This is a genomic window from Amycolatopsis sp. WAC 01416 (assembly GCF_003947485.1).
Taxonomy (GTDB): domain Bacteria; phylum Actinomycetota; class Actinomycetes; order Mycobacteriales; family Pseudonocardiaceae; genus Amycolatopsis.
In genome coordinates, this window is record NZ_QHHX01000019.1 from 1 (window position 1) to 41,419 (window position 41,419).

The 41,419-nt window shown below is 65.0% G+C and carries 36 protein-coding genes and 4 pseudogenes; 20 read left to right on the forward strand and 20 right to left on the reverse strand.

Features of this window, described 5'->3' with window-relative positions:
* Positions 1–243: 243 nt before the first annotated feature.
* Positions 244–741, forward strand: a complete 498-nt coding sequence (locus tag DL990_RS41640; protein WP_233620716.1) for a hypothetical protein — start codon at positions 244–246, stop codon at positions 739–741.
* Between the two features lie 503 nt (positions 742–1,244).
* Here DL990_RS41640 and DL990_RS40735 read toward each other — a convergent pair.
* Entirely contained in the window at positions 1,245–1,742 is a 498-nt protein-coding gene (locus DL990_RS40735; RefSeq protein WP_125801843.1) for a hypothetical protein, read from the reverse strand.
* A 323-nt stretch (positions 1,743–2,065) separates the two neighbouring features.
* On the opposite strand from DL990_RS40735, the gene DL990_RS40740 reads away from it, so the two are divergent.
* Together DL990_RS40740 and DL990_RS40745 are read left to right on the forward strand one after the other, a co-directional pair.
* Positions 2,066–3,370, forward strand: a complete 1,305-nt coding sequence (locus tag DL990_RS40740) for a pre-toxin TG domain-containing protein (protein ID WP_125801844.1) — start codon at positions 2,066–2,068, stop codon at positions 3,368–3,370.
* Positions 3,363–3,758, forward strand: a complete 396-nt coding sequence (locus DL990_RS40745) for a hypothetical protein (RefSeq protein WP_125788022.1) — start codon at positions 3,363–3,365, stop codon at positions 3,756–3,758. The genes DL990_RS40740 and DL990_RS40745 overlap by 8 nt, the downstream gene beginning before the upstream one ends.
* Before the next feature lie 520 nt (positions 3,759–4,278).
* Here DL990_RS40745 and DL990_RS41375 read toward each other — a convergent pair.
* Positions 4,279–4,443: a hypothetical protein gene (locus tag DL990_RS41375; RefSeq protein ID WP_158632702.1), complete on the reverse strand. Its 165-nt coding sequence runs from the start codon at positions 4,441–4,443 to the stop codon at positions 4,279–4,281.
* Between the two features lie 41 nt (positions 4,444–4,484).
* Here DL990_RS41375 and DL990_RS40750 point away from each other — a divergent pair.
* The 3 genes and pseudogenes from DL990_RS40750 to DL990_RS40760 all read left to right on the forward strand — a co-directional run.
* Positions 4,485–4,709, forward strand: a pseudogene (locus DL990_RS40750) (DUF4913 domain-containing protein); the annotation flags it as partial.
* A gap of 435 nt (positions 4,710–5,144) precedes the next feature.
* The gene (locus DL990_RS40755; protein WP_125788024.1) at positions 5,145–5,675 is read left to right on the forward strand and encodes an RICIN domain-containing protein; all 531 of its coding nucleotides are present in this window, start codon (positions 5,145–5,147) and stop codon (positions 5,673–5,675) included.
* 226 nt (positions 5,676–5,901) lie between these two features.
* A pseudogene (locus tag DL990_RS40760) lies at positions 5,902–6,291 on the forward strand (SAM-dependent methyltransferase); the annotation flags it as partial.
* A 74-nt stretch (positions 6,292–6,365) separates the two neighbouring features.
* Here DL990_RS40760 and DL990_RS40765 read toward each other — a convergent pair.
* Entirely contained in the window at positions 6,366–8,198 is a 1,833-nt protein-coding gene (locus DL990_RS40765) for a hypothetical protein (protein ID WP_125788026.1), read from the reverse strand.
* Positions 8,199–8,292: 94 nt separating this feature from the next.
* On the opposite strand from DL990_RS40765, the gene DL990_RS40770 reads away from it, so the two are divergent.
* The 3 genes from DL990_RS40770 to DL990_RS40780 are packed head-to-tail and all read left to right on the forward strand — an operon-like array spanning position 8,293 to position 13,062.
* On the forward strand, positions 8,293–11,538 hold the full coding sequence (locus tag DL990_RS40770) for a CHAT domain-containing protein (RefSeq protein WP_125801846.1): 3,246 nt from the start codon (positions 8,293–8,295) through the stop codon (positions 11,536–11,538).
* Between the two features lie 35 nt (positions 11,539–11,573).
* A complete protein-coding gene (locus DL990_RS40775; RefSeq protein ID WP_125788028.1) occupies positions 11,574–12,104 on the forward strand; it encodes a hypothetical protein in 531 nt (176 codons plus the stop codon).
* A gap of 4 nt (positions 12,105–12,108) precedes the next feature.
* Entirely contained in the window at positions 12,109–13,062 is a 954-nt protein-coding gene (locus tag DL990_RS40780; protein WP_125801847.1) for a hypothetical protein, read from the forward strand.
* Here DL990_RS40780 and DL990_RS42080 read toward each other — a convergent pair.
* A complete protein-coding gene (locus tag DL990_RS42080; RefSeq protein WP_370308418.1) occupies positions 12,946–13,545 on the reverse strand; it encodes a carbonic anhydrase in 600 nt (199 codons plus the stop codon). The two genes, DL990_RS40780 and DL990_RS42080, sit on opposite strands and share 117 nt — an antisense overlap.
* 1,138 nt (positions 13,546–14,683) lie before the next feature.
* On the opposite strand from DL990_RS42080, the gene DL990_RS40790 reads away from it, so the two are divergent.
* A complete protein-coding gene (locus tag DL990_RS40790) occupies positions 14,684–15,421 on the forward strand; it encodes a hypothetical protein (RefSeq protein ID WP_125801848.1) in 738 nt (245 codons plus the stop codon).
* Positions 15,422–15,515: 94 nt separating this feature from the next.
* On the opposite strand, the gene DL990_RS40795 is transcribed toward DL990_RS40790, so the two are convergent.
* From DL990_RS40795 to DL990_RS40805, 4 genes are all read right to left on the reverse strand, one after another.
* Positions 15,516–15,755, reverse strand: coding sequence for a hypothetical protein (locus tag DL990_RS40795; protein WP_125788031.1), 240 nt, complete (start codon positions 15,753–15,755; stop codon positions 15,516–15,518).
* Positions 15,756–16,066: 311 nt separating this feature from the next.
* Complete coding sequence (locus DL990_RS40800) at positions 16,067–16,597, reverse strand: hypothetical protein (RefSeq protein ID WP_125801849.1); 531 nt, start codon at positions 16,595–16,597, stop codon at positions 16,067–16,069.
* A gap of 79 nt (positions 16,598–16,676) precedes the next feature.
* Complete coding sequence (locus DL990_RS41380) at positions 16,677–16,850, reverse strand: hypothetical protein (RefSeq protein ID WP_158632703.1); 174 nt, start codon at positions 16,848–16,850, stop codon at positions 16,677–16,679.
* A 126-nt stretch (positions 16,851–16,976) separates the two neighbouring features.
* Positions 16,977–17,474, reverse strand: coding sequence for a hypothetical protein (locus tag DL990_RS40805; RefSeq protein WP_125801850.1), 498 nt, complete (start codon positions 17,472–17,474; stop codon positions 16,977–16,979).
* Between the two features lie 1,327 nt (positions 17,475–18,801).
* On the opposite strand from DL990_RS40805, the gene DL990_RS40810 reads away from it, so the two are divergent.
* Positions 18,802–19,278, forward strand: coding sequence for a hypothetical protein (locus tag DL990_RS40810; RefSeq protein ID WP_125801851.1), 477 nt, complete (start codon positions 18,802–18,804; stop codon positions 19,276–19,278).
* 207 nt (positions 19,279–19,485) lie between these two features.
* Here DL990_RS40810 and DL990_RS40815 read toward each other — a convergent pair whose 3' ends face one another.
* From DL990_RS40815 to DL990_RS41645, 4 genes are all read right to left on the reverse strand, one after another.
* Entirely contained in the window at positions 19,486–20,055 is a 570-nt protein-coding gene (locus tag DL990_RS40815) for a hypothetical protein (RefSeq protein WP_125788035.1), read from the reverse strand.
* The gene (locus tag DL990_RS40820; RefSeq protein WP_158632704.1) at positions 20,052–23,327 is read right to left on the reverse strand and encodes a CHAT domain-containing tetratricopeptide repeat protein; all 3,276 of its coding nucleotides are present in this window, start codon (positions 23,325–23,327) and stop codon (positions 20,052–20,054) included. The genes DL990_RS40815 and DL990_RS40820 overlap by 4 nt, the downstream gene beginning before the upstream one ends.
* Positions 23,269–24,447, reverse strand: coding sequence for a lipopolysaccharide assembly protein LapB (locus DL990_RS40825; RefSeq protein WP_158632705.1), 1,179 nt, complete (start codon positions 24,445–24,447; stop codon positions 23,269–23,271). Before DL990_RS40825 ends, DL990_RS40820 begins: the two co-directional genes overlap by 59 nt.
* Positions 24,448–24,557: 110 nt before the next feature.
* Positions 24,558–25,016, reverse strand: coding sequence for a hypothetical protein (locus DL990_RS41645; protein ID WP_199746806.1), 459 nt, complete (start codon positions 25,014–25,016; stop codon positions 24,558–24,560).
* Positions 25,017–25,232: 216 nt separating this feature from the next.
* On the opposite strand from DL990_RS41645, the gene DL990_RS40835 reads away from it, so the two are divergent.
* Positions 25,233–25,865: a hypothetical protein gene (locus tag DL990_RS40835; RefSeq protein WP_125801854.1), complete on the forward strand. Its 633-nt coding sequence runs from the start codon at positions 25,233–25,235 to the stop codon at positions 25,863–25,865.
* Here the strand turns inward: DL990_RS40835 and DL990_RS40840 are convergent.
* The 3 genes from DL990_RS40840 to DL990_RS40850 form a co-directional block, all read right to left on the reverse strand.
* On the reverse strand, positions 25,862–25,996 hold the full coding sequence (locus DL990_RS40840; protein ID WP_125801855.1) for a hypothetical protein: 135 nt from the start codon (positions 25,994–25,996) through the stop codon (positions 25,862–25,864). The two genes, DL990_RS40835 and DL990_RS40840, sit on opposite strands and share 4 nt — an antisense overlap.
* Before the next feature lie 371 nt (positions 25,997–26,367).
* The gene (locus tag DL990_RS40845; RefSeq protein WP_158632706.1) at positions 26,368–26,601 is read right to left on the reverse strand and encodes a hypothetical protein; all 234 of its coding nucleotides are present in this window, start codon (positions 26,599–26,601) and stop codon (positions 26,368–26,370) included.
* The gene (locus DL990_RS40850; protein WP_125801857.1) at positions 26,598–27,251 is read right to left on the reverse strand and encodes a hypothetical protein; all 654 of its coding nucleotides are present in this window, start codon (positions 27,249–27,251) and stop codon (positions 26,598–26,600) included. Before DL990_RS40850 ends, DL990_RS40845 begins: the two co-directional genes overlap by 4 nt.
* 35 nt (positions 27,252–27,286) lie before the next feature.
* Between DL990_RS40850 and DL990_RS40855 the strand changes: the two genes are divergently transcribed.
* Together DL990_RS40855 and DL990_RS40860 are read left to right on the forward strand one after the other, a co-directional pair.
* Positions 27,287–27,697, forward strand: coding sequence for an NUDIX domain-containing protein (locus tag DL990_RS40855; RefSeq protein WP_125801858.1), 411 nt, complete (start codon positions 27,287–27,289; stop codon positions 27,695–27,697).
* A 136-nt stretch (positions 27,698–27,833) separates the two neighbouring features.
* Complete coding sequence (locus DL990_RS40860; RefSeq protein ID WP_125788043.1) at positions 27,834–28,961, forward strand: helix-turn-helix transcriptional regulator; 1,128 nt, start codon at positions 27,834–27,836, stop codon at positions 28,959–28,961.
* Positions 28,962–29,057: 96 nt separating this feature from the next.
* On the opposite strand, the gene DL990_RS40865 is transcribed toward DL990_RS40860, so the two are convergent.
* Entirely contained in the window at positions 29,058–29,267 is a 210-nt protein-coding gene (locus DL990_RS40865) for a hypothetical protein (protein ID WP_199746807.1), read from the reverse strand.
* 1,579 nt (positions 29,268–30,846) lie between these two features.
* Between DL990_RS40865 and DL990_RS40870 the strand changes: the two genes are divergently transcribed.
* Complete coding sequence (locus DL990_RS40870) at positions 30,847–32,790, forward strand: HEAT repeat domain-containing protein (protein WP_125788044.1); 1,944 nt, start codon at positions 30,847–30,849, stop codon at positions 32,788–32,790.
* A gap of 198 nt (positions 32,791–32,988) precedes the next feature.
* Positions 32,989–33,570 carry a hypothetical protein gene (locus DL990_RS41650; protein WP_199746808.1) on the forward strand — a complete coding sequence of 194 codons (582 nt, stop codon included), beginning with the start codon at positions 32,989–32,991 and terminating at the stop codon, positions 33,568–33,570.
* A gap of 619 nt (positions 33,571–34,189) precedes the next feature.
* On the opposite strand, the gene DL990_RS40880 is transcribed toward DL990_RS41650, so the two are convergent.
* From DL990_RS40880 to DL990_RS42085, 3 genes are all read right to left on the reverse strand, one after another.
* Positions 34,190–34,384, reverse strand: a complete 195-nt coding sequence (locus DL990_RS40880) for a hypothetical protein (RefSeq protein ID WP_125788045.1) — start codon at positions 34,382–34,384, stop codon at positions 34,190–34,192.
* 221 nt (positions 34,385–34,605) lie between these two features.
* Positions 34,606–35,043, reverse strand: a complete 438-nt coding sequence (locus DL990_RS40885) for a hypothetical protein (protein ID WP_125788046.1) — start codon at positions 35,041–35,043, stop codon at positions 34,606–34,608.
* Between the two features lie 645 nt (positions 35,044–35,688).
* Complete coding sequence (locus DL990_RS42085; RefSeq protein WP_233620717.1) at positions 35,689–36,321, reverse strand: hypothetical protein; 633 nt, start codon at positions 36,319–36,321, stop codon at positions 35,689–35,691.
* Between the two features lie 668 nt (positions 36,322–36,989).
* Here DL990_RS42085 and DL990_RS40900 point away from each other — a divergent pair.
* On the forward strand, positions 36,990–37,745 hold the full coding sequence (locus DL990_RS40900) for a hypothetical protein (protein ID WP_233620718.1): 756 nt from the start codon (positions 36,990–36,992) through the stop codon (positions 37,743–37,745).
* A 47-nt stretch (positions 37,746–37,792) separates the two neighbouring features.
* On the opposite strand, the pseudogene DL990_RS42530 reads toward DL990_RS40900, so the two are convergent.
* A pseudogene (locus DL990_RS42530) lies at positions 37,793–39,071 on the reverse strand (IS1380 family transposase); the annotation flags it as partial.
* Positions 39,072–39,445: 374 nt separating this feature from the next.
* Between DL990_RS42530 and DL990_RS40910 the strand changes: the two are divergent.
* The 3 genes and pseudogenes from DL990_RS40910 to DL990_RS42100 all read left to right on the forward strand — a co-directional run bounded on the left by DL990_RS40910 (position 39,446) and on the right by DL990_RS42100 (position 41,224).
* Positions 39,446–40,492: an amidohydrolase family protein gene (locus DL990_RS40910; RefSeq protein ID WP_125788047.1), complete on the forward strand. Its 1,047-nt coding sequence runs from the start codon at positions 39,446–39,448 to the stop codon at positions 40,490–40,492.
* Positions 40,493–40,534: 42 nt separating this feature from the next.
* Positions 40,535–40,837: pseudogene (locus DL990_RS42535) on the forward strand (winged helix-turn-helix domain-containing protein); the annotation flags it as partial.
* Positions 40,838–40,852: 15 nt separating this feature from the next.
* Positions 40,853–41,224 carry an AfsR/SARP family transcriptional regulator gene (locus DL990_RS42100; protein ID WP_233599105.1) on the forward strand — a complete coding sequence of 124 codons (372 nt, stop codon included), beginning with the start codon at positions 40,853–40,855 and terminating at the stop codon, positions 41,222–41,224.
* Positions 41,225–41,419: the final 195 nt, after the last annotated feature.

A 41,419-nucleotide genomic window follows, 5' to 3' on the forward strand; every position in this document is an offset into this window, starting at 1 on the left:
CTGACCTGTCTCCGCAGGCAGCAACGGCGCGATCACCGCCCACGCCTTATCCGTCAGCTCACCACGACCCACCACACACCCATTGTCCGCACACGATCATGAACAAGATCCGCAGGACACGCCCTAGTCACTCCGGGCACGATCCCGCGCTGGCATCGGCGCTTGGTAGCCGCGAAGTGGACTTATCCACGCCGGGTCGGCCGGCCACCGGTCGACGACTCGATCTCCAGGCTGATCGAACGGATGGCCACGGAGAACCACGGCTGGGGCTACAAGAGGATTCAGGGTGAGCTGCTCAAGCTCGGACACCGGGTCGGCGCCTCGACGATCCGGTGGATCCTGAAGCCGGCACGCGTACCTCCAGTGTTCTTCGCATGGAAGGGGATCAGTAAGGGGCGGGTCAATCGCCAGCTCGGCGATCCTGCTCTGCTGGCCTCCCTCAGCCCGGTCGCGCGCGCCCAGGTGATCGACGGCTGGGTGCAGGACTGCGTGGTGCGGCCGGATCCCGACTTCTCGCTGCCCGACGCCGCGGGTGCCTTGGCTGACCAGGTGCGCACCGACCCACAGGCGATCCGGCCGTGGCGGGTCGACGCCGGACAGGCGCTGGAGATCGCCGAAGAGCTACTGGCCGCCGCCGGGCGCGCCAAGGGGAGGAGCGGCGGTTGGTGGCCGCGCGTGGTGATCTCGAGCTGTGGCTGGCGCGGATCATGGCCGAGGTCGACGAGCCGGAGAAAGCGCTGATCTCGGCCAGACGGGCCGTCGAGTACTTCGGTACTGCCGAGGCCGACTTCGCCACGGCGCTCGCCTACGCCGCCGTCGGCCGGGCGGGGGGCGGACCCCGGGTTCGAACGCGGTGGCCGAGATCGACACCTGGCTGCCCGTCCCCCGCAGACACGCCCTGGTCTCCGCCGCCCGGGTCGCGCTCGACCAGGGCGACAAGCCACCGCTGCCACCCGGGCCGCCGCAGCAGATGCCATCCCGGTGAACCTCACCGCCGTGGCGATCGCAATGCGGGCCGACCGGGTGCAACTCCCCGGCACCTGTTCGCGATCATGCTGCACTACGAAACCCAACTCGGTCCAGCCGCGCCCCGCTGAGCCGTAGCGGCCGTGTACCCGGACCGGCAGCGGGGACCGGATACAGCGGGCGCCCGCTTCTCTGACGGCGACGCCGTCGAGGCGGCTTGCCCACCGAGCCCGAGACTGCGATGCCGCTGCTGACGGACGTGCGGAATTGCGCTCTGGTCAGCGGTTGGCCGCCAGATCCGACCAGCTGCCCGCGTCCAGCAGTGCCAGTAAGTCCTTGGCCATCTTCCTGGCGGGGCTGCCGTCCGACCAGTCGCCGGCGACGGTACGTAACACGTCTGCCGAGGTGCGGATCTGGCGCTCGGCCGCCTCTGTCACCTCAACAGGCAGCCCATCATCGTCCTGGGTGCTGGCGTACCCGGGCTCGGGCGCGAAACAGCCCCACCAGTCCAATAACACCCCCAACGCCTCAATACGTGGTTTGCCTGGCAGATCCCGGATAACCCTGAGCAGCACACTCACAGCCGGGACGGCGGCCGGGTACAGCGTCCCGCGATGGTCGTTGCCGACTGCGTCGACCAACCGGCCAACCGCCAAGGCGGCACCGTCAGCCGACACCGACGCCGCCAGATCTCGGACAGCGCCAGCGGCCGCTTCGGGCCGGTACCAGGTCGGCCCAGGTACTGCGAACCAGTCCACCGTCGTCCACCCGTCCATCGCGCCAGCATACGCACGACGTCGCGACTGGCACGCATGAATTCTGGTCCCGGCACGTGCGTGTCAGGTTAGGTGACCGTTGCCGGAACAAAGCCCGCGAAATCTGTGACCGAGCTACGCATTCTCCAATTGCTCGCATTGCGGGGGAACGAGCTCAGGTCCAGCGCTCTTCAAGTGAGATTTGTTGCATTTCTTTCACAACGTCCGCTGCTTGGCTTCCGTTACATGCTTGTGCCCGCCGACACAAATCGTCCAGTTGGCCGCCGGGCTTCCGTGGACGTGTCTTACCGTCTTCTCCGCTGATCAGGAATCAAAGGAGAACAGTGCGTTTTCGTGCTCAGGCCATAAGTCGAGGGGGCATCGTCGGCCTCATCGCCGCGATCGTCACGATGCTAGTGGCGATACCCGCTCCTGCCCAGGCCGCCAGCATCTGCGACCGGCATCCGGAGCTGTCGGTGTGCAAGGCCGCAGACCGGGCCAAGGCGGCGCTCGCCGTGGGCAAGTCGCTCGCCCGCACCGAACTGGGCGCCCTGGTGCTCGGGCACCTGCGCCAGGGCATCGATCAGGTCGCTGGGCACGCGCTCGAGCAGGCCACTGAGACCTTGGAGACGGTCGGCAAGGCGATCGACTCCGGAGACGCCGCCCAGGTGGACCAGGCCCTCGACCAGCTCGACGAGTCATTGCAGCAGGTGCGCGACACGGCGGTCGCGACGACGGTGGTGGTGAAGTCGCTGCCCAAGCTGGTCGCGATCGCCAAGGGCGCCATTGAGCAGGTCAAAGCGTTCCCGGAGCTGGACATCCACGTCGACGTGGCCGCGCTGGAAGCCAACAATCGCGGCTTGGAAGCCACCGCGGCGGGTATCGCGCTGGCCGCGGCTCAGCTGAACGAGAGTGCCATCCAGATCCGCGCCGGTATGGCCAAAGCCGACTGCGATTTCGCCGGAGCCAAGCGTGATCTGGAGTCGGCGAACAAGATCCTCGCCGAGGCGAACCGGACCCTGGACAAGTTCACCTCCACGCCGTGGATGCCGGTGGGCGGGTTGTCACTGAAGGGCATCAAGTTCGACTTCGACGAAGCCTTCGGCCACCCGACTCAGTCGGGCTCGCTCAACCCGGACGTCGCGGCGGTCCTGTCGACGGTGACGGACTTCATTCCCGGGGTCGGCAGCATGAAGAGCGCGGTCGAGGCAATCGTCGGGAAGGACGCGTTCACCCAGCAGGAACTCGATGGTTTCGAACGCGCCCTCTACGGCATGGCCGCTGTCCCGGTGGCCGGTGGCGCACTGAAGAAGCTCCTCGCCGCAGAACGAGCGACCAAGGTCTCGCGCGCGATCGAACTCGCGGCGAAAAACGGTGCCAAAGGTTGGCGTGCTTCGTTCGACGCGCTGCCCCAAGGCAAGAACAGTGGCGTCAAAACTGTGTCGACCGTCGCCGACCTGCGGACACTGTTCGACCACTGGACCGCAGGTGCGCAGCGGCTTCCGGGCCGGGGGGATAAGATTCCCGATGTGTTCACGCTGCAAGACGGCACGACGATGCAGTGGCGCCAGACGTCCAAGACGGGTGGCGAGACAATCGACATCTTCCCAAGCGGCAAGAATGCATTGAGGGTGCATCTCGATGGATGACCCGCGGGCGCGGGAACTGCGTGAGATCGAACTGGCCGTGGCCCCCACTCCGGAACTGTTCGAGATCGAACGAGCCGTGGCGCCGACACTCGACAGGGCTCTCGACGACTGGGTCCCGGTCGACACCCTGATCTGGAACGCCATCCAGGTCGTCCCCGAGGACAGCGACCGCTTCGCTGGATTCTTCGCCACCGTGCTCGACTACCTGCTCCGCGAAGGCCTGATGATCGTGGGAGACATCGGCGAGACGGGGTTTGAGCCGTGGACGTCGTCCATCGAGGACACTGTGGAGCGGGTCGTCCGCGACTGCCAGGCAGTCGATTGGTCACCTCAGGGGAGCCTGTGCTGGCTGTCGAACACCCCGAAAGGAGACCAGCGGGCCCAATAAGCGTCATTGTGCGCGCAACCTGGTATGGCGCAACCGGGCCTGACCAGAGCCCATTCGGGGTCATGCGCCGCTCCGGTCACAGCCGAGTCGCTGGTAGCGGAATCGCGACAATGGCGGCCGGTGGCATCAGCAGCACGGGAAGCAGCCCCGATATCGTGCCCCAGCGAGCAAGACCGACGTGCCGGACCCGTCGTCGCGATCACGGCTCCGGATGGTGAGCCCGCAGCGGCGAGGGGTCCGACTGGTGCTCGGGCATGGCCATCTCAGCCGAGGAAGTGCCACGAGTCTGAGACTGATCATGGTGACGTCACCGTGAGACAACGGAGAACGCCCAGGCCGCCCGAGATCGACACGTCACGAGCGGCGAGACCCTACACCCGGGGTCCGATTTCGTGACTCTCCAGGACGGCCAGCAGATTTGCCACCGCGACTAGCTCGGTCACGTCTTGCCCCCACAACGAGTTCGGGTCGGCCTACCGCGACCTCCGCTTGCGGTTCTCGAGAGGTGTCGCAACGCTGCTCAGGCTTCTTCATCCGCAAGTCTCGCGATCACTTCCGGTGTCAGCACAAGCATGTGTCCGGCCGATTCCGGCAGCCCGAGCACTTCCACGACTCGATGCATCACCGGCACCGTGTTCCGCACCACGTCCTGGCGAGTCGGGAAGTCCTCACGGCTCCCCTTCACGACGAAGAGGTTGACCTGCCGATCGCGGACACCGTTCCTGGGAGTTCCAGCGGTTCGAACCCGCGTTGGGGATGTCGAACTGGTGGCTGCACCATGTCGACCCGCATGTGCGAGCGCTGATGGACCCGGTCACTGGCCCGTTCGCCCAATGCGTCGACGGTCACCAACCCGATGAGCCGCTGCCGCTCGACGACCCGCCGGACGGCTTTTTCTACGACCACCGGTCGAAGTGGCTGCAAACCAGCAACCCGTTCGACCTCAGCTGAGAGAACGCGGCACCGACAAGTTCTTGATCGGGACAAGCCGCACAGGTCGCCGAAGTGTCGTTCGTGCGGCATCCGCCAGACGCCTTTTCAACCCAACGTGCTCGCCGGTCGTCTTGCTGGTGCGGCTTCAGTGCCGGTCCTAGATCCCGAAGGTCGGCTGCGAACGTGGCAGCGAAGATCATCCGTCCGCTGAACCAGTCAGCGATTGTCCGGAGGTTGATGTCCGGTGCCGCGTTCCCGGCGCCGGACAGCCGGGCTGCTCTAAACCTGTGGTTGGCACCCCGGCTGCTGAGGGGCCGGGGTGCCTTCCCCGTGTGTCGCTGCGGGAACCACCGGGCTTGAACCCGTTCGACGAGGAGCCGTCACGACACGGCGACCTTCGACAGGTCCGGCGGGCATCGGGGCGATCGCAATTCCGCCTGGAAGGAACCCAAGATGAAGAGGTTGATTCAAAGACTGGTACTCGCCGCCATCGCGACGACGGCGCTGACAGCAGCGCCTGTTGCGCAGGCTTCATCGGCGACCGCGGCGCCATCGGGACTGCGCTCCGTCAGCGCTCAAGCTGGCTGGATCCGCATCGTGAACGACAACAGCGATCAGTGTCTTGCCATCGGCGGCGGAAATGCCTCTCCCGGTGTCGCGGCGATTCAGTGGCACTGCAACGGCGGGGCGGAGCAATCGTGGTACGTCAACGGGAACGCGTGGTCACCCATCAAGTACAACAGCGAATTGTGCCTAGCGATCGGTAACCGCAGCACAACCCCTGGCGCGAAGGCGATCTTGTGGCCCTGCAATGGCGGACCGGAGCAATTGTGGTACGTCGGCGGTCCCGCAACGTCGCCAATCCGCAACAACAACAGCGGTAAATGTCTGGCAATCGGTGGCCGAAGCACCACGCCGGGCGCGACAGCGATCCAGTGGACGTGCAACGGTGGCCCGGAGCAAGACTGGTGGTTCTACAACTGACCTGCAACACGGTGGACTAGAGGGCTGCGGCGACATCTCGCCGCAGCTCTGCTCGGTGGTGATCTTCCAACGGCAGAGCGCGTTCAGGACATCGACAACGATCACGCGGTGCTCGACAATGGGCGATCCATCCTTGACAACAACCCGAAACACCACTTCGTTGCCGAGGACGTCTTCCAGCCCGCGCAGATCCTCGCCAACGAGTTGACCCACGAGCACCCTCGACTTCGTGCGGCCGTTGGCGCTGCTGCAGGCAGGTACCCTGCACCACTACACAGCCGACAACGGCGCAGATCTGATGCGCGAGTATATCGAAGCGCTGCCCAGCGGCTCGTTCGTCGTCATCGCGCACTTCTTCGATCCAGAGACGCCCGGGTTGAGCCTGCTCGCTCGGAATATGGAGGAGCTATTCATTCACAGCCCGATGGGCTCAGGCCGGTTTCGCACGGCGAGCGAGATTCTGGCCTTTGTCGAAGGTCTCAAGATCGTACCGCCCGGTCCCAGCGAGAAACCCGGTCTGGAACTATGCGATCAATGGTGGCCGGACGGGCCGAAACTCACTCCCCTCAATGAAGTCGAGCAATGCATTGCCGGGGTCGTCGCTAGCAAACCATAAGGCATGGGCGTCGGCGTACTCGATCCATCACCGCAGCGTGCACCGCGTGCTGGTTTGGGTCGTCGCCGTATGCGTCACTGTGTGGTGACCGCGCCGAGCTTTCGGTCGAGTTCGCGCTCAGTTGCCTCCAATGTCTTGTGCGCACCCTCCCCGTAGGAGGGAAATTTCACCCGTTCCATCAGGAAAACCTTGCGGAATGCGGAGAGTCTGCGGTCGGGGATGGCTCTCGCGGCGGCGAGCAGGCTGCGGGCGGCGGCGGCCCGGCCCGCCCGTTGCGCGGCTGCGGCGCGCACGGCAAGCAGGAGCCGTCGGACAGGGGGCGGTAGGTCGTCGGGGACTTCCGTGAGTAACTCGGCGGCGGCCTCGTGCTGCCCGACAGCGGACAGTCTGTTCGCGGTGAAGATGATCGTGGCGGCCGCGTGCGCCGGTGCCGTGGCCGCGAGGTACTGATCGGCGGCCTGACGCGAGGCTGCGATAGCGCCTTCGAAGTCGTCGAGGTACTGCGCGACCGTGGAGCGCCGCACGGACAGGTCCGCGCGGGCGATCTGCTGGATTCGGTGCCCGACCGTGCCCGGCGTGGTCATTTGCGCGGGAAAGGTCTTGTCCACCCCGTCCAGCGCCTGTTCCGCCAGGCCGAGGAATTTGTGGCTGAGGCTGTGATCGAGCCGGACCTGTTCACCCCACGGCAGCGTCATGGACACGGCCGTGGTCGCGTGAGCGGACTCGGCTCCCAGATGCGCCAGCACCCCGGCGATCCGCGGCAAGTTCGTGTAGGCCCACGGCCGGAATCGCCTGGCCCGGCGGTAGAAGTTGTCGGTCCGCCAGCCGGCGAGCAGCAACTTACGCTCCCGGGGAGAAGCATGCGCCAGGATCCAGGCGTCGGCGATCTGGCGGTTGAAGCCGTCACCGTTTCGCCCCGACCAGAGCGCGTACGCGAGCCCGAGGAGCAAGGCGACCAACGCCGACTCCAATGGTCCCTGCGCCGGGTGGAACACCCCCGCGATGAGGAACGGCAGAGCTGAGCAAACAAGCGCGACCTGCGGTAGCCCGATGAGGAACCGCTTGGCCCGCACCAGCAACCAGGAGATCCGCCATCGGTCGAACCGTGGACCGACGGCGTCGTTGAGGATCATGACCCCGGCCCCAGCCAGCATCACGTACCACTGGGCGTCGGCCACGTGCGCCGCCCACCACTGCGAGATCAACTCTCCACCTGGGCCGGCGGCGACCGCCAGCAGTACCAGGAACAGGCTCACGTCGATCGTCCGCGCGGCTCTGCGGTGGCTGATCAGCAGAGGCATCCGGGCCCGATCGGCGGCCAGGAGCGTCACCCACAACACGACGGCGCCGAAGATCCGCGCTCTCAGGTCCGTATCTCCCGGCACGAGGAACACGAACACCAGCGGGAGGACGCACGTAGATCTCGCGGCGAGGCTCCAAAGCAGATCGCGTGCGTTCGGCCGCATGACCCATCGCTCGAAATCCTCCGGCAGCCCACGACCGGTCGACGGTGGCCGCTCCGGTACGAGCCGGACGTTACGTAACGCCGCGCCGACCAGCAGTGGCGTGACGAACCAGACGAGCAGCTGGGCTCCGTTGCCGCCGATAGTGACCATCACGAGCGCGACGAAGCCCGTGGTGGCCATGCCCGTCAGCCCGGCGGCCAACCCGGCCGCCACCACGACCAGGGTCAGGTCAGGGGGCACCGTCGCCACCAGAACACTGAATCGCCCAGCGAAGAACAGGAACGCGACGGCGACCGTCAGATCGAGTAGGTAGAGCGCACGGCCACGTCCGCTGGAGCCGACTACGTCTTGCAACCGGGACAGTGCCAGCGCCAGGCTCGCGACGCCCAGCAGGACATACGCGATCACCGAAGGGTTGCCGAGGGCGATCTGGGCTTCCAAGTCGAACTCCTCGTCATCGCGCGACCGGACATTTCATTGTGATCGCGATCCCCGACCGAGATGATGGTTTGATGCGAAACGAGGTGACAATGCGGTGACGTCTCTCGCCGAAGGCTTGGCACAGGACGCAAGTCCGTCCCTGCTCGACCCGCGGGTACTCACGACGGCGACGACGTTCGTCGCGCTGGCACTGGTGCTCGCAGCCGGAGCACGGATGGGTCGTCGGACGAATGCACCAGGCAGGCCATTGGCGCTGCTGGACCGGGTGATACGCGGCATTTCGTGGGCACAGATGTGGATCCCCTTGGGCATCGCGGGCGGGCTGGTGACCGCCGGCGGCTCGGGCAACCACGTGCTGACCATGGTTGTAGGTGGGCTCGCGACCGTCGTCTGCGCACTGAGCAGACTCCGCACCCGCAAGGTGAGCCGCTACGAGCGCCGCTGGCATTTGACGTTGGAGACGCTGGGAAACCTGGGCGTGCTCGTGGCGGTCACGCCCCTCGGCACCGGCTGGCTGCCTAGCGGGACGGTGGAAATCCTCCTCACCGGGGGTGCGTTCGTGATCATGCAGATCGTGTCGACTCGGCTGCTTCGCTGGCCGATCCCGCAGGCATGGTCGCTGGCGCATCCGGTCAGCGTCCTCGCAAATGGCACGGTCCTGGCCTATTCGTTCCTTCTGTACCCGTCGACCGCTCAAGGGCTGGCATCGATCGCGGTCTCATTGACGGCCATGGGGACGTTGGCCGTGCACCTCGGCACGGACGACTGGGTGCTGTGGTGGTCCAGGGTCGAGTCAGCGCGGCGGTTCCGCGATCACGACCCCCGTTCCGCCGAAGCGTGGCTTCACGATGAGGTGCGGGAACCAACCGGGCTGGCGCTTCCACACACCATGGCCGACCTAGCCGTCTACGACCTGCGTGGGGACTTCCGGCAGACGCAATGGCCGCCGAACTCACACGCCATCGCCGCCGGAAAGCACCGGCTGACCACCGCGGAGCAGCTGATCACCATCGCGCAGCCGCATCTCGCCTCGGACGATGTCGCACGAGCATGGGCCCACTGCGCGTTCTCCCGTAGCCAGATACGGGAAGCCGAGGCGGACTGGGACGCCGCCGCCGACGGGTACCGCGCCGCCGCGACCGGTTATGACGAGGCCGGGCTGCCCGCGATCGCCGCATTGGCTCGGCTGTTCCGCGCCCGGCTGCTGGCCGAACGGTTGGACCGCCGTGCCGAGGCCACGGCCGAACGAGCGGCGATCGCCGCCGATACCCATCTCGTCGCACCTGTCCGACGGTGGGCGGGTGCGAATGCCCATGACCTTGGCGATGACCAGCGGTACTCGCAGATGGCCATGCAGGCCGGGCTGCCCGGGAATCCGCGTCTGCCCTTCCCTCCGTGGCTGCCTCTCGTCTCCGCCGCTCCGCCAGGCGCGCCGGCGGAGGAACACGAAATCTCCCGAAACCGCTTGCCGGGGACGGGCCCGGCTCAACGGATGATCGATCAGGGCACCAAGTTGTTTCGCCGGGGAAGGCGTGAGGAGGGTGCTCAGAAGTTGCGAGCGGCCGCGGTGATCCTGGAGCGCAACTCCCAGCAGCTCATCGCGATGGGCGTCCTGGCGGAGCTGGCCAGGATGCAGACTCCGACCGATCCTCGCGCGGCGTTCGAGACGCTCAACGAGGCGCTCCGGCAGCAGGAGCGCTTCCGTGACGAGGTCATCGACGAGCAACTGCGCCTCCAGGTCAACGGCTGGTTCGAGATCCTGCACTCCCATCAGATCGGCTTACTCACTGCGGCGGCGGACGCGTCCGGGCAGCCGCAGCCGTCCATTGCAGCGTTCGACCTGGCGGAGCGGTCCCGTTCGCAGCTGTTGCTGGAGCAACTCGGCAGTACGTCTTTCCGCGCCGAACACCTGCCAGGCCGGCTCGTGCGACGCGAACGTGACGACATGGCCGAGATCGAGCGCCAGCGCGCCGCGATGAAGACGGCAGGTCAGCGCGTCGCCGCGCTGGGCGCCGTGCGCGCCGCTCGCACCCGGCTGAACGTCACCTGGCAGGACATGACCGACACCGGGATGTCCGGTGCGGAGTATGTCCAGCTGCGCCGGGGTGATCCACTCACGTTCACCGAACTCGGTCCGTTGCTGGGGCAGGCTTTGCTGGCCGAGTACCACGTCACCGAGGACGCCGTCGTGTTGCTGCTGGTCGGATCCGGTGCCACCGAGCCCACCGTGGTGCGCGTGCCGATGCGCCGGGACGCCCTCACCCGGATCGTGGACTCCGCGTTCGACGACGTCCGTTCCGCGGAACCGGACCAGTGGAAGTCACTGAACCCGCTTGTGGCTCCGCTGGTCCAGCACAGTGAACCGGGGCAAGTGATCTGGGTGGTCCCGCATGACCAGCTGCACGGTGTGCCGTTGCACGCGATCGAGGTCGGCGGCGTGCCACTGGCCGAACGGAATCCGACCTGCTACACCCCGTCGGCCGCGGTGATGCGCTATTGCCAGGCAAAACGGCGGCCGGACGCCGGCAGGTCGGTCGTGCTGGCGGATTCCCTCGTGGATCGGCCGTTGGCGCATTCGCGGGCCCAGAGCCGGTTGATCGCCTCACTGTTGGGAGATGCCGAACGGGTTGTCGGCGAGCAGGCTTCGATTTCCCGGCTGAGGGCCACGGTGCAGGAGGAGGTCTCGGTGCTCCACATCGCCTGTCACGGCGAGTTCGATGCCGAGAGGCCCGCGCAATCCCGTGTGCTACTTGCGAACCAGGGCGCCGATGGCGCACTGACCGCCGAGAAGATCCTCGGGATCCGGCTACCGGCTGACCTGGTCACGCTCAGCGCCTGCCAAAGCGGCGTCACGCACCGTCGTCAAGGCGACGAGCTGTTCGGCCTGCCCAGAGCCTTGATCTACGCGGGTGCGTCGGCCGTTCTGGTCAGCCTGTGGCCGGTGGACGAGGTGGCCACCGGTCTGTTGATGTACTCGTTCTACCTGGCACGGAGGGAAGGCGACGGAAAGGCCGAGGCCTTGCGGACAGCACAGCTCGCGGTGCGCACGTCGACCTGTGAAGGCGTGATCGAGTACTGCACCATGGTCGGCGGCGGCGAGCGGACAGTCGCGCGGAGCGTGGCCGACATCAGGTTCCATGCGGGCGATTTCGTCACGGCGGCCGAAATATATGCGACACTGCTCGATTCGGCGAGCGGCGACGATCGCGGGCTGTGCACCGCCCACGCCAGGGCCACCCTGGCCTCCCGCGGCACCGCTGTACAGCCCGACTACCTCAGGAGGATCTATGCCCATCCCCGCCACTGGGCCGGGTTCGTGCTGATCGGGGACTGGCAGTGAAGCCCGGGGATCGGGTCGCCGAGCATGGTGACCAAGTGTTCACGGTCCTGGCAGCCGAGCTGACTCCGGCCGAAGCACGTGCCGTGCTGAAGGGTGACGGAGTGGTGGTCGACGATGAGGGCACTGTGCTGGGCACCGTGACCGCGCAGGAACTAGCATACGCCGACGCGGAGACGCTGGCGTCGTGGCGGGCGCTACCGCCCGCGGTCGAGGTCCACGCGGACCAGACCTTCGCGCAGTTCGCCGACTCTTCCGCGGTCACCTTGCTGCTGCTCGGAATCACCCGACTCGTGCTGACACGTGACGGCACTCCAGTAGGGCTGCTCCCGGTGGCGCGAGTGACGGACTACCTCGCATCCGGCGCGCATCCCTTGCCTGGCAACGAGATGGGTCCGGCCGGCGCCTCGTCCGACGGAGCGCTGCCGGGCCGGGTGCGGCTCGCGGCAGCGCACGTCGCGTGCTCGCACTGCGGCTATCGCAACGTCCTCGAGCATTGGAACCCGCGCAGGCCGCCGCGGTGCGCCAACCCCGACCGTGCACCGCATGAACTCGAGCTGGACGGGTGACCCGGTGCTCACCGATGTCGTGCGGGAGACCACCGGTCTGCTCGACCGGCGCTTCCTGCTAAACGCGCTGCTGCCGACCCTGATCACTCTCGGCCTGCTCGGGACGGTCGTCGCCGGCACACTCACCGACCCGGCCACGGCCTTGCGCGCGTGGAACGCACTCGATGGCACGATCAAAGTGTTGGCAGGAACCGGTGTCGTGGTCGTCGCCGTGCTGATCGCCGCCATCGTATCCGGGGCGGCGCAGACGATCACCCGATGCTACGAAGGACTGTGGCCGGGGCGTCTGGGGCACATCCTGCTGCTGCCCGGCAGGCACCGCCACCGCAGGCGCGCCCGGCGGCTCGGATTCGAACGCGGCGCGGCCGACTACCCGGTCGACCCGGCCGACGTTCTGCCGACCCGGCTGGGCAACATCCTGCGCGCCGCCGAAAGCTACCCGGCCGACCGCTACGGTGCCGACGCCGTGCTGACCTGGCCGCGCCTGTTCCCCTTGCTACCGGACAAGCTCACGGCCTCCCTGGCCTCCGCCCGCGCAGAACTCGAATTCCAAGTGATGATCTCCGCACACGCGGCGTTCTTCGCAGTGGCGGCGGGAGGATGGCTCGCGGTCACCGGCGGGCCGCCCTGGCTGTTCCTCACCTGCTACTGGAGCGCTGCTGCGCTCGCCTGGGCCACCTACCGCGGGGCGCTGGCGCCAGCCCGCCTGTACGGCGACCAGGTGCGCGTCGCGTTCGACCTCTACCGCCACGAACTCCTCGATCGCCTCGGTATGGACGGTGACGAACAGTGGGCGCGGCTGAATCAGTTCTGGCACCGGAACATCCCGCTCGGCACACCGCTATTGCCCAAGTCCGACGATCGTCCTGCGGTGAAGGCGCTGCCATCCGTTTCCCTGAGCGTGCTCGCGTGGTTCCTGCTCATCGGGAGTGGGTTGTTGGTGGTGTGGCTCCGGTGACCTACCTGGCCGCGCAACCGCACGACTTCGAGTTCGGCGGCCCCGAGCGGCGTGTCGGTACGGTCCGTTCACCGTAATCGGCAGTGGAGCGTGGAGGGCGTTGTCGAACAAGTCGACCTCGAATGTGTGATCAGCTCTTACCGGCCGCCGTGTCGATTCCGCGGATGGTGACGATGCGCGCGTTGCCGTCGGACAGGTGGTAGGACAGCCCGACCACGGCGGTCCTCCCGGCTGCTCGGAGAGCAGCCGGGAGCGGTCGACCAGCAGGTCGACGGTGTGGCGGATGTGCTCGTCGATGATGTCGTCGTTGCTGGTGAGCCCGGCGGCGCGGGCGGCGAGGACGCTCGGGGTGACCCGTTCGATGACGTCGCGGACGAAGCCGTTGGTGCCGAGCCCGTCGGTCAGCGCCTCGCGGGTCGCGGCGACGGCGCCGCAGGAGTCGTGGCCGAGGACGACGACCAGCGGGCAGTCGAGGATGCTGATGCCGTATAGGCATGCGCGAGAACGACCATCTTAATTGTTCGTGACAATGACTCTGCTGCAGCGGGAACGACGGTACCGTGCGCGACTTGTGTGCCGCGTAGCGCTAATCGCTATAGCGGGACGAATATAATCAGGAAACCCGATCCACTTGCTGTTGGGTGGTGTCAGTAGCCTCGATGGTCTAGTGGTTCGAAACCTTTCGAGGATTTCGTGCTCAAGTTCGAGGTTGTGAACCCTTAGTCGTGTTCATAGATCGCATCGACGTGCTGTCGATCTTGACGTGAGCTTCTCGTGTAAGCATCGAAACGAAAAGTATCTCGCCGCGTATCCGTCGGGAGTAGTTCCGTGCATGCTTAAGGTCGCTTGTCGATGAAACGTACGACGTGGTCGTTTGGATCTGCGCTGGCATTAGTTGTTCATCGGTAAACGCATTTTTTTCTGTGGTGTTCGAAATGTGAAGAGGTGGCGTGTGATTGCGAAATCCCGTTGGTGGAAGTGTTGTGATCTGCTGGCTCTCTCCAAAGCGAACGCCACAGGCGCTGTTTGCCTAGATGGGTGCGCCTTAGACGTTCGTAGCTTGCGGTACCAAAGCTGAGCGGGTGGGGGTGTACGGAATAGTGGGGGATTGGGCTAGGAGGCGCGATAGTCGATCGTTGAGGGCTTTACGCGCCCAAGCACGCCGCCGCGCTCGAAAGGGGTCTCCTCGTTCGGCGTTGGCCCGCGTTAGGGCCTGCGTGTCCGCCATCGCCCGGTCGCACGCTTGTTTAGCCTGCTGGGTCGCGGTCTCGCATTGCTTGCCATTGGGCGGTCGCTTCGGCGGCCTGAGGCTGCTGCAAGATGTTCAAGCCGAGCAGCGGCAGTTACTGACCGAAACCTGTGCTGGGCACGCGAAGGCGCACCTCCCGAAGCCGCTGCTGCGAGACCTCCTGCCCGACGCCCAAGGGTTCCACGGGCGCTCCAGCGGACACGATCACAGTGGCGACATCGTGAAGCTTGACGTTCGCGTGCCTGTACCTGTGCCACCAAAGGACGCTAGGCCGATCGAGTGATGTGTGCTGAGCTGGCTCGCCCACTGCGGCCGAACTGTCGGTGTTCAGGTGTATTACCTGAGTGACCGCACATTCAGGGAGGGTAAGTCATGCCGCCACGCAACTACACAGTTGGCGACCGCGCCGCGCTTATTTTGTTCGGACAGGGCAGGTGCTACTGGGGTCCCGGCTGCACGGAGCCGCTGCTCCGGAAAGTCGAAGATCGATATCGAATGAACCTACAAATTGCGCACATTCGATCAGATGAGGTGGCAGCGGAACGGTACGTTTCCGGTATATCGAAGGCGACGGTCGACGCCTTCGAGAATCTGCTCTTCCTCTGCAAGCCGCATCATGACACGATCGACGAGTCTGGAGCTGGTGCACGATTCACGATCAAAGTTCTTGAAGAGTGGAAAAATGAGCGTGAATTTGGACTTTACGACGGCCTGCGGGGCTTGCGAGACATAGACGAAGATGAGCTAGTCGACCGAATAGCTGAGGCGGTTGATGAGCAGAACCGCGACATTCGCGCAACTTTGAACCGCCTTGAAAAGACCGACGCTGAAGCGGCTGCCCTGATTCGCGAGTTGAATGACGAGATAAGGGAGCTTCGCAGGTCTGGATCGGTCCTCGATCCAGACGCAGTCAATATGCTTGGCGCTGCGGCGCATGATCTCATCCACCTTCCGGACAGTGCTTCACAACTATATATGGCGGCACGTGACCTATCGCATCTTCGTGATAGCGCGGCAATACTGGATCGGGCAGCCAGTAATGCGTCTGGGCTGCAAGATGTGATCGCGATGCTAGACAGTGCAGTGGAACGCGCCCGAGGAATGATGTAGGCGACTCGCCGCAGCCCCCTTGCCTGGACACGCTCGCGTTCGAGGAACGAGGGCGGCAGTGGCGTCGCAGGTGCTTCTACGGTTCTGGCGTCAGTTATGACGTGATGACTATCCGGCGGATCGGATCGGAGGACAGGCGGCTGTGGCGTTCCGTCCGGCTCGCCGACGCACCCTGCGGCGTCGGCCAACCCTGGTCAAAGCACAGGACTACGGTGAAAATGATTGGCACTGTGATGGCTATGGCGCGGTCGTGAGGGACAAACCCGACCAGGCCGGTGATGAAGAAGTCCTTCGCGCCTTCGATCCCGGCGAGCGCCGCCTTCACCACGTACACGCCGGCCTTGACCCTGATCGCCGGGGGTGAGCGCGGCGAGTGTATGCACGCCTGCTGGTTCGCCGGACGGCCCGGGCCGTCCGGCGGACGCCTTCGGCGTCGACTGGACCCCGGGGAGAGGTGGCGCCAAGGCGGCCGCCCGGCGCCGTGCCGCCGCGGCATCGACGATCGCGCTTCCCGCGGTGGATGAACGTGACGCTCCGCATATTGGCTGCGAACCCGGACCTGCCAGCACCAGCGCGAATCAGGTGGGACGTGGGCTGTCTATGTCGGGGTCGAGGTCCAGGTGCAGGCCACGCCGGGCGCCGCCGTCAGCTGTGCGTTCGCCAGAGTGTGCCGGTGTTGTCGGTGGCTTTCAGGAGTTCGTCCTGGCGTGGTGTTTCCGGCCAGATTTGGATCAGGTGGTGTTCCTGCGGGTCGTTTGGGCTGCGGTCTTCGCCGGCGTCGCGGTGGCGCACGGAGTCCCGGACGCGGAAGCTGCCGTTCGCGGCTGGTGGCAGGGTGATGGGTATGTCGATGGCGCCATCGGCTTCGGTTCCGCAGACGGCGATTTCGGCGATGGACCAGGTGACCGAGACTTCGGCGACGTCCTCCCAGGAAGCGAGGTCGGGTTCGGGAGGTCCGTCCCAGGTCTCGGTGGTGATGGTGATGTCGCCGAGGTGGACGCCGCAGGTGACCGCGACGAAACCTGGGGCAGTGGCTAGGAGTCCTGTGACGTGAGGGAAGGGCAGGGCGCCGACGTGGTAGAGCGGGCTCTGCGGATCGTTGCGGTCTCCGAGGGAGAAGGTGTTGTCCTCGATGGTCAGGGTGCCGGTGGTGTGGGCGAGCATCGTGGCAGGCATCGGTCTCTATTCCTTGTGCGGGACCGTGACTGGGGTGAGGCCGCGGTGCGGCCTCACCCCATCGAGTTGGATGGCTAGGTTATGCCGGGCACTTCAAGAACGCTTGTGTCTTCTCGGCGATTTCCTGGTCGGTGATGCCGGCGGGAAGGACCACGTTCACCCAGAACTTGTCTTTGTCCAGCACGCGGTTGGCGGTGTACCAGGGGCGGCGGTAGCGGCTGCCCTCGAGGCTGTTCTGGGTCGCGGGCACCATGTAGCAGGAGTGATCCGGGTTGAGCGAACCTCCCTGGTAGGTGCTGGCGAAGGGGGTATTCGTCGCACGATTTCCCTACCGGGCGCGGGATGCTCGCCGGGCAGGCGGCGTTCCTGTTGGCGGTGATCAACGCACTGTCCATGGTGCGTGTGAGCTCGGGCCCGAACCCTTCCTGCCCCACTTGCCGGCGAGGTTGCGTTGTGCCCACTGGATGTGCCAGGCGACCTGGGCGGTGTCGTTGTTCAAGGTCGACACGTCGTAGGTCGGGGTGAACTGGGCATACACGCATCCGCCGGTGTTGGGCCCGACGTTCGGGGTGCTGTCGCAGCGCACGTCGACGGCCGTGCCGATCTCCTCACGCAACGGCCCACCAATCGAGGGCGACACCGACTGGAAGGTGAAGACGGGCAACACTTTCAGCTGTTCCAGGTTGGAGCCTGCCGACGTGACCTGGTAGTCGAAGTCCACAGCGACGTTGAACGGCAGACTCTTGGTCGCCGACGCTGTGGTGGTGCACCCGCTCGAGCACGTCGCGGTCGCGTAGGCGACGGTTCCCAGTTTGACGGCGCCTTCCGCGATCATCACGGTCGCATTGATCCGCTGTGTCCACGTCCTGGTCCGCACGTCCAAAGTGACCAGGGACCGGACGGCCCCATGTCCCCGAAACCGGCCTCTTTGCCGGTCTGCAGGTCGATGAGCTTGTAAGCGACCTCCTCGAACAGGCAGGACTCGGTCCGGTTGAAGAACAACTGGTCCTTCGCGGTGCACACCACCGCGGCAGGCGCGGCCAGCTGCCGCTGTAACGCCTCCCTCCGCCGCGTCTGATCGGGAAGACTCTCGGGACTCGTCAGACAGGCAACAGTCCCACGCCGACCGGTGCCGATCTGCAGGTTCGCACACTCCGGCGCCGCCTGACTCGCACTCTGCCGTACCTCACCGAAGCTCGTCCTCGCGCCGGTCGTGTCAGCGGATGCCGCAGTGCCGCTCAAGACGGCTCCGATTGCCGATATCGCTGCGATCAGCGAGAAGAATCTTCGTGACCGATACTGTTTAGTCACACGAATGTCCCTTCTGGTCGAAGTTGTAAAACGCTGGCGGCGTCACGCTTGACCTGTGTCTATGGACCGGATTAAGGCAGTCTTGTGATGCCGCGCGCCCGGGCGGTCGATCAGTCGACCACTTGGCTCGTATTCATGGCCACACGTATAAATGTGCAGATTCGTCCGCGAATGTGTTACGCGAGCGACGGCAACATACTTCAAGGGTCGCCTAGTCGAACGGCCATCCGCCCCGCGCGCGGCCCGCAACTTCAACAGGCGCCATACACGGACGGCCGTCGCCGTGCCGCGCGGTCGTACCGCCCGAGGCCTCCTTGGTGCTTGATGGTCCGAAGCGATTCGAGTGAATATAGGCATACGGGCGATCCGCGCTACGATTTCCGCAACAGCCGTGCTCGCGCCGAATGCGCAGTTCGAATAAGTCGAACTAATAGTGTCTCGTCAACCCCCTCGATGTGAGAATCACCGTGACTTGTCTACCAATCGCGAAGTTGTGCTGTCAAGGTTTTGCATGCCGGCAGGGTCGCTGTGCGGGGAAATGCGGATTCCCTATTCTGCTCTCGTTGGGAAACAGGAATCTGCAGTGCTGTCCTGTCGGGTGTTCGAGCCGCTCGCCGACCAGGTCATCGGCCACACCCGAGCGATCGCCGGGCGGTCGCTCCTAGGTCTTCGCGGTGGTTCGACCTTGTCGAGGCCGCCGAGTCGCGCCACCGGACCGCTTGCCGACGCTCAGCAGTAGCGCATGTGTCATGGTACGAGGCGGGCGGCGGCCAGGTGAGCCGTGTTCGGTCGGCACGCGCACGATCGTGCCCATCCGTTGCCACCTGCCCTCGGGTAACAGGCCAGTCCGCTGAGGCGACATGGACCAAGGGGGCGACGATGGGGGAGTGGGAATGGCGCAAGGACGCGTGGGCACGGCGACCATCGTCGGAGCCGCCGTGGTGGTACTCGCGGCCGCGATCGTCGGAGGGATCCAGATCTTCACGCCGTCACCGGCGCCATCAGAGACTGCGTCAGCCACCGCGAGTTCGGCGCCGGAGTTCACCGCGCCGAGTGTCCAGGTCGTCTCCAACGATCAGGGCATCGTGCCGCCGCTCATGGTCGCCGACCCAGACGTGCGCGGGTTCCTGATCTACCTCGACGATCACCAGGTGAAGTACCCAGCGTCGTTCGCCGCGCTCAACGCCGGCCGGAGCGCGGCGCCGTATGTGTGCCCGTACTACGGGGCGAAGGAAGGCACGCGGGACGGCCGGAGGATCCCGGACATCGTCACGCACACCCCGGAGTGGGCAACGGCCCCGGAGGCGCAAAGGGCGTTCGTCGAGGCCGTCTTCTACACGATGTGCGACGGAACCTCGCCGAAGGGCTAGGTCGTGTACCTAGGTTATAGCGAACTATTCGGCGTCGTATTCGCATTATGGTACGCGTCGCTGTTCTGGCGAGCTTGATCTGGTCGAGCGACCTGGGGCGGCTTCCCTTGGCGATCGTATTGAGCGCCGCGCGACGGGACCCTTCAGTCGAGCCGGCTCAGCGGTTCTGAGGACTCCTGACGTAGCGCGTTCCGCGAGCCGTTCCCCTCACTCCTCCACACGACCAGCGATCGCATCCTGTTCATCGTCGGACTGCCCCGCATCGATCGGAGTCGACGAGGTTGAGATTCCAAGGATTCCGCGAAAGACGTCGGCGAAGTCGCGAAGGACTCGGTTGTCCGCGGGCTCTCGGCTGATCGAGAACTCGACCTCCGTCTTGCTGTCCTTGCGGTGGATCCGGAACTCGATCTTCGTTTGCAGCCACGAGATCAAGAACGCAAGAACGGCCGCGGCCCCCAACGCAGACTCGACGCCCATCTGCTCGTACTGCGGGGGGTCGGACAAGAGCTGCTCGACACGGTTGTGGGTGTCCGGATCCGCATTTGCCCCTTCGAGCGCCCGCCGCGCGGCAGGCAGTGCGTCATCCTCGGTCGGCAGCACTTGCTCCGGATCCACGTCAGCGATTCCAGACTGCGCCAGCAGCGAGGACAAGACAAGTCGGGCTTCGGCCGGAGTCCGGACCACCTCTGGGAACTCGGAACGGAGATCCTCCGCAAGGTACTGGATCGAAAGCAGAACAGCCCGGTCATCGAGCTCGCCGACAGGGGTAACTGTCATCGCCAATCTCCTACCAGTACAAAGGGTGCCCAGTGATAAGGGTGGGTCGTCCAAGGATCGGACTCACCGCGAAGCATCCGCAGCTGTGTCCGATGGAACAGTAACCACAGTGGCATCGTGGGATGCATGCGCCACCCGTCGTAGAGCTCTGCGAGGAACCACCGAGAGCTCTCCTGGTCGACGTTCCAGGTAGGTGCGATGACTGCCGATACGCCACTCTGGAGGAAGGTGCGTACCAGGCCGCTGAACTCGTCGCCACTGTTCTCGCGTGCGAGGCTGCCCGCCGAGCACGCACGCAGCACCAGCAAGCGCAGCGACGTCTCGATGTCCGCCAGCTCACCCACGGACAGGACATGGCCACGTCGCTGTTCAAGCCCGGATCGGCGGGGATCATTACTCGGCCGGACGCCGTCATGAGCGAGGAGCAGACCGGATTCCAGCGGCTCCGAGCGATCGATGGAGCCGTGGCAGGTCAGATGCGCGATCCGGGCGTTGGCAATTCCGGCAAGCACCGTGCTGGGCGTGGCATCGATGCCGACAACCGAGCGCGGCGGTCGACCCTCGACGGTCAGGAGGTCCTGGTCGCGTTCGAAGTTCTCCGGGACGAGGTCCTCGCGCGCGGCGACGCCGGCGACAAAGGCTTCGCCTTGCTGCGCGTCGTCGCTCTGGCGCCGGGCCAGGACAGCAGGCAGTGAACTCAGGCTGGGGCAGTAGACGGTGGCCGCGACCTCGACCAGGCGGGTCTGGTCGGCAACGGGCAGGGCGTGCAGCGGTAGCAGGTGAACAGGACCGTGGGGCGCGAGATAGACGAGGGGCAGGCCCGCGGTATGCGCTGTGAACGACAGCAGCTCCGGCCCGATGTCGTCCAGAAACGCGATGCTGCGACGATGCGGATGTCTTCCGCGCAGGGGCGCAACCGGCGGAAAGGACTCAGGGTCACCGTTGAAGGTCACACGCAACCGCTCTGCCACGGCGCCCAACTTCGCCTCAGTCAGCGAAACGCGGCAGACCCGCAGTTCTTCGTCGTCAGATCGCAAGATGAAGCAGGTCGTTTCGTCCCGGCCGACGAAGTACGAGACCAGGGCCATGCCACCGGCTGGCGCATGTTGGCCCAGCAGCTCTCTGACTTGATGCAGATCAGTCGGGAGCGCCTGCCTCACCCGCACGTACTCAGGGGCCAGGGGCCGCAGCCGTTCCCAGATTGCCGACAGCTCAGCGCGTACTTCGGCCAGCCGGGCGAGACGCTCGCCACGTCTGCGCGCTCCAGCCGTCCATTGCGACCGTTGAAGCCGACGTTCGGCAAGGATCAGCTCGGCCTCATGCTCCAGAAGATCGATCGGAAGCGGTTCGCCGGTGTGGGGCGGATGTCGTGACATCCCGATGAGGAAGCTCCGGGACTTAGCCTCTTCGTGGAGGTCGAACGCGAGCTCGTTACGACGTCGAGCATCAGGCAGCTCCAGCCGTGTGTCGGTGTGCACCAAGAGCTGAATGAGTAAGTCGTAGACCCGGATGTGCGCTCCCAGGATGTCGCTGTGTCGCTGCTCGACGAGCGCCTGCCCGACCTTCTCAAGAATCAGGGTCCTAGATTTCCACAGCAGGTCGAAAGCCTCCTGACGGCTCTCCGGCGCAGCAACCAGCAGCTCGGCGAGCTTGGTCCGGCACTCGATCATGCCGGCCTGCCGCGACCCCCTCGACTCCCAGTTCCCCAGCACCTCACGCCGGACGCCGATCGCGACGTCACACTGACCAGTCGCCGCGAGATGGTCGGCGAATAGATCCGTCAGCAGGGTGTACGCAGGCCAGTTCCCCTCTCTGATGGCGCGCCCTAACGCGGGCTGCAGTAAGCCTCGATAGACGTCCTCCGGGAGTGTGTTGTCCGGTCGCCGCACCTTGGGGAGGTAGTGGGTGAGGGCGGTGAGCGTGTCGGTCGCGTGTTCCGCGTGCATGAAGCCGACGCGGTGGAACAGATTCGCGCTTTCTTCATCGTCCAGTTCAGTGTCCCCGAGCCCGAAGTGGGTGACCGCTTCGCTGAAAGTCGGGCCGTCCGCGCCGGTGCGGCATTCGAGAGCCGCCCGGTACTGTTCGCGAGCCGCAGCTTTGTCCCCCTTGGCGAGAAGGGCGGCGCCGAGGTTGTTGTGGGCGGACGCTAGCGACAGATGATCGGACCACGTTCTGGCCTGGACTAGGTTGTTGCCCGCCGCGTGAACCGCGTCGCGATGGCGCCCCGCCTGGCTCAGCAGGCGCGTGACCGATACGCGGGCGCGGAACTCGCTACGCCGGTCGCCGAGATACCGGGCCATCGCAATCACAGTCTCGTGATCGCTCAGTGCCAGATCGTACTCTTCGCTCTCCTCATGCAACTCAGCGCGCAGATTTACTGCACGCATATGGAGACCCACCTCGGGCTCTGGAGCTGAAGAAGCGAAATCAATCTCGCTCAACACGGTCGTGGCCTCCTCGCCACGTCCCGTGTCAGCGAGGCAGGTCGCCAGCGCTATCCGGGTGGCCGGATTGGGCTTCTCCGGTTCGCCGGCCAGGGCCGTCTGATAGGCGTCGATCGCCAGGTCCAACTGCCGGCAGGCTTGCGCAGAGCCCCCGAGCAGGAAGTAGGCGAACTGTCGTTCATCGTCGCCAATGTCATCGACTACTGACTCCAGTTCAGCACGTGCCTTACTAACGTGACGCCATGCGCGATCAGGACGACCCGTTTTGCCGCACCGGATCGCCCAGAACAGTCTCGCGATCACGCGATCCCAGGAGCCGCCCACCGCAAAGGCGACCGCTACCAGAGCGGTAACATGCTGGTCCGTCGCCGGTTGCCAACCAGTTCCGAGGATCGCTTCTCGTGCTCGACCAAACGCATCGGCGCCCAACACACTCCGACATCGCCTGGCCGCGAGGAACATGCTGAACAGCGAGGGCAGTGCCAGAGCGTGATCGAGCCAGGGTTCAAACCCGTCGATCGACACGTCATCAGAAGGAATCAGCCGGTAGTCGCTCAGCACCTCTTCGATCAACGGCCGCAGGTAAGCCACATAGGCCGTCTCCGCTGTGCGCCCGGCGATGAGTGCAGCCTGCTCGCGTGCGGAGAGGTCCTGAAGCAGGCCGCGTGCGTCGAAGGGCATCGCCGTACGGATCAACGGGTCCAGTTCGTCAAGGCTGCGCGCCGACAGCAGAACGCGGAGCAGCGCAGCCTCCCGTGACTCGGCCACGTCAGCGCCGCCACTGTGCCAGAAGTGCACGGAGCTCATCGACGTCACGGCGCTCGCCATCGTCGGCGGCCTTATCGTAGGCGGCCAACAGGTGTCGCTCTCCGCGTGGCTGGTCATGAGACCAGAACACCTGGGCCATGTTGAAGTGCTCAGAGTGAGTCAGGTCCCGGCTCGCCTCCAACTTCTCGGCAATCGCCGACGCCCGCACGGATTCGCCATGAATGTGCTCGGCGAACATCAGCATGCCGAGATACTCACGATTGGCCGGGAACGACTTCAGTATCTCCCGCAGCCCGACCATCGCGGCGTCCGCCTCCGGCCTTTGCTCCAGGTCCACAGCGGTCTTAAAGAGCTCGGTGGTCCTTGTCCGCAACGTCGCGGCCAGCTCTACATCGTCCGCGTCTCGGCCGCTCCTCGTGAACTCGCGCAGCACTCGTGAGTTTGGGTCGGCCTGCTCCAACCGCCGCAGCACTTCATCGAAACGCTCGTCGTGCGTCACCCCGTACACATAGAGGAGCCTTTCCAGCACGCCCACGTTCCCGGGCTCGATCGCGTAGGCGGCTTCCAGAACGCCGGTAGCCTCGGCCAACGTGTCCTCGATGTCGGCGGCTTTGCGCAGCGTCAGCAACGCGTTCGCCAGCTGCACCCGGTCGGCGGTCGCCGCCTCGCCAAGCCTGGTCCGTTCCCTGAGCATATCGGCACGCATCCGCAGCATCCGATAATCCTCATCCCGCCAGGCGATCCAGGCGGTGAGCTCATCTCGCCTGCGCTGAACGGCCACACGTATCTGATGGCGGTCGGCATCGGCGAGTCGCAGCTGCCCGGCCTCGGCTGCTGCGATCGCCGCGTCCAGCGTCGTTGCGGCGAGATCGACCGCGCCGACTCGGACGTAGGCGGCCGCGAGATTCAGGCGGAACTCCACCCGCTCCGGCGCTCTCGCGATGGCCTCGCGCAGCACCGGGATAGCCTCGTCGACCCGTCCGACCGTAACCAGCCCGGTCGCGTACAGGTGCGTGGCAGTGGCGGAGCCATCCGCAGCCCTCGCGGCCAACACCGCCAGGCCTCGCTCGGCTTCTTCGGGGGTGGCGCGCTCCAATTGATCCAGCAGGGCTGGAGAGTCCCCGCTTTGGTCGTGATCGTCTAAGAGCCACTGTAAGTCGAGTCGCGGCTCACGCATCATAGAAACGCCCCGTTGTCGAATCGTAGGCATAGTCAGACCTCATGTCATACCCCGTGGCCCTGGCATCAGCCACCGCTCGGCCGTTGACTTCCGACGAGCTTGTGAGCCCGTCATCGGTTCTCCTCGACAGGGCGAGGCCGGAAGGCGACGACGTTGGTGGGTTGCTGCTCGCGTTGCTCATGGTTCTCCAGAGTCAGGTCGTGAACAGTCCGAACCAGTGCCGGGCCGTCTGCTTCGAGTTGTGCGAGCTTCTCGTTCTTGTTCGCGATGGTCTTCTTCAGCTTAGTGATCTCGGCGCGGAGCCGGACTTCGATCGAAGAACTGGCCCGGGTACGCAACCGGCATCCCGAGGTCACCGTGCACACGGCCGCCCCGCAGCGCACCGCTGTCGTCCGCGACGGCCGAATCGCCCGCCACGCCTTTCCGATCATCATCATGAGCAGCAACGGAGAGCGGGAGTTTCCGCCCGCGTTCCTGCGCAGGTGCCTGCAATGCGTATCGAGAACCCCGATCACGACCAGCTCGCCGCGATCGTCGCCAGCCATCTGGTCGCGGAGAACGGCGAACACCGGGACGGGCTCATCCGCGAGTTCGCCGAACGGAGCAAGGCGGAAGGCGGTCTGCCCACCGACAAGGCTGCTCGACGCCGTCTATCTCGCGACGTCGGGCGCGTACCAGCCGGATCTGGAGGCATGGCCGCGGCTGGTGGACGCTCTCTGGCAACGACTGACGGTGCGGTGACATGGACGGGCAGGGGGGGTGCGTCCGACTCGCGCTCCGTCCCGGTGACGGAGCAGTGGAGGACAGGCACTCCCCAGGGAGTCGAACGGTTCGAGTTCAAGGACCTGGACTGGACCGACGTCGCGGACATCGTGTGGCTGGCCGCGGCCAGCACGCCGAGGCGCACCGGCGACGAGGTCACTCCCGGGAAGGAGTCGAAGCCGACGTCCGATCAGGTGTGGATCCGCAACGCGCCCTCGGAACGCGGGGAAATCCTGCCGCCTCCTGAGCCCCGGCTGTCTCAAATTCCCGGTGTCACCCCGTCAAGTGACGGTGACAGCCGGGTCGTCGAGATCGACGCCGTCCCCGGTGAACTGCCCGAACCCGCAGTGGAAGGCTCGGGACAGGGTGGGGCGGTACTCCTGGAATCACTGGAGTACTTCCGCGCACTGAGAAAGCTGAAACGGGAGACACCCTCGCTGCGACACAACAATGGGATCCTGGACGAAGTGGAGACCGCCGTCCGGGCCGCGGAGACCGGACGGCGGTCGCCTGTCACCCGGTCGAGAAATGAGCGCTGGCTGGATCTGACGCTCGTTCTCGACAACGGTCCCTGCGGGGGAGGTCATGGGTCTCCTCAGCTGGCGGATGCGATGGCGAGGGCTTGCGGCTGGCTGCCGCGTGATCCGTCGACTTAGACGGTAATGCCCTTGCAACCTAGCTCGAACGCGGTGGCGTAGTTGTTGTACACATCGATCGACTGCGCGGTCGCGGGCAGGTTCACGGTCTTGGATACTGACTGGTCGACGCAGGCCTGTACCGCGGCCATCGCCAGGTGCCCTGCCGGCTGATCTGTGTCGCGGTCGTCCCGTTGTCATTGTCTGGGCACATGGTGGTGCGCCGGGGGACGGTCGTCCCCCGGCGCACCACGCTCATCGCTGCCGCTTCTTGCGTGGGCTGGTTGGGATGACTACCCGTTCATCAGAGTAGGTCGGGTTTCGGGTCTGTGCACGAACCCAGGGTTTGACGCTCCGATTCCAATGGGTGGCGGCGTCCCGCTTGGACGATGCCGCCCGAGGTTGAACTCGACCATGCGGACCGCCTGTCAGTGCGCTTGAGGTGGCGAAGGCGGAGGCGGTTTGTCGTCGTAGAGCTCAGTCCGGCGTCTTCAGGAACCGCTCGTGTTTCGCTGCGTGGGCCTCAGCGTACGACGACGTAGAACTCGTCACCGTCGAGCATATGCTCCCGGCCGTACCAGTTCGATATCATGCCGCCGCCTTTCTCGTTGGCGTCCTTCGCGATTGGTTTGGCCGCAAAACTCCAGCCACTGTTCTCGACGACTTTCGCCGCATTTTGATAGGTGCTCGCGAAGGGGCACTCGTCGCATTGCCGAGGGTTGCCGTTCGCATCTCTGATGTATGGGCCAGTGGTCACGCTTGCTTTGCAGACGCGCCGGATTTTTGATCGTGAACCTTTTTCGAGTTGTCCACGTCATATCCGGAGTATAGATAGCTCAGCTTGCTCTCGCCGAAGCGGCCAGGCACCTTCTTGCCTCGAAGCTGTGGGTTGATGTTGAGTATGTCGGGTTGGAGCTCTTGGGTAGCCTTGATGAACAGGGAAGACTCTTTATACTCTTCGTTGGTCAGGTCGAATATCATTGTTGGAGTCACTCTGGTGAACAGGCAGCGACTGCCGCGAGTGGCATAGGATGCCGAGTCGCAGCGGAACTTCTCCGGGTCAATCGCGGGAACGGTGTACGGCAAATTATCTCCGCCGGTTGACGTCATGTCGAGTTTGAAAGAGAAGCTTCCTCGGTGCTCGTCGCGGTACTTGTCGCCAGGCGGCACAGAGGTGGTCGCGGTGGTCGCGGTCCAGCTGAATGGTTCGTCGCCTCCTGGTCCAATCCATATCCCGATGGGCAGCTCGACCGGCGCGGACACGTAATCGCATGTGCTGACGCGTTCGCCGTCTTCGTTCTTGCACTCGAGTGTGAAGGCCATTCGGTCTGTGGGGATAATCTCGCCTTCGGTCGCCACGAGTTTCACGCGTCCGGTGAATGTGATGCCTGCTACGGTGCTGATCACCTCGTCCACCCCCTGTGCAGGGAGGTCCGCCGGCGATGCCTGCCTACCCCGTCTCCATCAAAGGCGTCGTCGTGCGCGCGGGCCGCGTGCTGCTCCTGCACAACGAACGCGACGAATGGGAACTGCCCGGCGGCCGCCTCGAACTCGGCGAGACCCCCGAGGAATGCGTCACCCGCGAAATCCACGAGGAGACGCGGATCAGCGTCGACGCAGTGGAGATCCTCGATTCATGGATCTACCACATCACCGTGGCGAAGAAGAACGTGTTCATCGTGACCTACGGATGCCGTGCCACCACCGACGCCCCGCCAGTGCTGAGCCATGAACACAAACGCGTCGGCGAATTCACCACCGACGAGATCCCGGACCTGGTCATGCCCGACGGCTACAAACGCTCGATCGCGGCCTGGTTCACCCGGCTCGGCGCGGACAGCGCGGTCGGATAGGTCTGTTGTGGACCGTCGGTGCGAACGCTGCGGACACCGCCTCAGCGGCTTCGACAGGGCGACGGTGTGCCCCGCCTGCCGCAGCGGCGCCGCTACCCTCACGACCACCCCGCCCCGACTCGCCCCGGCAGTGTGGATGTGGTCCGACCCCGCCGCCGCCTCGGCCTTCGCCTCACGAGACCTGCCGACCATCCTGCGCGCCTACCGCGCCATCAACAACCTGTCCCAACTAGAACTCGCCCGGCTGCTGGACTACGACAAGTCCTACATTGCGATGATCGAGACAGGGAAGCGGTCCTTCGACGGGGTCCGAGCCAGACAGCACCTGGCGCACCGTCTCAGGCTGCCATATCATCTTCTCGGCGTCACCGACCCTGACGACGCAGACTTCGCCGCACTCGTCCAATTCGGTGACAGCGTCATTCGCCTGGCCAACATCGCCCGCCAAGCTGGCCGCGCCGTCGACGCCGTGAACGAGCTGTGGCCCCTGGTCGCGCGGCTCGAAGCACGCGCCGCCGAAGGCCGCCTCGACCCCCACACTCTCCGGTTGCTGGCCCACGGCCGCCTTTCCCTTGGCGTTTCCCTCGGTACGGTCCTTCCCGAGGAACGCCTGACCGGCGCCGCTGTCTGGACCGGCAAAGCACTCTTGCTCGCACGTCACCTCGACGACCCCGCCTTTCTGGGGCACACCCTGCGCATGCACGGCAACGAACTCCGCAAGGCCGAACGGCTCCCCGCCGCCATCGCACGCCTCGACCACGCCACCGCTATCGCCACCACGCCCGAAGACCGCGGCACCGCCTTCGCGCTCCTCGCCCGCGCGGCCGGCGAAGCACGCAACGAACCACGATTCGCTGTCGCGATCAGCGAGTGCCGCCGCGTGCTCGACGCCATCGCACACCACGATGGAATGCTGCTGAACCCGTTCTCCCTACGGGAGATCCACGCCCGCGGACTACTGGCCCTCGACCGTCCCGCCCCCGCCCTTCAGATCCTGTCCCGCCCTGCGGCGTCCGACGCCACGGCACCGCAATGGCAGGTCATCGAACATGTCACCCACGGCGAGACCCTCGCCGCCACGGGCGACCGGCCCGGCGCGACCGAGGTACTCAAGGATGCGGTCGTCGCCGCTGAACAACGACGGCTGCCGCATCAACTCCAACGGGTTCTCCGGGCTGCTGACCACCACGACCTCGACACGGTCTCCGCGTACGGACACAACGCTCTGGAGAGGTTGCGTGCCTTGCTCGCCCCTACTGGTTGAACCGGACGACCGGGTTCCTGAATAACGGAAAGTTCGGCTCGGATGCAGTCGTAGCCACGCGACCCGAGATCGCGTTCGAGCGCGACTTCCTTAATCTCATCGTTCGACGCCCTTGTTCAGCGCTCCGCGTACGGCGTCCAGGACGACATCGACGAGGCGTTCAGCGGCGTCCGGCCGCCCCAGTTCGCGTGCCCGTGCAGCCATGGTGCGGCGCTGGTGGTGCGGGTCGGTCGGCAGCGGCGCCACCGCGTCGCGCAGGTCCGTCGCAGAGATCTCGGCTTCGAGCAGCGCGGCCGCGGCACCCACCGAGCCCTTCGCGAAATTGCTTCCGGATCCGAGGCTCGGCCGGATTGATCAGGCCCGATCAGGGATCGGCCGCGCAGGTGTGTAGTTGCCGCACGGTGCCGCTGGAGACTTGCAATGTCTCAGCGCGGTAACGGGACGACACGATTGGTACCCATGTCGTCAATGGGTTAGCATCAGCTTTGCTGAGCGTCAAAACAGCAAAGCAGTAAAACCCTTCGGGTGATTGTCAGGTGGCCGGTCCTGCAATGACCGACCACCCGACCTTATCGGCCGATCAGCTGGATCAATGTGTTACTGAGTGCCGCCAGCTGACTTGCCAGGATGATGACCGGGCCCCACCAGATGAGCTTTTGCCATCTGGTGGGGTAACCCCGCTGATCAGCAGCGCGGTGCCCCTCATCCTTCTCTTCTCTGTCATGTGTCATCGTGCTCCCTGTGGTTACCCGGATATTCACTGCAACCGACCTTGCGGCCGGTTCCCCCGGAACCGGCCGCTGCGAAGCTCGAATCCACACGACTCATTCGGCATGTGCCGATGGCTGAGAACTTTAGCGAAGGCGTCCGTGTGCACGATCAGTGGGGCTGCATGGAATTGCGCAGGTCGCGCAACGACAGGCGTCCAGGCAAGTTATCCCAGCTCAGATGTCATTCTTGCACGCGTCCGTGATCCAGTTGCGACTCTACTTAGAGTTGTGGCCTTGCATGTAAGTTTACGTGTAAGCATCACTAGGTCAGTTGTTAAAGTGATCAGTAATGTTGCGGATACTGTGGCGCGAGTTTATTAGTCCACCCCGATCTGATAAGTGAAAGTACCTGTCACGGTGGGGTACGTTCCCGCCGCCTGGACGCCGGAGCGAGCGTCTCAGGGTGCCTAATGGCGGTCGCCGAGGAAGCGGGCTTCATACTCTGGGATCTCGCTTTGGACGGTGTGGTCGTCGCCTGGTGCGGCCGCTGGCGCCTGCATGTAGGGATCTCACCGTGCCGTGGCTCTCCTGCTGCCAACCAGCCCGATCGAGCTGATTCTGCCCCGCGACGACTCCTGGTACCTCGTCATCGATAGCTATCCAGGTCACGTTCGTTTCGGGCTCGAGGGGCCGTTCGACTGATCGCCCTCGACGACGGCCCGTCCGAGCGCGTTGGAGGGCTCGTACCGCGGCGTCGTCACCACATCGCAAACCAGACGTGCTCGAGCTCCTGTGGCGCGGATCCGCTGGGTGCGCTCTGGGCACTGTACGACCGTACGGGCTCGTCGCAGCGATGCTCTGGATGTGGCCGTCGGCGCGGGCGCCGCATTCTGGACCGATGAGGTGACGCGGAGCAAGCCTGGCTAGGGCGATCGCGGGCAGTAGGGATTGTGGTCCTGGTCGCGCGTGCCCACGCGACGAATTCGCGTACGAATTCGTCGCGACCGGTGCCATCCGGATGGTCCTGCTCGGCCAACCATCGCCACCGCAGCCAGGCGACGCTCTCCAACGCGGCTGGACGGGCGGAGCGGATCTCAATCGTCGTCACGTCTCATCCTGCACGCTCCAAGGTATGCCAGCCGATCCGGCGATTTCCGTTTGTCTAGGGTTGAGGTATGGGGGACACGGTGGACGATGTTGACTGGTCGCGGCTCGAGCACAATTACGGCAGCGCGGCGGATGTCCCGGCATTGCTCCGCGGCTGTGCGAGCCCGGATGTGAAGACGGCGTCGGACTCGCTTTCCGACCTGTCGAACAAGCTTTTCCATCAGGGCGGATGGGTGTGCTCGGCGGCGTCGGCCGCGCTGCCCGGTCTGGTCGATCTCGCCGGTGATCCGGCCGTCCATGGGCGGCACGAGGTGGTTGAGCTGATCAGCTGGCTGGCGGGTGAGGCGGTCGAAGTTTCCGAGCGGTTCGTCGACGCTGGTTGGCGGCCTGCGCTGGACAGGGTGAGACCACGACTGTTCGCGTTGCTGGACGACGCGGATCCGGCCGTTCGGCGGGCGGCGATCTCGCTCGTCGCTGACGGTATTCGTCATCCGGAGTCGATCGCGATGCTGCGTCGCCGGTGGACGGTGGAGACCGATCGCACGATCCGGATCGATCTCGTGGGCGCGTTGGGCGTGGTGTTCGCTTGGTCGCAGGACCGGGCATTAGGAGAGTGCCTGCGCGCGCTGGTGACCGATGACGACCCACTGACCGGACTGGCCGCCGTGCACGCTCTGGCCGTGTCCGATCGCGCTGTCGCGACGGACAAGGTCGGCCTGCTCATCTCCGGGGTGTTGAACGCCGATACCGCGCAATACCAGGATTCCGAATGGGTCGGCCGTAGCCCGGCGTCTCTCGTCCACAAGACCGGGAGTTTGCTGCTCGGCGACCCGGGCGCGGCCACCGTGTTCGCACGCGGCGTCGCTCGTTCCGGTGACGCGGCGAAGCGAGTCGCCGCGCTCAGGCATGTTCAACAGGTGCTGTCCCTGTGGCGCATCACCACCGAAGAGTTGCTTCCCCTCCTGGCCGCGCACCTCGACGACGAATCACCCGAAGCGCGTTACCGGGCGGCCGCCCTGCTCGCCTGCGTGGGCGAGAGAGGAGCACCGTACGCCGAGCAGTTGATCGCCCGCACCACCGATCACTCGGTGCGGGACTCTCGTACCGCGACGACCGTGGGCGATGCCGCAGTGTGGGCACTGGCCAGGCAGGATCATCCAGGCTGCGTACCGGGTCTGGTGAAACGGCTGTCCGGCAGCAGCCTCGGGTTCAGCCCTGCGGGCTCCTACTACGACAGGACCATTCCGATATTGGAGCAGCCGGCGATCGGCGAGGTACTGATCCCGTTGCGTGGACACGTCGATGCCCTTCTAGACGCCGTCATCGCCAGGCTGGCCAGAGCCCGCCGCGACGCCGTACTCGCGCTGAACCTGTGCCAGGTGATCGCGGCCTGGGGGCCGAGCGCGGCTGCCGCCTTACCCGTCGTCATCCGATTCCTTGACGACGAGAAGGTCCGGCCCGCGGCCGCGAAAGCCATCGGTGCCATGGGGCCCGCCGCTGTCGGTGCGGCGGACGCGTTGCGTCGCCACGCGAGCGAACCGGCGGTGGCATGGGCACTGTGGCGCACCGGCGCCGATCCCGAAACGGCCGTCGCGGTGCTGACGGATCATGTCGCCCGGCCGGGCCTGTGGCACACGACGATCGCACTTCTGGCTGACCTCGGCCCACAAGCCGTGTCGTGCGTCGACGAGCTCCGTTCCTTGAGCCGTTCCGCCGACGACTGGACTCGCACCGAAGCCGCCTACGCCTTGGCACGGATCACCGGCGATCCGACCGAGCCGGTGACCATTCTGACCGACTTGGCCTACCCGCTCGCGCACGGCGACTGCCTGCCTGTCCGAATCGCCGCGTTGCGCCACCTCGCTGACCTCAACCCGGCCGATGATCGAGTGCGCGAGCTGGCACAGGCCGTAGTCGACAGCGAACGGCGGCTCGCTTATTTCGGCGGATTGCACACCTTCACCGAAGACGAACAGGCCTACACCGCCGCGACCGCACTGCTGGTCGGCTAAACACCCGGCCCTTGAGATGCAAGAGCAACCTCACCGATGGCGATAGCTGTCGTCGGTCTGTGCCGACGGTGCTGGCGGCCCACGAGTGTCCGCCCTCTCACCCCGTGGCCGCTCGTACGGATGCTGGGCACCGACCCGGTCGGACTTCGGCGGCCGCGGCCGACCGGCGTCCGGTCATGAGGTCATGAGGTGGTGAGGATGGGTGCGGTTGCTCCGCGGTTCCAGGTGATGGTGCCGTGCTGGAAGGTCTGGGTCCATCCGGTGGGGGGGCGCTGGTGCGGAAGCCGCCTCGGTCATGCACCCGACCTCCACCATGTGCAGGAAGCAGCCCAGCTGATCGGCGCCAAATCCGCGACGATCGACTGGAAAGCCGTCGTCTGGGTCGAGGCGACCGATTTCGACGGGTCTGTAATTCCCGAAGAAATCCGCCCGCTCAGGCGCCCTTTGGACGTTGCAGACGACACGAGAGCGCACGACCGTCAATGCGGTGTTAGCGCGCGACGGTTCCGCAAGCATCGGCATTTCTGTCGAACTGTCTCGAGGAAGCTGACACTCAACGCCACACTGACCGAGGCGGGCTACGAGACAGTGGTGGAAGCGGCGCCAGGGCATGTCGCGGCCGTCCGGGAGTACCTGATGGACGAGCTCGAGCCGCACGAGCTGGCGGCGCTGCGCCGGATCGGCACCGCGGTCGATACCGCCATCAAGCGCGGGCAACTCGACAGGGACTCGACGGTGTCCTCCCCGTACGAAACGTCGCCTTCGGAGTCGGCCCACTAGGGTCCTGCTGCGCGAGACCGTGTAGAACGACCGCCGCGACCTGCTGGGAGTTGGCCAGGGCTGTTTCCAGTTGTCTCAGTTCGCTCGAGCGGCCCATGAAGGCCTTCGGCCGGCGAAACGAGTGTTGCGTCGGGTATGTCTTCGTGTCCGCCGCCGGGGAGCTCTTGGCGCGTTTGGGTGTGCCGCGCTCAACCGCCGTACCAGGTCGGCATGTTGCCCTCGCCATCACTCGAGATCGCCCAGCCTGCGGGCTTCCCCCGTCTGGGCATGTGACGGGAGGGTCGTGACGCACGCCGCGACCAGGCCGGACACCTGGTCCCACGATGGCGCTCTCACCCAACCGCCACGTAGTAGGTCTCCCACCGATGACGACGCCTGCCCGGACTGTCTGGCCAGTTCGGCGACCGACATTCCCGCGAGCTGCGTGGCACCAGCGCCGCGTCGTCCAGAGTGGTCGAGCTGCTCTCGCCGAGCGTTTTCAAGTCGTTGATAACCCGAGCAGTGCTGCCGCAGGCTGCGCCTTCAGCCGTGTCCTGGGTGCTTGGCTGTGCCGTGCACCCGGCTGTCAAGAGCCAGGTTGCGAGCACACTCATTGTGCACGATATCCATGAGACGCGCATTAGAGCTGTCCTCCGGCGTACTCGTCGAACTCCCTGGCGCCAGTCAGCTGAAAGGCCCAGTTGGGCAGTTCGACCATGGACCATGCTCCTGCGGCGGCGGACCTGAAGCTCGGGTCGAAGTCGTAGTGGTCGGTGACCCAGAAGCAGTGTTCGGAGGTCCGCTGCATCAGGAATGAGCCCAGGGCGTAGAACATGTCCGACATAGCAGACGCCGGCGACGAACAGGTAGATCGCAGGAGAGACAAGCTGATTAACCAACTCGACCAACCGGCCACCGGCACCGGGATGCCCTGTCCGGCGGACTATGGTGACCACGCTCCTGACCACAGCGACGAGGGTCGTGCCAGCGAGACCTATGGCTGAGAGCCGGAATCCGAGCCGTCCGCGAGGATTGGCCTTTTCGTCATATCCGGAATCAGCCGATCTTGAGCTGGATCTCCTCGCTCATCTTGTCCGACTCGACCCACATCGTTTCTCTGTCCGGGCCGCCAGCATGGAAACCGTACCGGTCATGCCCGCCCTCAACCCCTGTGATCTCGAACGTGAAAGTTCGGTTGTAGCTCGACAGGATCGACAGCGAGGGATCGTCGATGACGACCAGCTTCACCGTGCCGTTACCGATGACGTCGCCGCTACCGTCGACGACAGTGATCTGCGCGCCGTCCTTCAAATCGTCGTTGATCGAGGAGCTGCACGGGTAGCAGTTGAAGTTCAGGTAGCCCCTGGCGACGACCGGTTCCGAACCAGTGAGCAGAACGATGACGGTGACTACGATCGCGACGAGAACTGCTGCGGCTGCCCCGGCGATGAGTTTCAGCCGACGGGGTCTGGGGAGTGCGGCGGTCTGGTCCATCGTGGTCTCCCTGCGCGCTGTGGGTACCTGTGCCTGGTCGTGTGGAACACGGTTTCCGTTGCGCACGTGACCGGACTGTGACGTCACCACCATCAGCCCAGGCAGTGAACAAGTACCCGATACAGGTTCCTCATCCGTGATCGAGCTGGCCAGTTCTCGGCCTCGTTCGACGCCGTTCCGGCCGACGTCGGTATCGAGGCGGTCAAGGGTCCTCCGGGTTGCCCGCGGGCGAACTGCTACGCCGAACGGTTCGTGCTCACTGCCGGATCCGAGCTCACCGATCGGATGTTGATTCTGAGCGAGCGGCATCTGCGCGCCGTGCTCGCTGAGTACGTCCGGCATGACTACGGTCGACGGGCCACATCGTTCCCGTGAGCTTCGCCCACCACGGCTGACCCGCTCTGTGGCGAACCCCAACTCCCAACGGATCAAGCGACAGCAGGTGCTCGGTGGCCTGATCAACGAGTATGAACGGGCCGCGTAGACCTCCTGGTCAGGGCTGGCGACAGAATTATGGAATCCCACTAGGCGTCGGTGCGGAGCGATCACGCGTCTCGACGCGTGTGGTCCGCGCGGGATGGCCTGGAGCGTCGCCTCCAGTTATGAAGGTCGCCTCGTGAACGGTCGTCTCCGTGTCCGTGTTGTTCAGAGCAGCCGGTCTTGTTTGGCCTCGGCTTCTGCGCGGACGGCAGCGTCGAATTCGGTGTCAAGTCGTTCGGTGAGCTCGTCGGACTCAGCTTCGTCGATGTCCTCATCCGTTTCGTCATCGTCGTCGTGTTCGGCATATTCGTGGTAGAGGAGGCGACAGCCGTGGATCCCATCGAGAAGGTCTTCGAGCAGATCGTGTGCAGGTCGCAAGGGGTCTAGGAGGCTGATGCGAGGCTGGATGGTGGCGAGCGGGTCTTCTTCGCCTGGGCGGCTCTGTGCTGCCCATCGCCGCGCGTCCGCGATGACATCGGGGAGGGAATCGGGGTCGGCGATTCGGCCTTCGGCGGCGGTCATCGCGGTTCGGATCAGGTCAAGGACAACTTCGCGGGGTGTTTCGCCCGACTCGAGTCGTTCTAGAACGCGCGTGGGTGTTTCGACGGCGAGCGCTTCAATGTCGTCTGCTTCGACTACGACCTCTGAGGGATCGCACTCCGCGATATCGGCAGTAATATCGGCGGCGGCTTGGAGCCAGTGAGCGGCGGCTACAGCCGCAGCAGCCGGATCGACCTCGTGAAGAAGCTTTGCCGAACCAAGCGGCTGCTCTCGAAACAGGTCATTCGCGGCGTTCACTGCAGTGGGGAGGCGTCGGCGCGGGAGAGGAGTACAGCTTGTTTGGCCCGGCCTGACAGGTCGCCGCGTTCGGCGTGTTCGACAGCAGCGAGCTCGGCCTCGACGTCTGCGATCACGTGGTCGCCCAGAGTCGTGTTGTCTAGCTTGTGGAGCGTACGGCCTACGCGGTGCGCTGCTTCCTCGACACGAATGTAGGACATGGATCATGTAGCCGTCCTGCGGCAGATTGGGCTTCTTCAGGGCGTCGATCACGGTGCCGAACGCGTCGCGCTCACCCTGCCGACGTGTCTGCGGCGCTGGCTGGATGCGTATACGTGCGCCACAGCTGACGGGACAAACCGGTCAGAGTGTCGGCGAGTCGCAACACGTCGTCCTGCGTTGCTGTTTTGGGAAGTTCGGCGACGGTAGCTGCGACGCAGCCGAGCCCGGTGTCCCACGTCCTGATCAGAAGTCGCCGCGTCTCATCGAAAGCGTAAACCGTCACGGCGACGATCCTGCCAGCTACGACAAGAACAAGCACGCTTCAAACGAGCCACATGGCGCCGTCGCAGGTTCGTGCCCTCGGCAGGGCTACCAAAGGATGGGAACGGGGCTGACCTGGGACTTTTCAGCGGCATGTTGGTAGTTGAGGCGAGCTTCGAGCTTTCGGGCTCGGGTGGGAGTCCGTCATGAGCGCCAACTCGCAGACGGTTGCTCGGTTTGTCACGGTCACGATGGGGTTGGTCATCGGGCTGACGTTTCTCTTCGGGTTTGGGAACGTGTTGAACCTGGCGTTGAAGCTGCAGGTGCCAGTGTTCGTGGCGCCGCTGGTGGCGCCGGCTGTAGATTTGACGGTGCTGGGGTTGCTCGTCGGGACGCGGCACTTGGCGCTGACCGGGGCTAATGATGACGTTCTGCGCCCAGCGCGGCAGTTGCTGCTGGCGGCGAGTGTGGTGACGCTTCTGTTGAATGTCGCCGACCCGGTCTTCGCTGGCCAATGGGGTAAGGCCGCGTTCGACTCCGTTGGCCCGCTCTTGCTGATCGGATGGGCTGAGGCGGGACCGGGCCGTCTCCGCGCCTTGAGCACTGCTCGAGCCGATCCCGGTTCAGGAAACCTGTCCAGCCCTTCGGCGGCAGAGTCGAAGTACGATGACGCTGAAGAGGAGGTGTCTGGGTACACGCCCCTTCGACGCGACCGGCAGGTGGGAGCGGCACGCCGCCAGGTAACTGCTCTCGACGAGGAGCTCGTGGAGCGAGCCCGGCTCGCGGACGCCAAGCACTGGCGACGTTACCGGCGACCGATCTCCGCGGAGACGCTCCGGAAGCAGCTTCATGTCGGAGCGAAAATGTCGCGGGCCTCGTATCGGTCGTTCGCCTTGAGAACGCTCAGGCAAACGCCCGATCTGCCACTCTTCCGACGGGCAGATGAGTACCGGGGTATCTGAACCCGCTGGTTGCAGTAGGAGTCGGAACCCTGGTGTATCGGATGGTGTCGAGTGATGTCGGACAAGTGCTCGGCCCAGGGCCCGCCGCGGTCGAGGTGCAGGGTGGGGACGCGGGCGGTGCGGGTGAGTTTCGCGGCGATGGCGCAGATGCGGTAGCGGAAGGTCGCGGGTTCGGCTCGGGCGAGGTCGCCGGTGAAACACAGGGCTTGGGTCCAGGTGAGCAGATCGGCGGCGGCCAGGGCGAGTTCGAGCCAGGCTTTGTTCTGCGGGTAGCCGCGGCAGGGCAGGTTGCGCAGGCCGGTGGTTTTGCCGCAGCGGATGCGGTCTTCGACGCGGGCGTGGGATCGGTGGTGGACCTCGAGGTCGGCGAGTTGCCCGCCTTCGGTGTCGGTGAACCGCAGTTGCGCACCTGGGCGTGGCCGTTCCCGGCGGATGATGACCCGGGCCCGGTCCGGCCATTTCGACACGTCGAGCATCTCGGTGATCTCGGCGACCCACGCCCCTTTCCGTGGCCGGCTGTCGAGGTCGTAGGCCGGGACCCAGGCGTCGTCGGGAATGGCGAGGACCGCGGCCTGGACCTCGGCGGCGATGGAGAACCCGAGGGAGAAACCACATCCCGCGGCGCGTATCGCGGCGGCAAAGGCGTGGGTCGCGCCGGCGGCGTCGGTCCGCACCATCACCTGTGGCGCGTCAGGATCATCGGGGTGGGCCTGGCATGTTCGGGCAGCGCCGACAGGGCCATCGTCAGGATCTCGACGTGGTCCGCGGCGGTGTTCGCCCCGGCTTCCCCGGCCTCAGGATCCCGGCCAAAGCTTCCCCACCGGCGACGTCCGGGCGGTCGAGGTAGGCCAGCAGCGGATGGAACCCGAACGTTTTCTGCTACGTTTTCGCCGCGTTCTCCTTCTCGCTGTGCGCGATCGTGATCGTCGCATCGATATCGATCACCAACCCCTTGGTCGCATCGGGTCCTGCTCCGGCGGCCCAGACCCGTTCCCGCGCCGCCGCCCGGACCGATCGCAGGCGAGCAAGGCGCTCCTCGTCGACCCGATCCATCACCCGCCACGCAGTGGCGTCGCTGGCCACCGGGCCGAACAGTTTGTCCTGATCCCGCAACGCCGCCAGATGCGCCAGCGCGTCACCCCCGTCGGCGATCATCACCGCCAGATCAGCCAGAACCCGCCCCGGAACATGCACCGGAACCCCCGCCTAGGTGTCCAGAAGTGCCTCCGACCAGCCAGTTCCCAGACCGGTGCTGACCGTCAACTCCCGCAGCAACGCCACCCTGGCCCGCGACACCAGCCCCTCGCCATCCGCCACAACCCGCACCGACGACGCCTTGCTACCCTTGCACCAAGGAAGTGCCTTCCCGTGAAGTGAATCTTGGACCTTCGCAAGCCCAATTTTCCCTTACAGGACAGGCACTTCCTCCGTACTTGGGCCAGTTTTACATCACACTGCGCGAAAGACCCAGGCTAGTTGTGCTGGTGCGGCCGCGACGGTGCGTGAGCACACGGTTGCGCCTGGTCCAAGTAGGGAGGACCTAGGTCGAAACCGCCCAACCTGGAACTGGCACGCCCCAGCTCAGCTCGCCGCACCGGAGCGCCGCCACCTTGATCGGTACGTGCACAGCTGGAACGCTATCGAGAGATACCCACTTTTGGGTAGTGTTCGATGATGACCGAAGGTAAGGGGAGGAAACCGTGGTCTTCATTGTGCGCGGAGTTACTTTGCCCGCCCGGCAGGAGCAGACGTTCGTAATAGATGGCGGCAAGCTCCACACTCATTCGGAGCCGGATGCCGAGCTTCTTTCCGATGGCGGTTGGATACTTCCTGGTCTGGTCGATGTGCACACACATCCTGGTGCCGATGAACCGGATAAGCCGTTCGAGGAGCAGGCCATGCGCCGGCACCTTCTGCTGCACCGCGACGCTGGGGTGCTGGCAGTGCGTATGCCAGGTTTCCCGGTTCCGCTCCCGAAATCGGTCTACGACGACCCGGAGCTTCCGTGGGTTCGGTCCGCCGGTCGCTGGTTGGCAACTCCTGGTCATTTCTTCCCAGGCTTCGGGCGAGACGTTACCGAGGACGAACTGGCAGCGGCCGCTGTCGAGGAATCGCTTGCGTCATCCGGATGGTGCAAGGTAATCGGCGATTGGAAACCCGATCAGAAGGCCGTTCCGCTTGGCGTCCTCAAGGAGGTGGTGGCAGCGGTACACGACGTAGGAGGTCGCGTCGCCGTGCACTGCCAAACTGCCGATGGATGCCACAATGCCGTACACGCGGGTGCCGACAGCCTCGAGCACGGCATGCACCTTGACCACGCACTACTTGGCCAGATGGCCGCGCAGGGCACTGCACTGGTCCCAACCCTGAGCGCCTTCAGCGACCTGGCCGAAGTCGATCGCAGCGAACAGCCTGACGCATTTCAGGCATGGCTACTCGCCGGCTGGGACGGCATGCTACCGACTGTCTACGCTGCCTACCAGGCTGGCGTAACGGTGCTCGCCGGAACCGACATCGGCCCCTTCGGCAACGTCACCACCGAAATCGGCTGGCTTATCAAAGCCGGCCTGCCGGTTGAAACAGCCATAGGGGCCGCATCCTGGACAGCGCGGTCGTGGCTCGGACTGCCCAACCAGACCGATAGCGCACCAGCGGACCTCGTAATTTACGACGAAGACCCGACTGTCAATCCAGATGTCCTGGCACATCCAAGCCGAATCATCCTCCGAGGACGGCTGGTCCGCTGAGTCCTGCCGGCGCAGGAGTCATCCTCGCGCCTCTCCGAACGAATGTCACACCCCGAGAGCTTGGGGATCGATTTGCTAATTCATCGGCAAGCGTCCGCAGACTTTTGCCTACTCGGACCGCTGCAAGTGACCGTTGGCGACGTGCTAATTCCATTACGATCGGCCAAAGCTCGAATAATTCTCGCCAGTCTTCTTCTCCGGCTGAACCGGATGGTGTCCATCGAAGAATTGACCGATCATCTATGGGGTACAGCTCCTCCTAATGGAGCACGCAACGCAGCGCAATCGTACGTTATGCGACTACGAAACAGCTTGGGCGAAGCTGGGGCTCTCATCCGAACCCAACCGGCCGGTTACCTCATGGAAGTCACGACCAACATGCTCGACGTAAGTCGGTTTCAAGATCGCATCGCGGCCGCAGACGCCGCCCGCTCCGCTGCGAACAAACATGAAGAGGCCAAGGAACTGCAGGCGGCGCTGAGCAACTGGCGGAGTGCGCCGCTCTCGGATGTACCGTCAGAATCTCTGCACCTCCAAGATGCGCCTCGCCTGACCGAGGCGAGACTGCAGGCCCAGGAACGTTTGATCGATGTCCAACTCATCCTCGGCAAGCATACCGAATTGGTCGGCGACCTCTACACCCTCACCGAGGAGAACCAGCTTCGAGAACACTTCTGGAGACAATTGATATTGGCTTTGCATCGCTCGGACGGACATCACGGGCTCTGGTAGCTCTTGTGCGCCCGGAAAACGTTCCGGCGAGCACGCGTGGCTAGGGCGTGTCCTGTAAGTGATCTAGTTGCGGTTCGGTTGGATTGCGGGTGTGGTTGGTCGTGGTGAGTTGACGGATAAGGCCTGGGCGGTGATCGAGCCGTTGTTGCCACCGCGGCAGGGTGGTGGTCGGCGGTGGCGGGATCATCGCCAGGT

Excerpts from the sequence above, each read along its gene's own strand:
- DL990_RS41640 (WP_233620716.1), top strand. The coding sequence starts at position 244 with ATGGCCACGGAGAACCACGGCTGGGGCTACAAGAGGATTCAGGGTGAG.
- DL990_RS40735 (WP_125801843.1), bottom strand. The coding sequence starts at position 1,742 with ATGGACGGGTGGACGACGGTGGACTGGTTCGCAGTACCTGGGCCGACC.
- DL990_RS40745 (WP_125788022.1), top strand. The coding sequence starts at position 3,363 with ATGGATGACCCGCGGGCGCGGGAACTGCGTGAGATCGAACTGGCCGTG.
- DL990_RS40755 (WP_125788024.1), top strand. The coding sequence starts at position 5,145 with ATGAAGAGGTTGATTCAAAGACTGGTACTCGCCGCCATCGCGACGACG.
- DL990_RS40790 (WP_125801848.1), top strand. The coding sequence starts at position 14,684 with ATGCCGCCACGCAACTACACAGTTGGCGACCGCGCCGCGCTTATTTTG.
- DL990_RS40800 (WP_125801849.1), bottom strand. The coding sequence starts at position 16,597 with ATGCCTGCCACGATGCTCGCCCACACCACCGGCACCCTGACCATCGAG.
- DL990_RS41380 (WP_158632703.1), bottom strand. The coding sequence starts at position 16,850 with ATGGTGCCCGCGACCCAGAACAGCCTCGAGGGCAGCCGCTACCGCCGC.
- DL990_RS40810 (WP_125801851.1), top strand. The coding sequence starts at position 18,802 with ATGGCGCAAGGACGCGTGGGCACGGCGACCATCGTCGGAGCCGCCGTG.
- DL990_RS40815 (WP_125788035.1), bottom strand. The coding sequence starts at position 20,055 with ATGACAGTTACCCCTGTCGGCGAGCTCGATGACCGGGCTGTTCTGCTT.
- DL990_RS40820 (WP_158632704.1), bottom strand. The coding sequence starts at position 23,327 with ATGGCGAGCGCCGTGACGTCGATGAGCTCCGTGCACTTCTGGCACAGT.
- DL990_RS40825 (WP_158632705.1), bottom strand. The coding sequence starts at position 24,447 with ATGATGCGTGAGCCGCGACTCGACTTACAGTGGCTCTTAGACGATCAC.
- DL990_RS40840 (WP_125801855.1), bottom strand. The coding sequence starts at position 25,996 with ATGGCCGCGGTACAGGCCTGCGTCGACCAGTCAGTATCCAAGACCGTG.
- DL990_RS40855 (WP_125801858.1), top strand. The coding sequence starts at position 27,287 with ATGCCTGCCTACCCCGTCTCCATCAAAGGCGTCGTCGTGCGCGCGGGC.
- DL990_RS40860 (WP_125788043.1), top strand. The coding sequence starts at position 27,834 with ATGTGGTCCGACCCCGCCGCCGCCTCGGCCTTCGCCTCACGAGACCTG.
- DL990_RS40870 (WP_125788044.1), top strand. The coding sequence starts at position 30,847 with ATGGGGGACACGGTGGACGATGTTGACTGGTCGCGGCTCGAGCACAAT.
- DL990_RS41650 (WP_199746808.1), top strand. The coding sequence starts at position 32,989 with ATGGGTGCGGTTGCTCCGCGGTTCCAGGTGATGGTGCCGTGCTGGAAG.
- DL990_RS40880 (WP_125788045.1), bottom strand. The coding sequence starts at position 34,384 with ATGTTCTACGCCCTGGGCTCATTCCTGATGCAGCGGACCTCCGAACAC.
- DL990_RS40885 (WP_125788046.1), bottom strand. The coding sequence starts at position 35,043 with ATGGACCAGACCGCCGCACTCCCCAGACCCCGTCGGCTGAAACTCATC.
- DL990_RS40900 (WP_233620718.1), top strand. The coding sequence starts at position 36,990 with ATGAGCGCCAACTCGCAGACGGTTGCTCGGTTTGTCACGGTCACGATG.
- DL990_RS42100 (WP_233599105.1), top strand. The coding sequence starts at position 40,853 with ATGGAAGTCACGACCAACATGCTCGACGTAAGTCGGTTTCAAGATCGC.